Genomic DNA, 57671 nt, shown 5'->3' with positions numbered 1-57671 from the left:
CGCGGTCATGGGCCGGCTTCTTCACCGGCGGCTCGGCCGACGGCGCCGGCCGCGTCTTCGTGGCGCCCTCGCCGCGCAGGGCGAGACGCTGACCGGGCACGATCAGGTCGGGGTCGGACCCTATGGCCGACCGGTTGGCGGCGTACAGGCCCCGCCAGCCGCCCCGCACGTCCTGGTCGTCCGCGATGCCGGAGAGGGTGTCGCCACGGACCACGGTGTACATTTCGGCGCTGCCCGCCCGGGACTGCGGCGTGGACTGCGGCCGTACCTCCTCGATGGAGGTCTTCGGCTTCGTTTCCCGCTGCTTCGTGCGCTCGGCGGCCGGCCGGATGCCGGGCTCGCCGCCGCCCCGGGTCAGTCCGGCCCGCACGGAACAGACCGGCCAGGCGCCCGGGCCCTGTCCGTCGAGCACCTTCTCCGCGACGGCGATCTGCTGGTCCTTGCTCGCCAGGTCCGCGCGCGCCGCGTAGGCGCGGCCGCCGTACGCCTCCCAGGTGGACTGGGTGAACTGCAGCCCGCCGTAGAAGCCGTTGCCGCTGTTGATGCTCCAGTTGTTGGTGGACTCGCAGGCGGCGACCTTGTTCCAGGTGTCCATGTCCGCCGCCTGAGCGGCGCCGGTGCCCATGAACGGCAGTGCCATGCCCGCGCCGCCCGCCGTGACGGTGAGTGAGGCGCGGTTGATCCTGTTCGGCTGATACCGGCGGTGCCGGCCCCGTACGGCCATCGAAAGCCCCCCTAGACATGCGTCAGGAGGGGCAAAAGTAAGCGCTGCGAACCGGCCAGAACAAGACGGCTTTTCGCCGCCCGGGAGTCCAAATGGCCGGTATGAGGCCCCTGTTGCGCGACGTGCGCATCGGCGGTGCACCGTGTACGGCACCCGGTGCGCGGGTGCGCCGTGCGCGGGGACGCGTGCGTCGGCTGAGCGCGACGGGGCTCTCGTCCGTATCAGCCTGCGCCACGCCGTGCGACCCGGGCGTGCGGACGAAGTAGCGGCACGTCAGGATGGTCGACGGGGGATGCCCGTGGGCGCCCTCCACCGGCAGCACCGATACCGAGGTCTTTAGGAGCGAACCGAATGAGCAGTACAGCGCAGATCGGCGTCACCGGTCTCGCGGTCATGGGCCGCAACCTCGCCCGTAACTTCGCCCGCAACGGCTACACGGTCGCGGTGCACAACCGGACGCCCGCGCGTATGCACGCGCTGGTGGAGGAGTTCGGTGGCGAGGGGGAGTTCGTCGCGTGCGAGAGCGCCAAGGATTTCGTGGCGGCACTGGAGCGGCCGCGGCGTCTGGTCGTGATGGTGAAGGCAGGTGAGCCGACCGACGCGGTGATCCAGGAGTTCGCGCCGCTGCTGGAGCCCGGCGACATGATCATCGACGGTGGCAACGCGCACTTCGCGGACACCCGGCGCCGGGAGCGGGACCTGCGCGAGCAGGGCATCCACTTCGTCGGCATGGGCGTCTCCGGCGGCGAGGAGGGCGCGCTGAACGGCCCGAGCATCATGCCGGGTGGCCCGAAGGAGTCCTACGACTCGCTGGGCCCGATGCTGGAGAAGATCTCGGCGAAGGCGGCCGACGGCTCGCCGTGCGTCTCCCATGTCGGCCCGGACGGCGCCGGGCACTTCGTGAAGATGGTGCACAACGGCATCGAGTACGCCGACATGCAGCTCATCGGTGAGGCGTACCAGCTGCTGCGGGACGTCGCCGGGTACTCCCCCGCCGAGATCGCGGAGATCTTCCGGACCTGGAACCGGGGCCGACTCGACTCGTACCTGATCGAAATCACGGCCGAGGTGCTGTCGCACGTGGACGCGGAGACGGGCAAGCCGTTCGTGGACGTGGTCGTCGACCAGGCGGAGCAGAAGGGCACCGGCCGCTGGACCGTGCAGATCGCCCTGGACCTGGGTGTGCCGGTGTCGGGCATCGCCGAGGCGGTCTTCGCGCGGTCCCTGTCGGGCCACGCGGCCCTGCGGGAGGCCTCGCGCGAGCTGGCCGGCCCGAAGGCGCAGCCGCTGAGCGAGGCGGAGGCCCGGGCGTTCGCGGACCGGGTGGAGCAGGCCCTGTACGCGTCGAAGATCGTGTCGTACACGCAGGGCTTCCACGAGATCGACGCGGCCCGCGACGAGTACGGCTGGGACATCGACCTCGGTGCGGTGTCGGCGCTGTGGCGGGGCGGCTGCATCATCCGCGCGGCGTTCCTGGACCGGATCCGCGCCGCGTACGACGCCCGGCCGGACCTGCCGAGCCTGCTGTCGGACGCGACCTTCGCACAGGAGATCGCGGACGCCCAGGACGACTGGCGCGAGGTGCTGGTCGCCGCGACCCGCCAGGGTGTGCCGACGCCCGGTTTCGCCGCGGCCCTGGCCTACTACGACGCCCTGCGCGCGGAGCGGCTGCCGGCGGCGCTGACGCAGGGGCAGCGGGACTACTTCGGTGCGCACACCTACCGCAGGGTGGACCGCGACGGCTCGTTCCACACGCTGTGGGGCGGGGACCGGTCGGAGACCTCCGCGTAGGCGCTGCCATTCAGGAAGGCGTACGGGGCGGTGGACGGCGTGGGTCGCCGTCCACCGCCCCGTTCGCGTACCGGGGTCAGGACAGTGGCGGGCCGGGCTCCGGGTTCGGTACGGGCTCCGGTCCCGGGGGGATGGGGGACGGGTCGGGGCCCGGTACGGGGTCGGGGCCCGGGGGCGCCGGAGGGGTGGGCGCGGGCGGCGGAGGGGTCGGCTCCGGGCCCGGCGGGGGCTGTGGGTCGGGCACCGGGTCGGGATGCGGGTCCGGGCGCTGGGGATCCGGGCCCGGTGTCGGCGCAGGCGGCACGGGGTCGGGAATCGGGTTCGTCATCAGGTCCTCCAGCCACTGGGTCGACTCCGGCTCTGGACTAATCCCCGCCTACCCGGCACCCGCGTCGGCAGTCACTCCCCCGCAGGACGGGCATGGACCAAGTGGGGGTAGCGGGTCCGAGAGGGCCCGGGCCGGGATCAGAGAGGGCCGGGATCAGAGAGGGCCGGGGCCGCGTCAGAAACGCCCGGGGTGGGCCCTCAGCCACTCCTTCGCCGCCACGACCAGGTCCTGATCGGCAGGTGAGGCCTCGTCGGGGTGGCGTTCGATCCACTTGGTGACGTACGGACAGAGGGAGGCGACCGCGCTGTGCTCTCGGCCGGCCAGGGCGAACAGCTCGCGTGCGAGCGACCCGGCGATGCCCTTGCCCTCGTGGGCCGGCTCGACGATGGTGTGGACGGGCACGAGCGCGCGCTCGGGGCTTTCGAGTACGAAGTACTCGATGCGGCCGACGACTTCACCGCCGGACACGGCCTCCAGCCGGCCTGCCGCCCGGTCGTCGCGGATCTCCGGGTCGCTCATGGACACGCTCCTCTTTCGCTGCGGACGCGTCCGTCAGGCCCCGACGGCCTGCGGACTGCGCTGCTGGTCCGAGCCGGGCACCGGCTCGGACGGGTCGGCGCCCAGGGCCACGATCCGGTTGTCGTGGTCCACGTGCACGACCCGGGGGACGAGTGCCCGGGCCTCGGCGTCCGTCACCTGGGCGTAACTGATGATGATCACGAGGTCGCCGGGGTGGACGAGGTGGGCCGCGGCCCCGTTGATCCCGATCACGCCGGATCCGCGCTCGCCCTCGATGACGTACGTCTCCAGGCGGGCGCCGTTGGTGATGTCCACGATGTGCACGAGCTCACCGGGCAGCAGATCGGCGGCGTCGAGCAGGTCGGCGTCGATGGTCACGGATCCCACGTAGTGCAGGTCGGCCTGGGTGACGGTGGCTCGGTGGATCTTGGACTTGAACAGAGTACGCAGCACTTTGGACTCCTGTGAGACGGCTCCCTGCCTGCTTTGTGCAGGTCAAAGGCGGTCTTCACTTTACAACCGGGGGGCGCTCGACTCGAAGATTGTGAGGAACATCGCTCCACTCCGGCGAGAAGGCTCCCCGCCTGCGTCTCCTGCGAACCAGGCTGCTGCGACGCCGTCGCCGGCATGACTCCATCACTACAAACACCACCGCCCCGACACCGCAACCGGCGGCAAACCGCCCATCACCAGGTTGACCAACGTAACTGGGCATTACAGCTAGTCCTCGATCACCAGCCCCTTCGACGCGAGAAGCGGGGCGAGGTTGCACATCTCAACGACGGTTTTGCCCCTCCGGTAGGCAGCGATGTACCCGGCCTCGGCGTCGACCCGTTCCTGCGACGCGGTGACCACCTCCGCGGCGTCCTCGCGGCGGATGACGACCACGCCGTCGGCGTCGGCCCGCATCACGTCTCCGGGGCGGACGAGCACGCCGCCGATGGTGACCGGCTCGCACATCGGTCCGACCGTCTCCTTGACCGTGCCCTTGATGGAGACACTGCGGGAGAAGACGGGGAATCCCAGGGCGCGCAGGTCCTCGGTGTCCCGGACGCCCGTGTCGGTGATCAGGCCGCCGAGCCCCTTGGCCTGGCAGGCGTTGGCGAGGACGTCCCCGAAAGAACCCGCCTCCTCGTAGGCGCCCGCGGACACGACCACGACATCGCCGGGGCGAGCGTAGGCGATGGCGGTCTGCAGCATCAGGTTGTCGCGGGGTGCGCACTGGACCGTGAAGGCGGGTCCGCACAGGGACATGCGGTGGTCGACCGGCTTGATGACCGAGTCCAGCGCGCCGAGCCGGCCCTGCGCCTCGTGGATGGTGGCCGACGAGAAGGCACGCAGCTGCTCGACCAGCGCGGCGTCCGGCCGCTCGAACTTCGTGCTGACGCGGATCATGATGACCTTTCAGGCGGAGGGACTTTCAGACGGAGGGAGCGGAGGACAGTTCGGCGCAAGCGGCCGCGATGCGCGCGCATGCCTCGGTGAGGACGTCCGCAGACGTGGCGAAGGAGATGCGGAAGTAGCCGGTCGCGCCGTAGGCGGCTCCGTGGATCACCGCTACCTGCCGGCTCTCGAGCAGGTGGCGGGCGAAGTCCTCGTCGTTCTCGATCCGGCTTCCCGACGGTGTGAACTGACCTACGGCGTCACGGCAGTTCACCAGGAGGTAGAAACCCCCGTCGGGCACGGTGCAACTGAGCATCGGAACATCGTTGATGAGCTTCACCGTGGCGTCGCGGCGTTCGCGGTACACACGCACGGTGTCCCGGACGAAGTCCTGCGGTCCGGTGAGCGCGGCGGCAGCGGCGGCCTGGCTCACGGAGGAGGGGCAGGAGGACGTCTGTGACTGCAGGGTGTTGATCGCGGTCACCAGATCCGCCGGGCCAACCCCGTACCCGAGGCGCCAGCCTGTCATCGCGTACGTCTTGGAGACGCCGTTGGTGAGGAACACCCGCTCGGCCAGCCGGGGTTCGACCGCAGCCAGGGACGGGGCGACCTCCTCTCGGTACCAGATCTCGTCGTAGATCTCGTCCGTGAGGACGCTCACCCGTGGATGGTCCAGCAACACCTGTGCCAGCGCGTGCAGTTCGGCAGCGGTGTAGGCGGATCCAGTCGGGTTGCCTGGGGTGTTGAGCACGACCCAACGCGTTCGCGCGGTGATCGCCGCCCCGAGCCGCTCCGGAGTCAGCTTGAAGCCGTCCGCCTCAGGGCAGTCGACGACGACCGGTGTGCCGTCGTTCGCGCGGACCATGTCCGGATAGGACACCCAGTACGGGGCGGGGACGATGACCTCGTCCCCTTCGTCCAGGGTGGCCATCAGGGCGAGGAAGATGACCTGCTTGGCCCCGCCGCCGACCGTGATCTGCGCGTCGGTGCACTCCAGGCCGTGGCGCTCGCGGAGTTTCCCGGCGATCGCGGCGCGCAGCCGTGGCGTGCCGTTCACGGGGGTGTACTTGGTCTCGCCCGCCTCGATGGCCTCGATCGCGGCGGCCTTGACGTGCTCGGGGGTGTCGAAGTCGGGCTCGCCGACGGTCAGGTCGTGGATGGTGAGGCCCTGGCTCTTGAGTTCGCGTACGCGCTGCGCCGCCGCCGTGCTGGGCGAGGGCTTGATACGGCGTACGCGCTCCGCGGTGTCCATGGCTCAGCCCTCTCGGCGCTCGAAGTTGAGGCCGCCGGGGACCTGGAAGGTGGGCAGGATCTCGATGTGGCCGAGGTTGACGTGCCGGGGCGCGTCGACGGCGAACTCGATGGAGTCGGCGATGTCCTCGGGCTTGAGGGACTCGTAGCCGTCGTAGAACTTCCGCTGGGCCTCCTCCATGTCGCCGAGCAGGCGGCCGAAGATCTCGGTCTCCACGCGCCCCGGGCAGATCTCGGTGACGCGGACCCGGCGGCCGTAGCCGTCGACCCGCAGCTGGCGGGAGAGGGTGTGCACGGCCGCCTTGGTGGCGTGGTAGATCGTGTTGCCGCCGAAGTTGTAGACGCCGGCGATGGAGCTGATGTTGACGATGTGGCCGAGATCGCGCTCGACCATGCCGGGCATGAGCAGGCGTACCAGGTGCAGGACGGCCTGGATGTTGACGGCGACCTGCTCGTCCACGGCGAACTCGTCGGCGGTCAGGATGTTGCCGGTGCGCGAGACGCCGGCGTTGTTGACGAGGACGTCGATCTCCAGGCCGTCCAGTGCGGCGGTGAGCGCCTCGGTGTCGGTGATGTCGACGGCGTGCGGGATGCAACCGGTGTCGCGGGCGAGGGCGTCGAGCCGCTCGGCGTTGCGCGCCACCGCGTGAACCTCGAGGCCGCGTTTGGCGAGTCGCTCGACGACCACGGCTCCGATGCCGGTCGACGCTCCGGTGACGAGGGCCGTCCTGTAGTCGGAGATGGGCATGCTGGTGTGCTCCTTGGTGTGGGGGGTGTGTGCGGATGCGTGGGTCGGTCAGGCGTCGCGCAGGGGCAGGTGGGCGCGGTCCTTCACGCGGGACACGGCGATGAGCGTGCCGAGGGCGGTGACGACGGCGTAGAAGGCCGGCATGTTGACGTTGCCCGTGCGGGCGATGAGGTAGGTCATCAGCAGCGGGGCCGTGCCGCCGAAGAGTGCGGAGGAGATGTTGTAGCCCAGGCCGTAGGCGGAGTAGCGCACGCGGGTGGGGAACAGTTCGACGAGCAGGATGTGGATGACACCGGTGTGCCCGGCGAACACGACGGCCATGAGACAGGCGCCGAGTACGGCGAGGGCGAGGTTGCCGGTGCCGATCAGCAGGTAACAGGGGACGCCGACGACGGCCATGGCGATCGCCGAGCCGGCGATGACCTTCTTGCGCCCGATGCGGTCGGAGAGACGGCCCATGTAGGGGATGGCGATACAGATCGCGACCAGGCTGGAGGCCGTCACGAGCAGGCCCTGGACCTTGCCGAAGTCGAGCTCGCTGCTCATGAAGGTGGGCATGTAGCTGAACAGGACGTAGTACCCGGAGCCGTTCATCAGGGGGATGAACAGGGCCAGCAGCATGGCGCGGCGGTGTTCGGCGGAGGCGAACGCTTCCTTCAGGGGGTTCTTGGACAGGCCGCCCTTTTCCTTCAGGCGCGTGAAGTTGGGCGTGTCGCTGATGCGCTTGCGGATGTAGATGCCGGTGATGCCGAGCGGGACGGCGAGCAGGAACGGTATGCGCCAGCCCCAGGACTCCATGCGTTCGGTGCCGAGTCCGCTGGTCATGGCGGCGGCGACCAGCGTGCCGGTGAGCAGGGAGAGGAACGACGCGATCTGCGCGTAGCTGGTGTAGAGGCCGCGCTTGCCCTCCGGGGCGTGCTCGGCAAGGAAGCTCATCGCGCCCGACGCCTCGCCGCCGACGGAGAAGCCCTGGGCGACGCGCAGCAGGATCAGCAGGGCGGGCGCCGCGATGCCGATGCTCGCGTACGTGGGCAGGATGCCGATGGCCGCGGTGGCGACGCTGATGAGCAGGATGACGAAGACCAGCAACCGCTGGCGTCCGATGCGGTCGCCGAGGTGACCGCAGATGACGGCGCCGAGGGGGCGGAAGAAGAAGGAGACGGCGTAGCCGAGGAAGACGAGCTGGATGGCGTTGTCGGAGCCGGGGAAGAAGACGGCGGCGAGCGTTCCGGCCATGAAGCCGAAGATGCCGTTGTCGTAGAGCTCGGCGAAGATGCCGACGCATCCCGCGAGGGTGACCTTCCGGGCTGTTCTGGCATCGACGGTGTTGGGGGCGGGGACTGGCTGAGCGGCCATGGTGGTCATGGCGTCTCCTGTCTTGCGGCGGGCTGGGGACGAGGGGCGATCGGCTCCGTGTGGGCGGGCGAAGGGGGCGGCTGGGCGGCGGTGGGGATCGAGGGTCAGCCGGCATCGGGGGCGCGGATGCGCAGGGCGTCGAAAGCTGTACGGACGCGGGTGCGCAGTGCGTCGACGGCGTGGCGCTGGGTGCGGTGGGCGGTGACCGCCTGGTCGAGGGTGCGGTGGCGGAAGCGGATGGTCTGCCCAGGGCGCACCTGCCCGAGGGTGGACAGACCGGTGGCGGTGACCACGGCCAGGACGGGGTAGCCGGCCGTTACGCCACGGCCTCGGTGCAGCACGAGAAGTTCGTCCCCCGCCGGCACTTCGACGGCGCCGATGGGGACGCCGCGGGAGAGGACCTCGCCCGTGGTGACGCGGCGGGGCACGTCGCCCTGCAGGCGCAGGCCGATGTGGTTGCTGCGCGGACTGACGGTGAAGGGGGCGTCGAACAGGCGGCTTCCCGTGTCTGCGAACTCGGCCCGGTCGGGGCCGTCGGTGACGTCGATCGTCCAGGTGGTGGGGAACGGGAGGACGGGGGCGTTCAGGCGGAACAGCGGGATCCGTGAGAAGGGGTGGTCGATGGGCGGGCAGGTCGCGCGCAGCACGAGTTCGTCACCGTCGCGCAGGGCGGGGCCGAATCCCAGGATGGTGTCGGGAGCGCAGCTGCCCTGCAGGTAGTCGGCCTCGAAGGAGCCGAGCACAGCCAGGTAGACGCGCAGTCCCCGACGAATGCCGCTGACGCGAAGGGTCTCGCCTGCGCGCACGGAGACCGGTTCCCACTGCGGGCGGACGACTCCCTCGACGGTCACGTCGGCGGGCGCGCCCGTCACCGCGACGAGGATGTCGCCGGAGGAAACGCACGCGAAGTCGAGTGCCGTGATCTCCAGCAGCGGGGCGCGGTCGTCGTTGCCGCACAGGACGTTGGCGACGCGCGCCGAGTGCTGGTCGACGGCTCCGCCGGCGGGCAGGCCGTAGCGGGAGCGGCCGACTCGGCCGAGGTCCTGCACGGTGACGATGCCGGCGGTGCGGATCGTGAGGGTGTCAGCCATGACAGGCCGCCAGGGGCGTGCCGGCATAGTCGTCCCACTCGTCGGGCGTGATGGGGACGAAGCGGAAGGTGTCCCCGGGCCGGTAGGCGGTGATCGGGTCGCTGTGCAGGTCGAGCACGCGCACGGGGGTGCGCCCGAGGAGCGGCCAGCCGCCGGGCGAGGGCATCGGGCAGATGACCGCCTGCCGGCCGGCGACGGCGACCGAGCCGGGATCGACGCGGATGCGGGGGGACGCCAGCCGCGGCACCGGTTTCGGGAAGGGCGGGCCGTCCGTCATCGGCGCCCCCGCGGGCGCGCCGAGGCAGCGTACGGTGAGGTCGGTCCCGGAGTGGAGGGCGATGACCTCGCTCTCGGTCAGGTCGAGTTGCCGGGCGACGTCGGGCAGGTCGGGTCCGTACTCGCCGCCGTAGACGGCGGGTACGACGAAGCGTCGTGGCGGTACCGTCGGTGCGGGGTGCGGCCCGAGGCGGGCGGCCTCGTGCGCCACGATGCGCCGGAGGGTGTCGTGGTCGGTGCGGGTGCAGTCGAACTCCACGAGGAGGGCGTCGTAGGTGGGCACCACGTCGTGGACTCCGGTGAGCCGTACGGCGTCCAGGGCGTCGGCCAGGGCGTGGACGAGCCGCCAGGCGTCTTCGGCGTCCAGGCCCACGGCCCTGGCGGTCAGGGCGGAGTCACCGCAGTCCGTGATCGTGATGTTGCCGTTCATGTCAGGCGCCCGTCCCGCTCAGCGCCTTGTCGAGAGAGGTGATCTCGACACCGGCGGCGAGGAGTTGCTCGCGGATGCGGCCGGCCAGCGCGATCGCTCCGGGGCTGTCCCCGTGCAGCAGGACGGTGTCGCAGGCGACCGGGATGTCCTTGCCGTCGACGCTGCGGATGACCCCTTCGGTGACCATGCGCAGTGTCCGCCGGGCCACCTCGTCGGGGTCGTGGATCACCGCTCCGGGCTCGGAGCGGGGGACGAGGGTCCCGTCGTCGCGGTACGCGCGGTCGGCGATGCCGACGATGCCCACGCGCAGTCCGCGGGCGCGGGCGGCGTCGGCGAGCTCACCGTCCTGCGCGAGGACGATCAGCGACTCGTCCAGGGAGGCGACGGCGTCCACGACGGCACCGGCGTAGTCGGCGCGTACGGCGACCAGGTTGCCCAGGCGTCCGTGCGGGGCGACGTGCTGCACCCGGGTGCCGTGCGCGACGGCGAACGCCTGGAGGGCGCCGATCTGGTACAGCACGTCCGTGCGGACCTCCTCGGGCGTGAGGTCCATCGCGCGGCGGCCGAAGCCGACCAGGTCGGGAAAGCTCGGGTGAGCGCCCACGGCCACCCGCTTCTCCACGCAGGTCCGGACGGTGGCGTCCATGATGCGCGGATCACCGGCGTGGAACCCGCAGGCGACGTTGGCGGACGTCAGCATTTCCAGGAGGGCTTCGTCGTCGCCCATCGTGTAGGCGCCGAATCCCTCGCCGAGATCGGCGACGAGGTCAACCATGGGGGTCATGACGTCCTCCGGGGAAAGAATATGAGGAAGGAGATGCCATCACGTCTTAGCGATATCCCGATTGAGATCCGCACTCTCGGACACAAAGCGAAGGTCCCGAGCAGAGAGAATTCCTGGGAGCCGATTCCTTCGACTTCTTCGGGCGGTTCCGGGCTGGATGTTCCGCTCAACTTAAGCCCATGCTCGCCTGACCGCCAATATGCGTTCGATCTGGCGTTATCGCGGATGGTTATGACCTGCCTCACACCCCGGGCCCTCCTGGGGCTGTGCTCACGGGTGGCCGCTCCCTACGATGAGGCTCCGCTCCCCGTGGAAGGCCCCGCATGGACACCAGGCGTCTGTACTCGTTCATCAAGATCATTGACGCGGGGAGCATCACGCGCGCGGCCGACATCCTGCACATCGCGCAGCCCGCGCTCAGCCAGCAGCTGTCCGCGCTGGAGGCGCAGTTCGGGCAGCAGTTGCTGATCCGCAGCAAGCGCGGGGTCGCCCCGACCGAAGCGGGCCGGGCGCTGTACCGGCATGCGCAGCTGATCCTGAGGCAGGTGGACCTCGCGCACGCCGCCGTGGAGGTCTCCGGCCGGGCGCCCGCCGGCAGCGTGTCGGTGGGCCTCGCGCCGTACAGCCTGGGGGCGGCGCTCGCGCTGCCGCTCCTGAAGAGTGTGCGCGAGCGCTACCCGGACATCCTGCTGCACATCAACGAGAACTTCGGCGGCGTGATCAGCGAGGCCATCATGACCGGGCGGATGGACATGGCGTTCATCTACGGGGCCGGCCCGCTGCGGGGCGTGCAGTTCGAGCCCGTGCGCACGGAGGACCTGTTCCTGATCGGCGCGTCCGGCGCGACGGCCCCGCCGGGACAGGGTGAGGTCAGCCTGGAGGAACTCAAGAGCGTGCCGCTGCTGCTCCCCAGCCGCATCCACACGATCCGGCAGGTGGTGGACGCCGCCTTCCAGCAGGCGTCGCTCCGGCCGCACGTGGTGGGCGAGGTCGAGTCCGCGCTGACGCTCGTCAACGCCGTGGACGCGGACCTCGGCGCCACCGTCCTGCCGTGGTCGGCGGCGCGCGCGATCCTCGACGTCCGCGCCCTGTCCGTGCGCCGCATCGTGGATCCCGTCATCCAGGTCAAGCTGTCCGTGGTGACGTCGGACAATCAGCCCCTTTCGGAACCCGCCCTGGCGGTGCACGATCTTTTCCTCGAACTGATCACCACCTTTGACGGCTCCCCCGAGGGTGATAAGGACCGCCAATAGCGTCACACAAATCCGCTATTTGTTTCCCGTGACCGCCCCGGCTAGCGTCTTTCAGAACCAGCGCCATACAGAACCAGCGTCTTACAGGCCCCGGTTCTTTCGACGCCAGCCGCCGGTCGGCACATGCACGGCTCGTCACTGGAGACATAGATGAAAAAGCGTGTCCTCATCACCCGTGAAAACCTGCCCGGCCGCGGCCTGGACCGTCTGTCCGGGGTGGCGCAGGTGGTGGCCTGGCCCGGGACCGGGAAGCCCGCGCCCGCCGACCTCGCCACGCCGGCCGCCGGGGTGAGTGGCGTTCTGGCCCTGGGCAACGATCCGGTGGACGGCGCGCTGATGGACGCGGCGGGCCCCTCGCTGCGGGTCATAGCGCTGGCGAGCATGGGTTTCGACAACGTCGACCGCACTGCCGCCGCCGAGCGGGGCATCGTCGTCACCCACACCCCTCGCGTGCTCGCGGAGACCACCGCCGACCTCACCTTCGCCCTGATCCTCTCCGCCCGCCGGCGGATCGGCGCCGCCGAAGCGAGCCTGGCCTCGGGCTCCTGGGAGCTTTTCCGGATGCACGACTACCTCGGTCTGGACATCCACGGAGCCACGCTCGGCCTCATCGGCTACGGTCAGATCGGCCGCGCGGTGGCCCGCCGAGCCCACGGCTTCGGCATGCGCGTGCTCCACCACGACCCCTACGCGCCCGACGACGACCTGTCGGCCTCGGTGGATCTGACCACGCTGCTGGCCGAGTCCGACGTGGTCTCGCTGCACGTGCCGCTCACCGAGGAGACGCGGCACCTGATCTCCGGCCGCGAACTGGCCGCGATGAAACCCACGGCCACACTGGTCAGCACCTCCCGCGGCGGCGTGGTCGACGAGGAGGCCCTGCTGCACGCCGTCCGGGAGGGGCGGCTGCACTCGGCCGGACTCGACGTCTTCGAACAAGAGCCGATGGGAACGGAGTTGTCACCACTGGTTTCCGAGCCCCACGTGGTCACGCTGCCCCACATCGGCTCGGCCACCGAGGCGACCCGGGCCGCCATGGTCGACCTGGCCGTCGACAACATCCTCGACGTCCTCTCCGAACGCCCCGCCCGGACCCCCCTCCCCGGCAGCCCGGCCGTGCCGGGCGCCCCGGCCGGCACCGCCGGAGCGCACGCATGAGCCACCCCCTGTTCGACATCACCGGAAAGACGGCCCTGGTCACCGGCTCGAGCCGCGGCATCGGCAAGGCGTTGGCCAAGGGTCTGCTGGAAGCCGGCTGCACGGTCGTCCTCAACGGACGCGACACCGCCGCCCTGCAAGCGACCGCTGCGGAACTCGCGGGCTCCTTCGGGGACCGGGTACGGACCGCCGCCTTCGACGTGACGGACTCGGCAGCCGTCACCGCCGGCGTCACCCGCATCGAGGAGGAGACCGGGCCGATCGACATCCTGGTGAACAACACCGGAGTCCAACACCGCAGTCCTCTCCTGGAGTTCACCGACACCGACTGGCACCGTCTCCTCGACACCAACCTCACCGGTGCCTTCCTCGTGGGACGCGAGGTCGCGCGACGCATGGCGCCCCGGGGCCACGGCAAGATAGTCAACATCTGCTCGCTCCAGAGTGAAGCGGTCCGGCCCGGTATCGCCGCCTACTCCGCCACCAAGGGCGGCCTGAAGATGCTCACCAAGGGCATGTGCGCCGACCTGGGCCCCCTGGGCATCCAGGTCAACGGCATCGGCCCCGGCTACTTCGCCACCGAACTCACCTCGGCCCTGGTAGCCGACGAGGAATTCAGCGCCTGGGTCCGCAGACGCACACCGGCCGGCCGCTGGGGCGCCGTCGACGACCTCGTCGGGGCCCTGATCTTCCTGGCGTCCCCCGCCTCCGACTTCGTGGGCGGCCAAGTGCTCTACGTCGACGGCGGCATGCTCTCCGTCCTGTGACGGACGCCGCAACGAAAGGGAACCCACCATGCAAGCCTGCGTCGTCCACACGGCAGGAGACCTGCGGGTCGAGCACCGCTCCCCCACCCGACCCGGCCCCGGCCAGGTGGCCGTCGCCGTCGCCCTCGGCGGAATCTGCGGATCGGACCTGCACTACTACCGCCACGGCCGGGTCGGCGACTTCACCGTCCAGGAGCCGATGGTCCTCGGCCACGAGGTCGTCGGCCACGTCGCCGCCCTGGGAGCCGGCGCCGAGGGACCGGCCGTAGGAACCCCGGTGGCGGTCCACCCCGCCACACCGTGCGACCACTGCCCCGCCTGCGTGGCCGGCCACCGCAACATCTGCGCCGACACCCGCTACCTCGGCAGCGCCGCCCGTACGCCCCACGTCCAGGGCGGCTTCGCCCAGCTGGTCACCGTGCCCGCGGCACAGATCCGCCCGCTGCCACCGGAACTCAGCCTGCACTGCGCTGTCCTGGCGGAGCCCCTGTCGGTGGCCCTGCACGCCGTACACCGGGCCGGTGACGTGACCGGCAAGCGCGTCCTGGTCACCGGAGCAGGGCCGATCGGCTGCCTGGTCACCGCCGTTCTGCGCCACAAGGGCGCAGCCGAGGTCGTCGTGAGCGACCTCCTCGACACCCCCTTGCGCATCGCCACCGCGTCCGGGGCCACCGCCACGGTACGGGCGGACCACCCCGACGACGGAGCGTGGGCGGACTTCTTCGACATCGCCGTAGAGGCATCCGGGGCACCCGCGGGGCTACGAAGCTGTGTCGAACGAGTGCGCCGCGGGGGAACCGTCGTACTCCTCGGCCTGCTGCCCCCCGGTGAGGTGCCCCTGCTGGGCAACATCGCCGTCACCCGCGAACTGGAGCTTCGGGGCGCCTTCCGCTTCGACTCCGAGTTCGACGAAGCGATCGACCTGTTGGCCCGGGGTCTGCCCGTCGGCGCGATCGTGACGCACACCTTCCCACTCGCCGAGGCGCACGCCGCCTTCGACATCGCCCATGACCGGGCCGTGGCCTCCAAGGTCCTGCTGGACCTGACTGCGCGGCAGAGACGTGAAAGGCATGGGCGGGTCACTCACTAAGGGCAACTCGCCCACGGACAGCGCCCATCCCGTCCTGCTCTGAGCCGTTGGCGTCCCGCAGGGGACGGTCCCCAGGAGCACCTCCGGGACGGGCACGTACTCCATGGACGTCGAGGCCTACAGCAGCTCCGGAACGTCGCCGTACTCCTGCACGGTGACAGGTGGCTGATCACCGCTCGACGTATACGGCGGGAGGAGCCCTGGCTGCCGGGGGCGCGCCTCCGCACCGTTGTCGGCACGGGGGGGGCTCATGCTCCAACGCCCTTTGCAGTTCGTCGGCGATGGCATGACCGATCGAGTCGGTCACCGGGTCGGGCTGCCACGCCCACTGTCCGTTGGGGTTGCACTCGAGGAAGTACCAGTCGCCGGCGGGCGTGACGGCGAAGTCGAAGGCGCCGAAGACCAGTCGGAAGGTGGTGAGGTACGCGGACACCGAGTGCGCGATCCGGGCGGGGACGGCGATCGGCGTGCACTCCATGAGGGACTGCCGCTGCCGCCAGTCCAGGTCCGGGCTGTCGATGCGGACCGCGAAGAGCCGGCTGCCGACAACTGTGAGTCGCACGTCGAACGCCTTCTCCACCTTGGCCTGGAACAGATGCGGGCAGACGGCCACGGCGGGCGTGATCTCGTGCGGGCGCACTTCGCGAACCCATACCTGCTGTGCCCTGCCGTCGATCGCATAGGGCGTGTTGCACAACGGCTTGTAGACCACGGCACCGGAGTGCTGGGCGGCGAACTCGCGGGCCTGTTCGTGGTCGTTGGTGATCAGCGTGGACGGGACGGACAGGCCGCTGCGCTGTGCGGTGGCCAGCTGGGCCGGCTTGTACTCGGCCGCCCGGTTGTTCCACGGATGGTTGACGTAGTGGGCTCCGGGAAGCGACGCCAGGATGCCCCCGACGCCCCACAGGGACTGAGAGGCAGCGAACCTGCGCTCCTGTCCGCCCAGTTCGGGCGGTCCTTCGTAGGGGGAGGGACGGCGAGTCCAGACGGAGCGCACCTCGGTGAGGTCGAGCTCGCGGGTCGGCGTGCGCAGGGTGCCGCGTTGATCACCGGTACGGTACGTGGCGGTGAGCACGGCACCTGTGTGCAGGTCGGTGCCGGGGTCGAGACGGACCACCGGGACCTGGCGTTCCGCAAGGATGCGCAGGACCACGTCAGCGGTCACGTCGTGGAGGCTGGTCAGAACCAGCACCGACCCGATCGGGCTTGTCGCCATCAGTCGTGGTCGGAGTCCGACGAGCTGTCCGAGTCATAGCTGTCGGCGCAGCTGGTACTCGTGGAGCTCGACGTGCCGCTGCTCGTCTGGTGGTGGAGCTCGACCGCCTGGCCGTGTTCGTCGATCACGACGGCGATCTGGGTCTGCGGGTCGATCACCGCGGTGAGCAGGGGAACCGGCCGCGTCTCGGCATACGGTGCCATGCGGGTGACGCCCCAGGGGGCGCCGGCGCTTCGCGTTGTCATCGTTCGTCTCCTTCGCTTTCGACTGTCCGGGGGCTCGCTTCGTCCGTAGGGGAGGTCTTCGGGTTCGTGCTCACTCTCGGCGGATGAAGTCGATCTGAACCGACGCGAGGAACGGCTGTACGCTGACGCACTCCCAGCCGATCGGCTCCACAGCCGCGACGATCTTGTCGATCTCCTTGCGGATCGTCTTCATGGACACCCTGGCGCGGATGTCGATGTCGAACCCGGCGACGAAGAGCAAGTCGCCTCTGCCATAAGCGGTTCTGGCGTCCGAAACGAGTTTCTGCATACGCCAGGCATGTAGCAGCCCCATGTGGTTCCTTCGTTGTGGATGCAGGCGCGGCTCACACGGTGAGCGATGAGTCCATGCTGGCAAGGGGCGTTGAAATGCGGATGAAATCCCGGTTCAGCGGGCGGCTGTGGCGGCAGCGGTGCGGCAGGGAGATGAGGAACAGCCGTCTGTGACGGATGCGGGCTCAGGCGAGTTCACCGGATGCGGTGCGGGAGCGGGCGACGGCCCGTTCGAACCGGTCACGCGCCTGGACGAGGTCCTCCGTCGCGGCCTGGTGCCAGCCCAACCGGTTACGGATCTCGGCCTTCAGCCCGGCGCCGGGTCGTTCGCCGACCACCGCGCGTGCCTCGGCGTGGAAGCGGGCCGCTCCGGCCTGGTTGCCCAGGCACTCCTCTGCGGCGGCGAGTCTGCCGAGGACCGCGGCGAAGAGGGGGGTGTCCCCCACGCGCTCGGCGAGTTCGGCTGCCCTGGTCAGCGCGTCGGCGGCCTGCGCATGGTGCCCGCGGTCCAGCTGGAGCGTCCCCATACGGAAGAGCGTCTTGCTCAGGATCCGGGGCCTGCCGATCCTCTCGGCGAGACCGACCGCTGACGCGTAGCACTCCTGCGCCTTGTCCTTCTCCCCCACCTGATGGTGGACGGCGCCTACATTGGCCAGGTACATCACGGCGAGCCAGTCGTCCTCCACCCCCCGGGACAGCTCAGAGGACTCGGCCAGGAGCGCGGCGGCCTCGGCCGGCTCCCCCGCCGCGTTCGCGAAAATGCCGAGGGACCCCAGAGCCCGTGCCTGCTCGAGGACATCTCCGGTGCGGCGGCTGATCCGAAGCGCTTCGCCCAGCCAGCGGCGCGCCTGCCCGTAGTGACCCTGCAGCCCGTAGGCGATGCCCATGCAGGTGCGCAGTTGGGAGACCATGCGTTGGTCGGTGAGCTGCTCGGCGAGCGGCAGCACGATCTCGACGGCGGCCCGGCACTCGTGGTACCGGCCCTGCCGGGTGAAGTAGTCGCACAGTCCCTCGGCGAGCCGGCCGGCGTCGTCCACGTGGCCCACGGCCACCGCCTGGGCGACCACGTCGACCAGTTCGCCGCCCGCCGCGTCCAGCCATGCCGTCGCCTCCTCCCCGTGGGCGAAGGGCGCCGTGTCGGCCCTCGGGCCGGTGGGGAACGCAATGGGGCCCCAGTCGCTCGCACGGCGGGCGGCGGCCACGTAGAGCCGGAAGACCCCTGCCCGCGCCGCGGCGACTTCCGCGGGGTGCGCGGCGGCGACGCGCCGGGCGTAGACCGCGACCAGGTCGTGCAGGCGGTAGCGTCCCGTGACGGCCTCTTGGACGAGACTCGCCTCGACCAGGCTCTCCAGGACGCGCTCGGCGGCGGAGGGGGTGAGGCCGAGCAGGGCGGCCAGGGTCAGCCGATCGAAACTCACGGTGGGCGAGAGGCCCAGTACGCGAAACGCCCGACGCTGCGCGTCGGGAAGCTGATCGTAGGAGACCTGGAAAGCCGCCTCCACACTGCGGTCCTCGACCGCGAGTTCCGCGAGACGGTGCTCGTCCTCAGCCAGCCGGACCACCATGCGCTCCAGCGCCCACAGCGGGCGGCTCTGCATCCGAGCCCCGACGACCCTCAGAGCCAGCGGCAGCCGGTCGCACAGGCGGGCCAGTTCGCGCACCGCGGCACGCTCCGGATCGGACCCCGTGCCGCCGACGACACCGGTCAGCAAGGCCTCCGCCTCGTCCGTCTCCAGCGGCGCCAGCGAAATCCTGCGATCGACGTCGAGCCCGGTCAGCCGCCGACGGCTGGTCACCAGCACGAGGCTGCCCGGACCTGCGGGCAGCAGTGGGCGCACCTGTTGTGCGGCGCGTGCGTCATCGACCACAACCATGAGCCGGAGGAAGGCAGTGGCCGCTCTCCAGGACGCCGCCAGGCCCTCGACGTCCCCCGAAGGATCGTCGTCGCCTTCCGTGAGGCCGCCGACCGCCCGCAGCAATCGGCGCAGCACGCGCTCCGGCACATCTGGCTCCCGTCCCTGCCGGTGACCGTTGAGGTCCACGAACAAGCAGCCGTCCGGGAAACGGTCGCGTACCGCCCGCGCGGCGCGCACCACAAGCGCGGTCTTGCCGACTCCGGCCATGCCGTCCACCGCACGGACTGTCACCGCCTGCTCGTCCATCGGCGCCAGGAGCGCGTCCAGCTCGTGGTTGCGCCCGGTGAAACCGCCGGCGGCGACCGGTAGTTCGTCCCGCGGGCGCCGGAGAGGGCGCGCGGCCGGCGGCCGCCGGTCTGTCGATCGGCCTGCTGGTGGGAGTGCGCCGACGAGGAGAACTTCATCAGCGCGCAGCACTGCCTCGTGCATCCGCCGCAGTTCACCGCCCGGCTCCGCTCCCTGTTCCTCCACCAGACGGCGGCGCACCTTGGCGAAGACGGACAGCGCATCGGCTTGCCGGTTGGCGGCGTAGAGGGCGCGCATCAACAGCGCGGCCACGGACTCGTCGTGGGGGTGCGTCGCGGACAGAGCGAAGAGCTCCGCGACGACCTCGGCGTGTCGGCCCAGCCGCAGCTGACACTCCGCCTTGTCCCGCACCAGCACAAGCCTGTACTCCGACAACCGTAGACGCTCCGCCTCGGCGAACGGCCCGGGGAGCGCCGACAGGGGCTCACCGTGGAACAGGTCCAAAGCGGCGGACCACGCGCTCGCCGCGGCGGCCGGATCACCGGAATCCCGCGCTCTGTGGGCCTCTTCGACGATCTCCCTCAGTCGGGCCACGTCCGTCCGGACGCATCGCGCATCGAAGCGGTAGCCGCCCCGGTCGGTCACGATCACGGACCCGGAGGTACTCCCTGCTTCCGGGGCCAGACGCCGGCGCAGCTGGTGCACATAGACCGGGATGACCTTGGCACCCGTGCCCGGCGGCTCCGGGCCCCATACACCGTCGAGCAACTGCTGCCGGCTGACGGTGGTGCCCGGCCGCAGCAGCAGCGCCGCCAGCAAGGCCTGTTGGCGCACCGGACCGAGGTCCAGCCGCACGTCGCCGCGCCAGGCCTGGAGCGGACCGAGCACGGCGAACCGGAGCGGACTGCTGTGTGTCGGCAACTCCCCGTCGGAGGGCACGCTGGGGAGTATAGGGCCGCGTTCCCCCCGCTCACAGGGGCCGGACTTCACGCGGCCGCCGGGCGGCAGAGGCACGGGACGCCCTTGAGGGTGCGCCGATGCCGCGATCAAGCAGTTCCACGTCACCTGCGACTGCGCGGGAGCCGAGCGTCTGGCGCGCTTCTGGTACGAGGTGCTGGGGTACGTCGCCCTGGACGACGGCTCGCTCGACGACCGGGTCCGCGAGGAGACCGGCGGCTACGGCGCCGACATCTACGTCGACGCGCTCGGCCCGGGCGCCCCGCACGAGACGTTCCTGGCCGGCATGCGGGTGATGGCACGCGGCGGCATCGCCGTCCACTGCTCGATATCGCTCGGCTGCCCTGCACATCCGCCGTGCAGGGCAGGCCACCCATGACGAAGACAAACAATCGTCGAGGTACCGCGCGGACACCGAGGTACTGGAACGTGAGGCCACTCTGACCACCCCTCGCGCGCCGAGGTGGTCGTGCGGCCGGGCGGGCCGAGGCGCTGCGCACCCTCGAGCGACGGCTCGGTCCGGCGCTCGCCAGGGCGCTGCGCGGGCGGTGACGGCGGGCCGTCGGCCGGCCGCCCTGAGGGGCGAACTACGCGGGAAATCCACCGGTTCACTGGCCGCAAGGCGAGCAAATTGTGTCGTCATCATGACTGAAAAGCGCGGGTATTCGTCAGGAACCCGATCAGTCGGCCGGACACAGCGCCCGCCGCGCCCCTCCCCCGAGCCGTCCGGCCGGCTTCCCGGATCGCCTCCCCAACCCCATACGCCGGGCGTACGCGTCCCGCGGCGAAGGGCTGGACCTCCCGCCGCCATGCGCCGTGATCAGCGGTGTGCATCCGGCCGTCACACCCGTCCAGGAAGCCGTCCGGACCGCCCGCCGCGGAGGCCGGCCGACGGGGGTGAGTGAGCGAAGCCGCTCGTGGCCCGTTCTTCGGCGACGTCGCCCACCGTCCGAATTCAAGCTGCGGAACAGGCCATTCCTTCTGGATCCACCGTCGTTGACGCGTTTCACGCGAACTGTTAGAACGATCGGCGGAAAACGCGCGCTGCTCCGGTAGCCGCAATACGGGGGTGGGGGCACTTCTTGAGGACACTCGCACGGGGGATTCCGGACTCGAGAGCCGGAAACGAGCACGCCTGACAGGTCATACATAAGAACGCCGGGATCGTCGACGCATGCCCGCGGGCATGCCGGCACATCACGCCCCGGCGTCTCTCCCATTCGCACACCCGCGGCGGTGTTGGCGCGTTTCATGCCACCCGCTGACTTAGCTTGCCCATTTCGGCCTACCGAACGGTGTGGAACGTGAAAGCATATCTGGCCATCCTGCGCATCGGTGACTACCGGTTGCTCTGGTCGGCTCTGGTGCTCAACCTGCTCGGCGACGGTGCCACTTACGCCGCGCTCGCCTGGATCACGGTGGAGGAGGCCGGCGCCGCCGGGCTGGGAATCCTGGGAGTCTGCCTCACGCTTCCGGTGATCGCCGGAGGGGCCGTCGTCGGCCCGCTTCTCGACCGGTTCTCCCGGCGCAAGCTCTTCATCTACGACTCGGTGTTCCGGGGCGTGGTCGTCGCGCTGATCCCGCTCCTCGCCTTCGCGGACTCCCTTGATGTCTGGCACCTGTACGTCGTGGCGCTGGTGTACGGCTTCCTCAAGATCATTCCGCTGGCCGGCACACCCGCCGTGCTGCCCGAACTGGTGCCCGCCGACAAGCTCCAGGCGGCCTCCGGCCTGGAAGCCACCGCCATGGGCGCCGCCAACGTCCTCGGCCCGGCCATCGGCGCTGGTCTGATCACCCTCTTCGGCGCTCCCAACGTCCTGCTCCTGGACGCCGCCACCTACCTGCTCTTCGCCTTCCTGATCAGCCGGATCAAGGCTCCGATGGGGCGCCCCGAGCCGGCGGAGACCACCGGTGACGCACCGCAGCGGCCGGGCTGGGCGCCCGTCTTCCGGCTCATCGTCCGCGACCGGTTCCTGCTGGTGCTGACGCTCTCGTTCGGCGCCTTCAACGTCTCCGCCGGCGCCCTGGTGGTCGCGCTGCCGTGGCTGGCGAAGTTCGAGTTCGGCAGCGGGCCCGGGGTCCTCGGCCTCATGCTGGCCGTGATGGCGGCGGGCGAACTCATCGGCTCGCTGGTCTCCGGCGCCGTACAGACCTCCGAGAAGCAGATGCTCCGCATCGGCGTCTTCCAACTGCTCTCCGGCGCCGTCCTGTTCTTCCTCATCCCGACCGCGCTGCCCTGGATCCTGCTCGGGCTGGCGCTCAACGGCATCCTGTCGGCGCCCATGACCGTCCTCGGCGGTGTGGTGCGGATGACACGGGTGCCCAACGAGATGCGGGGCCGCGCCATGACGCTGATGCGCACGGTGATGGCGGGCGCCCTGCCCGCCGGTTCGGCGCTGGGCGGCTTCCTGCTCACCGACAGCCACTACCACGGGCTGATCATCGCGGTCGCCGCGCTCGCAGCCGCGCCCGGCATCCTCACGGTCGTCCTCTTCCGTCGTACCCCGTTCAGACTGGGGGTGACCGCGGCCGATGACCAGCAGACCAAGAATGACATCGTCCCTTCCGGCTCCTGACGCCGACGAACCCGTCCTGCTCGTCACCGACCACCCGCGCACCCTCGACAGCGGTACGGCACCCTTCCGCACCCTCACCGTCGACCTGCCGCCCCTGCCGCGCCACGACGCCGACGAGGAGGGCGCCCTCCTCCTCGCCGCGTACGCCGTGCTGCTGCACCGGTACACCGGCCGCCGCCGGCTCCTCGTCGACACCGACCGCGGAGCCCTGGCGCTGACCGTGGACTCGGCCGGACCGGTCGACGCACTGCTGGCCGGGTGCGCCGCGCCGCAGCCCGCCGGACCCTCGGCCGGCACACCCGTGCGGTACGCGGACCACACGGCCCCCGGCGCCCCGACGGCGGCGACGGGGACGGGAGCCGCGACGGCGCCCGGCGAGGCGTGCGAGCTGCTCCTGATCCGTGACGGGGACAAGGCCCGCCTGGCGTACCGCTCCGCCCTGTTCGAACCGGCCACGATGGAACGTTTCGCCGAGCACCTGCTGCGCGTACGGGAGTTCCTCGCCCGCCGGCCCGACGCCACCGTCGGCGAGGCGGACCTCCTCGCGGAAGGCGAGCCGGCGCTGATCCTCGGCACCCTCAACGACACGGCCGTCGACTGGCCGGACACGGCCACGGTCCACGGGCTCTTCGCCGAGCAGGCCCGGCGCACCCCGGAGGCCACCGCCGTCACCTGGGCCAACGGGCGGATGGACTACCACGAACTCGACCGGCGGTCGGCGGACCTGGCGGCCACGCTGCGCGCCTGCGGGGTGCGCACCGGCGACCGGGTGGGACTCCGAGCGGCGCACGGCCCGGAACTGGTCGTCGCGGCGCTGGGCATCCTCCGCGCCGGTGCGGCCTACGTCGCGCTGGAGCCCGACCATCCGGCCAAGCGCACCGGCTGGCTGCTGGCCGACTCCTCGGTGCGGGTGCTGGTCACCGGCCCCGGCCTCCCGGCGGCCCCGCCCTTCGACGGCACGGTCCTGACCGTGGACGTCCGGGACCACGGGCACGCCGCCGTCATCCCGCACCCGGGCGCCGGAGCACAGGCCCCGGCCGACCCCGCGTCTGCCGGAGACCTGGCGTACATCTGCTACACCTCCGGCACCACGGGCACGCCGAAAGGCGTCCAGGTCACGCACCGCAACGTGGTCCGGCTGGTCAAAGGAACGGAATACGTACCGTTCGGGCCGGACACCAGAATGCTGCCCACCGGTTCGGTCGCCTTCGACGCGAGCACCTTCGAGATATGGGGACCGCTGCTGAATGGCGGAAGTCTCCACATGGCCGACCGGGACGTCATTCTCAACGCCCGGGAATTGGGCCGGGAAGTGAGCACGCGGCGGATCACCACCATGTGGCTGACCTCCCCGCTCTTCAACCAGCTGGTGGAGCAGGACGCGAAAGCGTTCCACCCCTTGAGGGAACTCGTCGTCGGCGGTGACGCGCTTTCCTCCCCGCACCTGGCGAAAGCCCTCGACGCGTGCCCGGAACTGACCGTGGTGAATGGGTACGGGCCGACGGAGAACACCACGTTCTCCCTCACCCACCGCGTCACCCGCGACGACCTGGACGGCCGCCGCATTCCCATCGGCCGGCCGATCGCCAACTCCACCGCGTACGTCCTCGACGAGGCGGGACGCCTGTGCCCCGTCGGCGTACCGGGTGAACTGTGCCTGGGCGGGGCGGGCGTCACGCTCGGCTACCTGGGCCGGCCGGACCTCACCGCCGAGCGGTTCACCGAGGACCCCTTCGTCCCCGGCGGCCGGATGTACCGCAGCGGCGACCTGGCGCGTCTGCGGCCCGACGGAGTCATCGACTTCCTCGGGCGCCGCGACCACCAGGTCAAGATCCGCGGGTTCCGCATCGAACCCGTCGAGGTCGAGAAGGCCATGCTCGGCCACCCCCGGGTCGCCGAGGCCGTCGTGACGGCACGGCCCCTGCCGGGCCGCGGCGACCTGCGGCTGTGCGGCTACTACGCCGGCCCCCGGCCGCCCGGGCCGGAGGAACTGCGCGACCACCTCGCCCGCACCCTGCCCGGCCACATGGTCCCGACCCACCTGGTGCCCCTGGAGCGGCTGCCGCTCACCCACACCGGCAAGGTGGACCGGGGCCGGCTTCCCGACCCCGACGGCTCACCCCTGCTCGCCGCGACGCCGTACACCGCGCCGGCCGACGACATCGAGCGCACGCTCGTCGAACTGGCCGAGGCGGCACTCGGCCTGACCGGCATCGGCACCGGCCACGACCTGCGCGACCTGGGCGCCGACTCGCTCACCGCCACCCTGATCGCCGCCGGCGCGCAGGAACGGCTGGGCCGCCACTGCCCGGCGGGCGCGGTCCTGCGCAGCGGTACGCCCGCCCGTCTCGCCGCCCTGCTCAGGGAGTCCACAGCCACCGCCGCGGCACGCATCCCGGCCGCGCCCGACGCCGACACCTACCCGGTGACCCCGCAGCAGCGACAGGTCTACCTGGAGCAGATCAAGGACGAGCGGGCGGTGCACTACAACGTGCCCGTCACCCTCGACCTGCCCGCCGGCACCGACCCGGCGCGCCTCGCGGACGCCCTGCGGCGGCTCCCGGAGTACCACGAGGCGCTGCGTACCCGCTTCACCGTCGAGGGCGGCGAGGTCCGCCAGTGCGTCGAGGACCACGCCGAACCCTCGGTACGGGTCGTCGACGACCCGCGCGACGCCACGCCGCCCGGGGCGTTCGTCCGACCCTTCGACCTGGCGCGGGCACCGCTGTGGCGCGCCGAGGTGCACCCGGCCGGCGAGGGCGTCCGGCTGCGGCTGGACCTGCACCACATCATCGTGGACGGCTTCTCCCTGACCCCGCTCCTGGAGGATCTGGCGCTGCTGTACGCGGGCGGCGAACCCACCCCGCCCGCCCGCAGTTACCGGGACTACGCGGTGTGGCTCGGGGGACGCGACGCCACCGCGGCCCGCGAGGCGCAGGCCCTCCACTGGGAGGAGGTGTTCGCCAAACCGGTCGACCCGGCGGACCTCCCCACCGACCGGCCCCGCCCGCCGCTGCGCGAACTCGACGGCGACGTCCTCGCCTTCGGCCTCGGCCGCGAACGGACCGACCGGATCCGCGCCGTGGCACGCGCGCACGACGTGACACCGTTCGCCGTGCTGGCGTCGGCGTACGCCCTGCTGCTGGCCGGGCTCAAGGGCACGGCCGACATCACGATCGGCACCCCCGTGTCCGGCCGCACCGTCCCCGGACTGCACCGCACCGTGGGCATGTTCGCCAACACCGTCGTCCTGCGCCTCGACGCCGACCCCGCCCTGCCGTACGACGCCTTCCTGCGGCGCACCGGCGAGGCCGCCCAGGAGGCCGCCGCGCACCAGGACTTCCCGTTCGAGGAGGTCGTGGCCCGGACGGCCCCAGGGCGGGACTACAGCCGCACCCCGCTGTTCGACGCGCTCCTCGCGCTGCACAGCACCCGCTACCTCTCCGTCGACTTCCGGGGCACCCGCGTACCGCTGCGCCTGGAACAGACCGGACAGGCCGTGTTCGACCTCAACATGCAGATCCACGAGACGCCCGGCGGCCTGGACGTCGCATGGCAGTACGCGGCCGGTCTGCTGCGCCGCGACACGGTCGAGACCTGGCGCGACACCTTCACCTCGGTGCTCGACACGGTGACCACCGACCCGGCCACTTCCCTGGGCGCACTCCTGCCCGCCCCCTCCGGCTTCGACCTCGACTTCGATCTCTGACTGCACACGGCACCACGCACACGCACAGCCCGTCACGCACTCACTCGCAGCTCGATCCAGGAGACACCTATGCCGTCGCACCACTCCGAGGCAGCACCCTCCGCGCAGGCCGCCCACTGGCGATCCCAGCTGGCCGCGCTCACGGAGACCTCCGGCTTCCTGTCCGACTTCCGCCCGCCGGCGGACCGGGAGCGGGTGCCCACCGCCACCCACGCGGTACGCCTCGGACCCGAACTGACCGCCCGTCTCGACCGCGTCAGCCGCGACCGGCCGGAGCAGCTGCACGTCGTCCTGACGGCCGCCCTGATCGCCCTCGTCGGCCGCTGCACCGGCCAGGAGGACGTCGTCGTAGCCCAGCCCACCCGGGGCGCCGCCGCCGGCCACGCCGGCGGACCGCTCCTGCTGCGCACCGCTCCCACCGGCACCCTGCGCGAACTGCTCGCCCGGGTAGCCGCCGCCGTCAAGGAGGCCGAGCGCCACCAGGACTGCGACGTGGCCGTCCTCGCCGCCGAACTGGGCCGCGCCGACGCCTTCGACACCGCCATCGAGCTGACCGGCTTCCACGACGCCGGGTACGCCACCCCCGCCGCCACCCGCTTCACCGTCTCCCGCGAGGACGGCGGACTGGTCGTCACCGTCACGTACGACACCGACCGGCTCGCGGAGGACTCCGTCCGCCGCGTCGCCGGCCACTACGCCCTGCTGCTGGACCTGGCCACCTCGGAACCCGACCGGCAGGTCACGGACCTGCCACTGTGGACGGACGAGGACGCGAAGATCATCGCGGCGAGCAACGCCACCGCGCGGCCCTTCGACCGCGACACCACCCTGCACGGCCTGTTCATCGCGCAGGCCGGCCGCACTCCCGACGCCCCCGCGCTCCTCACCGACGCCGGCACCGTGACGTACGGCGAGCTCGATGCCCGCTCCGACCGGCTCGCGCACACCCTGCGCGGACGCGGCGTCGGCCCCGGCACGGTCGTCGCGCTGGTCGCGGAGCGCTCGCCCGAGATGATGACGGGCCTGCTCGCGGTGCTCAAGGCGGGTGGCGCCTACCTGCCCGTCGACCCCTCCTACCCGCAGGCCCGCATCGACTTCCTCCTCGCCGACAGCGGGGCGCGCCTCGCGCTCACCCAGGCCCGGTTCGCCGCACTGCTCGGCGACACCCCGGCGCTGGACCTCGAGGACGCCGCCGTGTACGCCGACGCCGACGTCCCCGGCCCCGCGGGCGGCGCCGGGGACGTCGCGTACGTCATCTACACCTCCGGCTCGACCGGCCGCCCCAAAGGTGTGCAGGTGGAGCACCGCAGCGCCGTCAACCGGCTCGCCTGGATGCAGAACGCCTACCCGCTCGGGGCCGGCGACGTCATCCTGCAGAAGACCTCCGTCTCCTTCGACGTCTCCGTCTGGGAGCTGTTCTGGTGGCCCCTCGCCGGCGCCGCCCTCGCCCTGCCCGCGCCCGGCGCCGAGAAGGACCCCGCCGAGCTGCTCGCCGCGCTCGGCCGGCACTCCGTGACGACCCTGCACTTCGTGCCGTCGATGCTCAGCATGTTCCTCGGCCACCTCGACCGGTTCGGCGACGTCTCCCGGGCCCGGACCGTACGGCAGGTCTTCGCCAGCGGCGAGGCCCTCACCCCGGCCCAGGCCGCGCAGTTCGCCGAACTGCTCCCCGAGGCCCGCCTGATCAACCTCTACGGTCCCACCGAGGCGACCGTCGACGTCACCCACCAGCCCGTCACCGGCCTCGACCGGGCCGACAGCCGCGCCCGGCTTCCCATCGGCCGGCCCATCGACAACATCCGGATGCACGTCCTCGACGACCAGGGCCGCCCGTGCCCCGTGGGCGTGCCCGGTGAACTCCATGTGGCCGGCGTCGGCCTGGCCCGCGGCTACCTCGACCGACCGGAGCTGACCGCCGAGAGATTCACCGGCGGCGCCGCGGTCGGCGAGGAGCGCCTCTACCGCACCGGTGACCGCGTCAGGTGGCTGCCGGACGGCACCCTCGACTACCTCGGGCGCGTCGACTTCCAGGTCAAGGTCCGCGGCTTCCGCGTCGAACCGGGCGAGATCGAGGAACGGCTGCGGGCCCACCCGGACGTCCGGGACGCCGCGGTGGTCGCCGTGGACGACGGCCTGACCGCCTCTTTGCGGGGCTTCGTCGTCCCGGCCGGGGAGGCCCCGGCGGAGAGCGCGCTCAAGGACCACCTGCGCGAGGCGCTGCCCGCGTACATGGTGCCCGGCCGCGTCCTCGCCCTCGACGCACTGCCGCTCACCCCCAACGGCAAGCTGGACCGCGCGGCCCTGCGCAGCCCGGACGCGCTGCGCCCGAGGCCCGCCGGCCACGTCGCCCCGCGCACCGAGCACGAGAAGACCCTCGCGGAGATCTGGCGCGAGGTCCTCGGACGGGACCGGATCGGCGTGAACGACAACTTCTTCGCCCTCGGCGGGAACTCGATCCATTTCGTGTCGGTCCTCGCCAAGGCCCGCGAGGCGGGGCTGGAGTTCACCTTCCAGCAGCTCTTCAAGCACCAGACCATCGCCCGGCTCGCCCGCTGCATCGAGGACGGGAACGAGTCCGCGACCGCCGAGGCGGACGTCGCGGCGCGCGGCGCGTTCCGGCCTTTCGAGCTGATCGACGACTCCGACCGGGCCCTGCTGCCGGAGGACGCCGAGGACGCCTACCCGCTCTCCATGCTCCAGGCCGGGCTGATCTTCCAGACCGAGATCACCGGCGGCCTCGGCCAGTACCACGACGTGCTGAGCTACTCGATCACCGGCGCCTTCGACACCGAGGCCTTCACCGAGGCCGTACGCCTGCTCACGTCGCGCCACCCGATCCTGCGTACCACCTACCACCTCACCGGCTACAGCGAGTTCCTCCAGATCGTGCACCGGGAGGTGGACCCGCCGCTGACCGTCGCGGACCTGCGCCACCTCGACGCGGCCGGGCAGGAGGCCTGGCACCAGGAGTGGCTGGCGAAGGAGAAGGCCCGCCGCTTCGTGTGGGAGGAGGGCGGGCTGGTCACCCTGCACGTCCAGGTGCTCGGCGACGACCTGTTCCGCTACACCGTCAGCCAGCACAACTCGGCACTCGACGGCTGGTCCATCTCACTGCTGCACACCCAGCTGTTCGAGCTGTACCACCAGCTGCGCGAAGGCCGCGACACCTCCCGCCCGCCCGTCGACAACCACCTGCGCAACTTCGTCGGCCTGGAGACCGAGGCACTGCGCTCCCAGAACTCCCGGGACTTCTGGCTGAAGGTGCTGCAGGACCCGCACCCCGTCGACGTGCCGGCCCGGCCCGGTGCCGAGCCCACCGACGACTTCCGCGTCGTCCTGCGGGACGTGCCCCTGCCGAGCGGGCTCACCCAGCGCATCGAGGCCACCGCCGACGCCCTGTCGGTGCCCTTCAAGGACGTGCTGCTCGCCGCCCACATGAAGGTCCTCGCCCTGGTGTCCGGCCAGGACACCGTGATGACCGGCTACGAGCACAGCGGCCGGCCGGAGCTGCCGGGCGCGGAGACCACCCTCGGCCTGCACCTCAACACCGTGCCCTTCCAGGTGGACCTCGCCGGCGGCAGCTGGGCCGACCTGATCCGCCGCGTGTACCGCGCCGAGCTCGACCTGCTGCCGCACCGGCGCTACCCGATGGCCCGGATGAAGCAGGACCTCGCCACCCAGCGCGTCCTGTTCAGCACCACCTTCAACTTCACCCACTTCTATCTGCTCCAGAACCTCAAGAAGCTGCCGGAGTTCTCCCTGCTGGACATGCGGGTCGACTCCGAGACGGAGTTCCCGTTCCGCACCGAGTTCTCCCGGCACTTCTTCGACGACGAGCTCCAGCTCTGCCTGCACTTCCACACCCACCTGTACGACGAGGCGCAGATCGACCGGATCGGCGGCTACTTCGTGCGGGTGCTGGAGCTGATGGCCGCCGAACCCGACGCGCCGCACGAGGCCGACTCCCTGCTCGCGGACGAGGACCTGGCCCTGCTGGGCCGCACGCCCGGCCCCGCCGGCCGCCCGGCGGACCGGGCCGGCTCCACCGCCGGCAGCGCCTCCGAGGCCACCGTCGCCCGCATCCGGGGCGCCTGGGCGGACGTTCTCGGCACCCCGGCTTCCGCCATCGCCCGCGACGGCGACTTCTTCGCCCTCGGCGGCAACTCCCTGCTGGCGCTGCGCGTCGTGCTGGAACTCGACGGACTGGTCACCCTCTCCGACCTCACCCGCATCTCACGCCTCGGTGAACTGGCCGCCCTGGTGGACGAGCGCTCCACGCGTGAGGAGGGTGCCGGCCAGGAGGACGGCGAGCTGCTCCAGCGGCTGACCAGTGCCCCGGGCGAGGACGCCCTCGGAGCGGTGATCTGCGTCCCGTACCCCTGCGGCCACCCGGTGAACTTCAAACCGCTCGCCGAGGCGATCGAGAAGCTCACCCCCGACCTCGTCGTGTACGGCGTCGAACAGCCGGGCCACAGCCCCGAGCGCCGGGGCGAGTTCACCGACGTCGCCGAAACCGTGGTGCGGATCGTCGACGAGATCGAGCAGCGCGCCGACCTGCCGCTGATCCTCTGGGGGCACTGCGGCGGCGCCGCCGTGACCGTCGAACTGGCCCGCGTCCTGGAGGAGCGCGGCTTCGACCTCCGGCACGTCTTCATCGGGTCCAAGCTGCTGCCGCCCGCCTCCGACATGCGCGAGTCCATCGCCATGATCGACGGCTGGAGCGACGAGGAGATCATCACGTACATGGTCGAGGAGACCGGCTACAGCGAACTGGACGGCCTCGACCACCGCTACATCTCCTTCCTCGGCGACTCGTTCCGCCACGACGTGTGCGGCGGCTACCGCTACTTCATCGGGCGCACCGAGCAGCCGTCCGGGCGGCGCATCGAAGCGCCGTTCACGGTCGTCGTCGCCGACGACGACCAGGGCCTCACCCACGCCGCCGAGGCCCACCGCTCCTGGGGGCTGCTCGCCGAGGACGTGCGCTTCCAGCGGCTGGCGTCCGGCGGCCACTACTTCGTACGAGGAAACCCCGCCGGCACCGGCGAACTGATCGAGCGGGCGTGGGCCACCACGACCGAGATGGAGGGCTGACATGCCGCAGATACCCGTCCTGTGCTTCCCGTTCGCCGGCGCCGGCGCCTCGGTGTACCGCCGCTGCCAGGAGTACGGCAGCGACACCGTCCTCATCACCCCCGTCCAGCTCCCGGGCCGTGAGGAGCGCTTCGGCGAGCCGCTGCACACCGACGTCGTCGCCGCCGTCGACGACCTGCTGCCGTCCGTGCTCGACCGGATCGCCGGCAGCCCCGCCGTCGCCCTGTTCGGCCACAGCCTCGGCGCCGTCCTCGCCTACGAGATGGCCCACCGGCTGTGCGCCCTGGGCCGGCCCGAGGTGGTCAAGCTCATCGTCAGCGGCTCGCCCGGCCCCTGGACGCAGCGCCGGACCAGGGCCACCGGCCTCACCGACGAGGCGTTCCTGGCGCAGGTGCGGGAGTTCGCCGGGTACACCCACCCGGCACTGGAGCACCCCGACCTGCGCGAGATGCTCCTGCCGCCGCTGCGCGCCGACGTGGAGATGCACGAGAACTACCGGGCGCCCTCCGGCAAGCCCCTCCCCGTACCGGTCGTCTCCGTGCGGGGCGACCACGACGAACTCGTCTCCCGCGGCGAGGCGGAGGAGTGGGAGGCGGCCACCACGGCCGCGTACCACCACGCCGAGCTGCCCGGCGGGCACATGTACGTGGTGGAGTCGCCCGACGGCCTGATGCGCCTGCTCGACGCCGAGCTGGCCGGACTGGCGGTGCGACGGTGACCGCACCCGCCCCGACGGCACACGACGTGCCGACCGCACCGGCCGGGCGCCCGCCCGGCCGGCTCGCCGGGAGGACCGCCCTGGTCACCGGCGCCGCACGCGGGATCGGCCGGGCGTGCGCGGTGGCGTATGCCCGGGCCGGCGCCGACCTGCTCCTCACCGACATCGGCCGCGACCTGCCCGGGGTGCCCTACCCGCTGGGCACGGCCGACCAGCTGGCCCACACCGCGCTCCTCTGCCGCGAGCAGGGCGCCGGGTCCGTCGTCACCGTGCCGGCCGACGTCCGCGACACCGAGGACGTGCGCGCCGTGGTGGACGCGGCCCTCGACCGGTTCGGCAGGATCGACGTCCTGCTCAACAACGCCGGGATCGCCGCCCCCTCGGGCAAGACCGTGCACGACATCACGCCCGACGAGTGGGACCTGATGCTCGACGTCGACGTCTCCGGCGCCTGGCGGATGATCCGGGCCGTCGGCGGCCCCATGACCCGGCAGCGTTCGGGGAGCATCGTCAACGTCGCCTCGACCGCCGGCCTCGTCGGCTACCGCCACTTCGCCGGGTACGTCACTGCCAAGCACGCGCTGGTCGGCCTCACCAAGGCCGCCGCGCTGGACCTGGCGCCGTTCGGGGTCCGGGTGAACGCCCTGTGCCCCGGCTCGGTGCGCGACGACGAGGCGGCCGAGGGCCGGATGCTCAGCGAGATCGCCCGGTCCCTCGACGTCCCCGTCGAGGAACACGAGCAGACCTTCGTGTCCGCCCAGCCGATGAACCGGCTCATCGAGCCGGACGACGTGGCGGGAGCCGCGCTCTGGCTCGCGTCCGACGAGTCCCGACAGGTGACCGGTTCGACGGTCACCGTGGACGGAGGGTTCACCAGCCGATGACCGACGACCACCTCCACGATCCCTCCGCCGCCGGGCGGCTGTGCCGCGCCGTCGCCCTGCGCGTCCACACCGGCGCCGACCCCGAACGGCTGGGCCGCGACCTGGCGCTGCTCACCGGCACCGCCGCCGCCCGCCTGTGGGTCGAGGACGTGCCCGACGGGGCGGAGTCCCCCGCCGCGGCCCACGCCCGGGAACGCGAGCTGACCCGCCCCACCGACCCGGCCACGGGACCCGGCCTGCGGGCGGTCCTGCTGCGGTACGCCGACGGGGGCGCCGACCTCGTCGTCGTCGCCCACCGGGCGGTGCCGGCGGACCCGTACGAACTGGCCCGCGCCCTGCTGGACCCGGCCGCCCGGCCCACCGTCCCGGTCGCCGAGCCGCACGGCGCCGCCGGGCGGCTCGGCGAGCAGGTGGCCCTGCTCGACCGGGCACCCGCCCCCGACTGGGGCCTCGGCGAACCCGGCGCGGCCGGCGCCGGCAGCCGCTCCTTCACCCTGCCGGTCCACGGCGACGCCCCGGCGGCCGTCACGGCCGCGGCGGCGCTCGGCCTCGTCCTGGCGCGCTGCGCCGGCGGCCCCGACGTCGAACTGGGCACCGGCCCCGGGCACAGCATCACGTTCACCGCCGACCCCACCGCCACGGTCGGGGAGTACCTGGAGCGGGTACGGCACGCGGAACCGGCGGCGCCCCTCGCCCCCGCGGCCGGCCTGTACGTCACCGAGCCCGCCGAGGTGCTCACCGGCGAGGGCCTCAAGGCCGAGGTCATCGAGGACCGGCCGTTCCTCGCACCGCTCCACCCGCTGTCGGTGCACGTGGCGGACGACGGCTCCACCGTCCTGTCCGGTGTGTGCCACCACCGGCGCTCCGCCTTCGGCGACTTGGCCGTCGAGTGGTTCACCGGCATGCTGGTCACCGCCCACCGGGGCCTGGTCACCGCACGGCCGGACACGCCGCTGGCCGACATCCCGCTCTTCGACGACGAACAGCGGCAGCGCCTGGCCGTCCTGGGCGGCCTGGGACGCGCACCCGCCGCATCCGAGGCGGCCGGCGAACGCATCGAGCGGACCGTGCGGTCCTGGGCCGAACGGACCCCGGACGCGACGGCCCTCACCTTCGATGGCGAGGAACTGACCTACCGTCAACTCGACGAGCGGGCCGGGCGGGTCGCCGGCGCGCTGCGCACGCTCGGCGTCGCACCGGCGGACCGGGTGGGCGTCTGCCTGGACCGCACGGCCGACCTCGTGGTGATCCTGCTCGGGGTGCTCAAGGCGGGTGCGGCGTACGTCCCGATGGACCCCGCCTACCCGGCCGACCGGCTGGCGTACATGACCGACGACGCGGAACTGTCCCTGGTCGTCACCGAGTCCGAGGCGTTTCCCGCCGCGGAGGGCGTGCGGACGGTCCACCCCGGCGCCCTCGCCGCTGCGGACCCGGACGAGCAGACGCCGGCGCCCGGACCACTCTCCGCCGACGCCGCCGCCTACGTGATCTACACGTCCGGCTCCACCGGCCGCCCCAAGGGCGTCGTCGTCCCGCACCGCAACGTGGCGGCCCTCATGGACGCCACCCGCGCGGACTTCGGGCTCGGCGGCCGGGACGTGTGGACCCTCTTCCACTCCAGTGCCTTCGACTTCTCCGTCTGGGAGATCTGGGGCTGCCTGACGACCGGCGGCCGGCTCGTCGTCGTGCCCTACTGGGCGTCCCGGGACCCGGAGCGGTTCGCCCGGCTGCTGGGCGAGGAACGAGTGACCGTCCTCAGTCAGACCCCGAGCGCGTTCGCCCAGCTGATGGAGGCCGACCGGGCCGAGCCGGTGACGGACTCGGTGCGCCTGGTCGTCTTCGGCGGCGAACCGCTGGACACCCGCCCGCTGCTGTCCTGGCTCGACCGGCACCCGGCGTCGCGGTGCCGGCTGGTCAACATGTTCGGCATCACCGAGACCACCGTGCACGTCACCGCCCAGACCGTCACCCGCCGCGAGGCGCTGACCGGTTCGCGGTCCGTCGGGCGCCCGCTGCCCGGCTGGCACCTCTACGTCCTCGACCCCGAGGGCCGTGAGCTGCCCCCGGGCGTCGCCGGCGAGATCCACGTCGGCGGGGCCGGAGTGGCCGGCCAGTACCTGAACCGGCCCGAACTCACCGCGCAGCGCTTCGTCCCCGACCCGTACGCCCCCGGGCTCATGTACCGCAGCGGCGACCGGGGCCGGCTCCTGCCCGACGGCAGGCTGGAGCACCTGGGGCGCCTCGACAACCAGGTGAAGCTGCGCGGCTTCCGCATCGAGCTGGACGAGATCCGCGCCCGGCTGCTGGACGCGCCCGGTGTCGCGGCGGCCGCCGTGGTGCTGCGGCAGAAGCCGGGCGACGCGGCCGGCGCGCGGCTGGACGCCTATGTGGTGCTCCGCGGCGGGGACGGGGGCCAGGGCCCGGACGGCGCGGCGCCCGCGGCCGGCACCGAGGAGGTGCGGCGCCACGCGGCACGGTTCCTGCCCGAGCACATGGTCCCGTCGACGGTCACCGCACTGCCCGCGCTCCCGCTCACCCCCAACGGCAAGATCGACACGTCCCGGCTGCCGGAGCCCCTCGCCGGCGTGCGGAGCACACCGGCCGCTGCGGACGAGGAGGCCGGCGACCTGGAGACCCGGCTGCGCGGCGTGTGGGAGAAGGTCTTCGGGTTCCGCGTCGGACCGGACGACGACTTCTTCACCCTCGGCGGCAACTCGCTGCTCGCCGTACGGTTGCTGGCTGCGCTCCGCGAGGCCCGCATGCCCGTCTTCCCCCTGCCGCAGCTCTACCTGCACCGCACGGTACGCACCCTGGCAGCCCACCTCGCCGGGGCGGAGGCACGCGCATGAGGAGAACACTCGCCCTCGTCGGCGCCGGCTCGCAGATCTACCGGGAGTACCTGCTGCGCTCGGTGGCCGGGGAGTACGACGTCCACCTGCTCGCCGACCGCGCGCCCACCTGGGAGGCGCCGTACGTCACGGGGCACACCGTCCTCGACACCGGCGACCCGGCCGCGCTGGCGGCCGCCGCCCGCGGCCTGGGCTGTGCCGGGGTCATCACCTGGGACGACACACGGGTCGTGCAGACCGCCGAACTGGCCCGGCTGCTCGGCCTCCCGGGCAGCCCGCCCGAGGCCGTGCTGCGGTGCCGCGACAAGCGCGCCACCCGCGAGGCGCTCCGCGCGGCAGGGGTGCCGCAGGCCGAGTCGGTGCCCGTCACCTCGCTCCCGCAGGCCCGCGCCGCCGCCGCGCGGGTGGGCTACCCGCTGGTGCTCAAACCCCGTGCGCTGAACGCCAGTACGGGCGTGGTGAAGGTGGAGTCCGCCCACCTGCTGGCCGGCCGGTTCCGGCTGGCCCGCGCGGCGACCGCGCCCGGCGCCGTGGAGGTGGCCCCCGGGGACGTCCTGGTCGAGGAGTACCTCGACGGCCCCGAGATCAGTGTCGACGCGGCATGGTACGAGGGCCGGATGTCCCTGGCCTTCGTGGCCCGCAAGGACTGCGGTTACCCGCCGTACTTCGAGGAGGTCGGCCACCTCGTCGACGGCCGCGACCCGCTGATGGAAGATCCGCGCGTACGGGACGTGGTGGCCGGTGCGCACCGGGCCGTCGGCTTCACCACCGGGTGGACCCACACCGAACTGCGGCTGACCGCCGCCGGCCCCAAGGTCGTGGAGATCAACGCCCGGATCGGCGGCGACCGCATCCCGGACATCGGCCGGCTCGCCCTCGGTGTCGACGCCGCGCTCGTCGCCGCCCGAGTGGCCTGCGGCGACGAGCCCGACATCCGCCCCGACCGGCACCGCGTGTCGGCCGTCCGCTTCCACTATCCGGAAGCGGACTGCATCGCCCGCCATGTGTCGATCGACCGCGCGGCGCTGCCCCCCGGGGTGGAATCCGCCCTGGCGGTCGCCCTCCCCGGCCAGGAGCTGCGGCTGCCGCCGCACGGCCATGTCGCCGGCCGCTACGCCCTGGTCACCATCGTCGGCGACACCCGCGAGGGGTGCCTGGCCGACCTCGACAAGGCCGCACCCGCGATCGGTCTGGAGGTGCTGCGCCCCCTGTGACGCAGGGCGGCCACCCGACTTGCCCGGTGGCCGCCTCGGCCGCGCACAGGGCCGACGACAGTAGGGGGGGATACCCGCGGCCGGGCGGGTGAGTTGACCGACCAGCAGCAGCGTGCCCAACTCCGTGGCCGGATCGAGGGCGTCACGGTGGGCGCGGAAGCGAACGCGGACACCGTCCACGGCGAGCCGGCCTCGATCCGCTCCCGGTCCGTGTGGGCGGCGGCGCCGTCGTTGATGCTGGAGCCGGCCAGCTGCCCGAGAAGGAGGATTCTCCCTGCTGGTCAGCGCTCACCCATAACGCCGGCCGCCACAGCCTCCACTGTCCACCTGTTCCTTCCGGGAGACGAACAGGCGCCGACCGTGCGTGATTCCGCAGAATGTGCGGCAGAGGTACGCTCTTGCAGACAAATTTGCGGTCTTCATTGACTGAGACGAAGGGGCCCGGATAGAAAGATCACGGCCAGGATCGGCATCACGAGTCCGGTCCGTACAGCTGCACTCCGGGGACTTCGCTTTGCCGCACACAGATGCACTCCGTCCTGCCCGCGCCCTCGTGGTCGAAGCCGCCCTCCGCAGGGGCCACCCCGATCGGCGTCGCGGCATGGGACCTGTCCGGCCGGAGCGGACCGGCCCGCGCCCGTCCGGATCACAGGTGTCACATCCGTCCGACCGAAACGAGTAGGCGAGCACCATGACCGTACAGCGACGACACGACCCGGACGAGCGCGGCTTCGCCAGCGACAACTACGCGGGTGCGCACCCCGAGATCCTCGCGGCGATCGCCCTGGCCAACGGCGGCCACCAGGTCAGCTACGGCGCCGACGTCTACACCGAGCGCCTCCAGGAAGTGGTGCGCGGCCACTTCGGCCCCACCGCGCACACGTACCCGGTCTTCAACGGCACCGGCGCGAACGTGGTCGCCCTGCAGACCATGCTCGACCGCTGGGACGCGGTGATCTGCGCCGAATCGGCCCACATCAACGTCGACGAGGGCGGGGCACCCGAGAAGGTCGCCGGGATCAAGCTCCTGACGGTGCCGGCTTGGGACGGCAAGCTCACCCCTGAGCTGATCGACCGTCAGGCATGGGGCTTCGAGGACGAGCACCGGGCCCGGCCCAGGGTCGTGTCCATCGCGCAGTCCACCGAGCTCGGCACCTGCTACACGCCGGACGAGATCCGTGCGATCTGCGACCACGCGCACGGCCTCGGCATGCTCGTCTATCTGGACGGTGCCCGGCTCGCCAACGCCGCCGCCACCCTCGGCGTGTCCCTGCGCGAGATGACCACCGACGTCGGCGTGGACGTCCTCTCGCTCGGCGGCACCAAGAACGGGCTGCTCTTCGGCGAGGCGGTGATCGTGCTCAACGAGGACGCGGTGCGCGGCATGGCCCACCTGCGCAAGACGAGCATGCAGCTGGGCTCCAAGATGCGTTTCATGTCGGTGCAGTTCGAGGCGCTGCTCGGCGGCGACCTGTGGTTGCGCTCGGCGGCCCGCTCCAACGCGATGACCCGGCGGCTGTACGAGGCGGTGCGCGAACTGCCGGGCCTGGAGATCGCCCGCCCGGTGCAGGCCAACCAGATCTTCGCCGTCCTGCCGCCGGCCGTCACCGAGCGTCTCCAGAAGCGTTTCCGCTTCTACACCTGGGACGAGCAGGCCGGCGAGGTCCGCTGGATGACCTCTTTCGACACCACCGAGGGCGACGTGGACGCGTTCGCGGCGGCGATTGCCGAGGAGCTGGCGGCGGAGCGAGGCCAAGGAGGGGCGGGCGCGCTGAGCGTGGACGAGCGCGAGGAACTGGTGCGACTGCGCCGTAAGGTCCGCGAAATGGAAGAGACGATCGAGGCGCTGGGGAAAGAGCCTGCCCTCCCCTCGAACCGCAAGACGAAGTAGCCGGCGGCGGAAGCCTGAGAGGTCGGACGAGCGCAATCACCAGGGCATCTCACCGTGACGGTCGCGGAAGACGCCGGTGGGTCCCTCCGCTCCGATGGTGGCGAGTTCGACGATCGCGTCGGTCCCCTCGGTCACTGTCTGCGGGCCGCTGTGCCCGTTGAAGTCGGTCGCCGTGCAGCCCGGGTCGGCCGCGCGTGATCCGGTCGGCGGGACGGTGCGTCCCGAAGACACCCGCGTTGTTGATCAGGACGTCGATGCCGCCCTCGTGAGCTCCGATGTCGTGCCGGGCGGCCTGCCACGTACGGCTCCACCACCTCGATGTCACCGATGCGCGAGGTGTCGACGCGCCGGGGATCGTGGGCAAGGACGACCAGGTCGGCGTGTTTGCCCGGGGTCAGGCTGCCCAGGCGGTCCCCCCAGTGGCAGGCACGGGCGACGGTGTACGCGTGCAGCGCCTGGGCGACGGTGTAAGCGTGCAGCGCCTGGTCGACGGTGACGGCCTCGTCCGGGCCGATGCGCCGGCCGGAGGCGGAGGCGCGTTCGACCATGAACTGGACGGCGCGCAAGGGTGATCCGTCGGCGACCGGCCCCTCGGAGCTGCCCACGAGCGGGACGCCGTGGTCGAGGAACGCCTTCCCCCGGTACAGCCAGGGTGCCCGGGTCTCGCCCATGATCGAGGCGTAGTCGTCACCGAAGCTGCGCAGGAAGTTGGGCTGGACGACCGCGCTGACGCCCAGTCGCGCGAAACGCGGGAGCTGGTCGGGCCGGATCAGGCCGGCGTGTTCGATGCGGTGACGGGCCTGGGGGCGGGGTCGCAGACGCCGGGCGCGTTCGAGGGCGTCCAGGGCCACGTCGGCCGCGCGGTCGCCGATCGCGTGCACGGCGAGCTGCCAGCCGGCGAGGTGGCCGTGCACGATCAGGTTCGTGAGGACCTCCGGGTCGTCCTGCAGCTGCCCGGCGTGGTCGAGCCCTTCGTACGGGCTGGTCAGCGCGGCCGTGCGGGCCATCATGCCGCCGTCGGTCCACACCTTCAGCGCGCCCAGGCAGAGCCGGTCGTCGCCGAATCCGGTGCGCAGGCCGAGGTCGAGGGCGCGCGGGATGCCGTCGGTCTCGTGCGCGGAGACCGGGCGCAGCAGGTCCGCCGCCACCATGAGCTGCACGCGCAGCGGCAACAGGTCCTTGTCGCGGGCGAGTTGGTAGGCGCCGAGTTCGACGGGGCCGTGGCCGAAGAGGGCGCCGCCGATGCCTGCTTCTGCGCAGGCGGTGACCGTGGCGCCCCGCAGGTCGACGACCTCCCGGGCGGGCAGGGAGGTCGCCGCCTCGTCGAGGCCCACGATCCGGCCCTGCCAGATGCCCAGGTCATGAGCGACCGAATGGTCCGGATCCATGGTGAGGAAACGGGCGTTGGTCAGCCTGGTGCACAGCATCGGCGGGATCAGGCGTCCTGGGACGCGGCGAGGGACGTGGGACGCAGATCCGTCCAGTGGGTCTCCACGTACTCCAGGCAGGCCTCGCGGGTGTTCTCGGCGAAGGCGATCGTCCATCCCCCGGGCACCTCGGCGAAGGACGGCCAGAGGGAGTGCTGCCCCTCGTCGTTGACCAGGACCAGGAACCGGCCTTCGTTGTCGTCGAAGGGGTTGGTGCTCATGCGCGCTGCCTCCTCGGAGGGCCAAGATTAGGTTAGGCTCGCCTAATTGACGGAGCTTAGCCTTTGGTCCTTCCCTCTCACAAGGAGACGTTCATGCCTGTGGCCGCGGCCGACGGTCAGGACGCGTTCGCCGGGTTCGGGCTGCCGGGCGCGCCCGGCGGTCCCGCGTTCTGGGCCGCTGTGGGGGCGCCCCCATCGTTGCCCGCCGAGGGCGGCGGTTGGGTGACCCTGTTCCTGTGGCGCGGGTCGTCGCCGGTGACCGTCGAGTTCGAGAGCTGGTCGGACCCGGTCGCCCTGCGCCGCTGGCAGGACACCGACTGCTGGTACGCAGGGGTACGCATGCCCGAGCGGCTGCGGGTGACGTACCGCTTCGTGGCGGGGGGCGTCTTCCATGCCGATCCGTTCAACCCGGCCGGCGCGGGCGGGGACCGGTCCATCGCCGCGACGCCGGACGCCCCGGCGCAGCCGCACTGGCCCGTCGTCGGGGCCGATGCGGTGCTGCCTGTGCCGCGGGCGCGGGTTCGCTGGGCGAGTGAGCGGCTGGGCGGGCGGCGTACGGTGCGGGTGCATCCGGCGGGGGGCGGCGGGCCGGTGGTGCTGCTGCTCGACGGGGACGACTGGCTGTATCTGCATCCGGCCGTGACCGCGTTCGACTCGGCCGTGGCGGCGGGTGAGGTGCCGCCGGTCACGCTGGTCTTCCTGCCGGCGAAGGACCGGGTCGCCGAGTTCACGTGCCGGCCGGAGCTGTGGGAGGCGGTACGGGACGAACTGCTGCCGCTGCTGGCGGAGTCGGGGGTACCGGCCGACCCGGGGCGGCTGGTGGTCGCGGGGCAGAGTCTCGGGGGGCTGAGTGCGGTGTACGCGGCGCTGGAGTTTCCCGAGTTGGTGTCGCGGGTGGCCTGTCAGTCGGGGTCGTTCTGGTGGACGCCGGGTGCGTCGAGGTCAGCCGATCCCTTGGGCGGGCCCGTCGGTGGCGCGATGGCCGAGCGACTGCGGGAGGGTGTGGACCTGTCAGGGCTGCGGGTCGCGTTCGATGTCGGGGAGCATGAGGACCGGATGCTGCCGCATTGTGAGGTGACCGAGCGGCTGGTGGAGCGGGCCGGGGCGAGCGTGCGGGTGTCGCGGTCGGCGTCGGGGCATGATCGTGCCGGGTGGCGTCATGCGCTGGTCAGGGATGTCGGCTGGGTTCTCGGTTCGTAGTCGGGTGCGGGGCGGTGGGGGCCGGACGCGCCCCGCGGCGGAGCTGCACATTGACACAGCCCCGCGCCCTTGGGGGCGATTCCCCCGAGCCCCTCTCAATCGTCACCGTGCGACCGCCTGGCAGTAGTCCTGGTCTCTCGCCAGCAGGTTGCGGTGGGTGTCCTCCACGGCGATGACTCCGTCGTCCAGGACCAGGACCCGGTCCGCCGCGTCCAGGAACGCCGGGCTGCTGGTGATCACGATCGTCGTGCGGCCCCGGCGCAGTTTCGCCACGTTGCGGGCGATGAGCTGTTCGGTGACCGCGTCCACCGCCGTCGTCGGGTCGTGCAGGACGAGGACGTCCGTGTCGGCGGCCAGGGCCCGGGCCAGGGAGAGGCGTTGGCGCTGGCCGCCGGAGAGGTTGGCGCCCCGGTCGCGGACGCCGTGGTCGAGTCCCTCGCGGTGCAGGGCGACGACATCGGTCAGCATCGAGGCCTCGACGGCGTCGGGGACGGTCCGGCTCGTGCCCGACGGGTCGATGTTGGTGCGGAGCGTGCCCGCGAAGATCTCCCCGTCGTACGGGTTGACCAGCAGGTGCTCACGGACCGCCTCGACGGAGAGGTCCGCCAGTTCCCGGCCGCCGATCCGTACCGTCCCCTCGTACGCCGTGGGCGGGACACGCACCGCCAGGACCGCGGCGAGGTCGGCCGCCGCGCGGGGCTGGTAGGGGGCGATGGCCACGAACTCACCTGCCTTGACCCGGAACTTGAGGTCGGTCAACATGCCGTGTTGGACGCGGTCGACCTCGAGGTCGCCGCCCGGCGACGGGCTTGCGGAGCCCGGCGTCATGACCGGCGGGGCCGACAGCACCAGAGCCATCCGCTCGGCCGACGCGCGCGCGATCATCACGTACTTGGGCATCTCGGAGAACAGCTTGAGCGGCTCCATGATGAACTGCGCCAGGCCCACCGCCATGACGAGTTCGCCGATGCTGATGCGGCCCTCGAACGCCAGCCAACCCGCCATCAGGGTCACCGCGCCGGCGAGGACCGCGTTGAGGGCCAGGGCGGTACCCGCGTAGGCACCGTTCACCTTGGCGACGGTGATCGACTGGTGCTTCGCCTCGGTGCTGACCTTCCGGTAGGACCGGAACGCCGCGTGGTTGCCGCCGAAGCCGTGCAGCGGGCGCAGGCCGGTGATCAGGTCGGCGACCTTCGCACCCGCCCGCGCCACGCTCGCCTGCTGCTCCTGGGTGCTGCTGCCGATCCGCTTCGACATCACGCTGAGGACCGACAGGATGGCGACCGTGCCCACGATCACCAGCAGGCCGAGCCGGATGTCGGCCAGGCCCAGTGCCACCGCCGCGACCAGCACCGCCACCAGCGAGCTGATCAGCAGCGGCACCACCTCGATGATGTCCGCGGTCTGGTCCGCGTCCTCGGTGGCGATGGTCAGCACCTCGCCGGACTTGAGGTCGACGTCCCGGGCCACGGGCTGCAGGCCGCAGGCCGCGACCTTCACCCGCCAGCGGTGCGCCTCGGTCGTGTTGGCCTTCTGCAGGATCCGCATGCCGAACCGCCACGACAGCGAGACCGTCGTGATGATCACGGCCAGCGCGCCGATCGACAGGGCGAGCGCCTGGAGGCTGCGGCCGTCCCGCATCGCGTGCTCGACGATCAGGCCGAGCGCGATGGGAAAGGCCGTTTCCCCGGCCTGGTAGAGGCCCATGAGGAGGGTGCCCCAGGCCATGGCGCCGATGTTGCGGCGCAGGGCGGTCCGCAGGATGGCGGCCCCTCGGCGGGGCCGCTGCGTGTCAGTTGTCATCGAGGTGGCGGGCAATCGCTTCCGGGGTGCGCAGGGTGAACAGATCACGGATGGTGATCACGGGACCGTACTCGCGGCGGAGCAGCCCGACGAGCCGTACCGCCAGCATGGAGTGTCCTCCGAGGGACACGAAGTCGCTCACCGCGCTCACCTCGTCGTCGTCAAGATCCAGTGCCTCGGCGAAGTACTCGCACACCACGGTCTCGGTCCCGGTCCGCGGGGCCCGCTCCCCCGCCGTGGTCAGCGCGCCCAGCGGCTTGGCCTCGGGCAGTGCCCTGGTGTCGGCCTTGCCGTTCACCGTCAGCGGGATGCCGTCGACCTGCGCGTAGTGGGTGGGCCGCAGGAAGTCAGGCAGTGCGGCGCACACTTCGGCGGCGACGGTCGCGAGCTCCGCCCCCTCCAGCACCAGGTAGGCGGCCAGCCGGTGGGCGCCGTCGACCTGGGGGTCGGGCTGGGCGACCGCCGCGACGAACCGCACCGCCGGGTGCGCCGCGAACACCGCCTCGACCTCGCCGAGTTCGACCCGGTGGCCGCGGATCTTGACCTGCTGGTCGGTGCGGCCCAGGTACATCAGGTTGCCGTCCGGCCGGCGGACCACCAGGTCGCCGGTGCGGTACATGCGCTCGCCCGGTTCGCCGAACGGGCAGGCCACGAAGCGGTGCGCGGTCTGGGCGGGCTGTCCGAGGTAGCCGCGTGCGATGCCGACGCCGGACACGTACAGCTCGCCGGGCACCCCGTCCGGCAGCGGCCGCAGCCAGGGGTCCAGGACGTACACGTCCGTGTTGTCGATGGCGACGCCCACCACCGGGTCCGGGCAGTCGAAGGTGCCGACGCCGAGGGTGTTGATGGTGTACTCGGTGGGCCCGTACAGGTTGTAGCCGACCGTCCCCTCGGTCTCGGCGAGCCGCTGCCACAGGGTCGGGGTGACGGCCTCGCCGCCGAGCAGCACCAGCGCGGGCCGCCGTCCCGGCTGGTCGAGCAGGCCCTCGGCCACCAGTTGTTGCGCATAGGTCGGGGTCACGTTGACGACGTCGATGCCGTGCTCCAGGCAGTACTCCACCAGCCGGGGCGCGTCCCGCCGCAACTCCTCGTCGCAGATGTGGACTTCATGGCCGTCGGCGAGCCACAGCAGTTCCTCCCACGACATGTCGAACGCGAACGACACGGTGTGGGCGATCTTGAAGATCCGGTGGCCGTGCTCGGCCAGCACCGGCTCGAAGATCCGGCGCTGGTGGTTGATCAGCATGTTGGTGAGCCCGGCGTACTCGGTCACCACGCCCTTGGGCTTCCCGGTGGAGCCGGAGGTGTAGATCGTGTACGCGGGGTGGCGCAGGCGGTCGGGGTCGTCCGGCGCGAACGTCACATACGGCTCGGCCTCGGGCAGCGGCCGGTCCAGTTCGATCAGCTCGCCGGTCAGCCGGGGTGAGACGGCACTCAGGGTGAGGGTGACGTCCGGGCGGGCGTCGTCGACGATGGCTGCGATCCGCTCGTCCGGGTGGTCCAGCTCCAGCGGCACGTACGCGGCGCCGACCCGCAGGACGGCGAACAGCGCCGCGATCCAGTCGGGGGAGCGCGGGATCGCGAGGCCCACGGTCCGCTCCGGGCCGATGCCCCGCGCGGCGAGCACGCCCGCCAGGGCCCGGCTGCGGTCGCGGAGTTCGGCGAACGTCGTCGTCGAGCCGTGGGCGACGAGCGCCACGCGCCCCGGGTCGCGGTCCGCCGCCTGGTCGAAACGGTCGACGACGGTGTCCGTGCCGACGTCGGTACGTACGGCCGGCTCGGGCACCGGGCCCAGACCCCGCAGCGCGCCGACCGGCCCGGTGGCACGGGCCAGGTCTTCGAGCAGGTCCAGGTAGCCGTCGAGGAGACGGCGGGCGTTGCCGGTGTCCCCGTCGCGGTACTCGAGCTTGACGGTGAGCCGCTCCCCCGGTGTGACGACCCAGGTGAACGGATAGTGGGTGGAGTCGTCGGCCGTGACCGAGGTGATGCCGTGCCGGGCGTTCATCTCGGCGAACGCGTCCATGTCCAGGAAGTTCTGCAGCACGAACAGGTTGTCGAACAGAGTGTCGTGCCCGCTGGCCCGCTGGATCTCGCCGAGCCCCAGGTGCTCGTGCTCCATCGCCTCGACCCGGGCCGCCTGGACGGCCGACAGGTAGGCGCGGACCGACTGCTCGGGGCGGGCCCGGGTCCACAGGGGCACGGTGTTGAGCAGCACGCCGACGATGCCGGAGCGCCCCTCGCCCTCACGGCCGGAGACGGTCACGCCGAACACGGCGTCGCTGCGGCCGGTGTGGGCACCGAGCAGCAGGCCGAACGCGCCGGTCAGCACCGAGTTCAGGGTGACGCCGTGCACGCGGGCCGCCTCGCGCACCAGCTCGGACTGTTCGGCCGACAGCGTGTGCACGAGGGCCTTCGGCAGGTCGTCCGAGAAGGCCGGTGCGGGCCCGGCGAGCAGGGTGGGGCCGGGCAGGGCGGCCAGCCGGTCCGCCCAGAAGCGTTCCGACGCGGCGGAGTCCTGGGCGGCGAGCGCCCGGGCGTACTCCTCGAAGCTCGGTGTGGCGGGGGCCGGGTCGAGCGGCTCACCCGCGAGGACGGCGCGGTAGGCGTCGAAGAGGTCCCGCAGGACGATCTCCCGGGACCAGCCGTCCCACAGCAGCAGGTGGTAGCTGAGCAGCAGGCCGTCCCGGTCGCCGGGCAGGTGCACGACCGTCAGCCGGATCAGCGGCGGCTCGCCCGGGTCGAACCCGGTGTCGCGGTCCTGGGCGCGCAGGGCGTCGATCTCCGCGTCCGTCGCCAGGTCGACCGTACGGACGTCGACGCGCCGGCCGGTCTTGAGGACCTGCACCGGGCTTCCGTCGTCGTCGGTGGCGAAGCCGGCACCGACGACCGGGTGCCGCGCGATCACGTGGGCCATCGCCTCCGCCAGAGCGCCGGTGTCCAGGCGACGGTCGAAGGTGAACCAGTTCTGTGCGACGTAGTGTCCGGCCGAGCCCGCCAGCTGGGCCTGGAAGTACAGGCCACGCTGGAGCGGGGTGACCGGGGCGGTGCGCTCGGCCGTCGTCGCGGCGTCCGCGACGTGCTGCAGCGCGCTGCGCCAGTGCTCGGTGATCTCGTCGGGGACGCCCTCGGCGAGAACGAACTCGGCGAGCAGGCTGCCGGTGGCCTCGTCGGCCCACGCGTTGACCTCGACGGCGTAGGGGCTGCCCTGGTCGCCGCCGGTGAGGTGCAGGGCCTGGGACTCGCTGCCCCGCCCGAGGTAGTTGAACAGCACCTGCGGGCGGGCGGTGAGCAGCGGGGCCGTCTGCGGGTTGAGGTACCTGAGCCGGCCGTAGGCGACGTGCCCGTCCTCGTCGGGCTGACGCTCGACGACCTCGCGCGCGGCGGCGACGGGATCGGTGTGCGGGGTGAGCCGCACGGGTGCGATGGAGGTGAACCAGCCGACGGTACGGGTGTAGTCGTGCTGTTCGAGGGCCGGGACACGGCCGTGCCGTTCCAGGTCGACGGCGAGATCGGTGGGCGACGGCTGGATGCCGGTCAGCGCGGTGCGCAGGGCTCCGCAGAGCAGCTCGGTGAGGCCGATGCCGAGTGCGGCGGGGGCGGTGCGGGTGAGGATGTCGCTCACGTCGGGTGCGAGTACGACCGTGGTCTTGCGCAAGTGGCCCGGGGCGCTCAGCAGTTCGGGCGCGCGGAGTGTCGTGACCCAGCGGTCGAGGTCATGAGTGTCCTGAGCCGACCGGAGCGTCAGGGCTTCGGCGTACTCGGCGTAGGAGGTGGTCGGCGGGGCGAGGGGCTCGCCGCGCAGGGCCGTGGCCAGGTCGTCGAGCAGGATCAGCCAGGAGACCGCGTCGACGGCGAGGTGGTGGACGGTGACGACGAGGGTCCTGCTCGGCTCCAGCCACGCGAACGCGATCACCTCGCCCGACTCGGGGTCGAGTTGCCCCGCGGCCTCGTTCGCGACGGCTGCCGCGTCGGTGGTGTCCGGGCGTACGGCGGTGATCTCGCGGGCGGGTTCCGTGCGGAGGGTCCACACGCCGTGGGCGGTGTCGACGCGCAGCCGGAGGGTGGGGTGGGCGGCGACCACGGCGTTCGCCGCGCGTACGGCGTCCGGGTAGCCGGTGCCTTCGGGGGCCTGCAGTGTCCTGGCCTGGGCGAAGCGGGTGAGGGAGCCGCCGAGTTCGCGTTGGCGGAGGATGATCGGGGTGGGAGGCAGTGGGCCGTCTTCGCGGTGCGTGGTCTCCGCGGTGGCCTGCGGAGCGCGCGTTCGCAGGTTTTCGGCCAGTGCGCCGGGGGTTCTCAGCAGGAAGACGTCCCTCGGGGTGAGGGGCAGGCCGAGTGTGCGTGCCCTGTTCACGACCGTGATGGCGATGATGCTGTCGCCTCCGGCGCGGAAGAAGTCGGTTTCGGCCGTTACGTCGGTGCCGGGCAGCACCTCGGTGAAGATCTCGGTGAGTGCGGCTACCGCGGTGGCTTCTTCTGCGGGTGCGTTGTGGCTGGTCGCGCAGTTCCCCGCGCCCCTGACGGGGCGCTCTGCCAAGGCCCTTCGATCCAGCTTGCCGTTGATCGTCAATGGCAGGGCGTCGATCGTCAGGAACCGGCCCGGGACCATGTGCATGGGAAGCCTCGACGACAGACGGGCGGTGAGGTCGGTCGGCACGGTGCCCACCACGTGCGCCACCAGGTGATCGCCGCTGTCCGCCACCGTCACCGCCACGTCGGTCACGCCGTCCAGGGCCCTGATCGCCGACTCCACCTCCCCCAACTCGATGCGGAATCCCTTCAGTTGCACTTGGTCGTCCGCGCGGCCGGTGAAGACCAGTTCGCCGTCGAGGGTGCGGACGGCGAGGTCGCCCGTGTGGTACATGCGGGAGCCGTCGGCCGTGAACGGGTTCGCGACGAAGCGGCCCGCGGTGAGGCCGGGGCGGCCCAGGTAGCCGAGGGACACCTGGTCGCCGGCGACGTAGATGGCCCCCTCGCGGCCCGGCGGCACCGGGCGGAGCCGGTCGTCGAGGAGGTGGGTGACCAGGCCGGGGATCGGGCCGCCGATGGGGCTGACGTCCTTTCCGGGGGCGAAGTCCTCGTCGGTGAGCACTCGGTGGGTGACGTGGACGGTGGTCTCGGTGATGCCGTACATGTTGACCAGCTCGGGGGCCGTCGTGCCGTGCCGCTCGACCCAGCCGCGCAGCCGCCCGAGGTCCAGTGCCTCGCCGCCGAAGACGATCCGGCGCAGTGCGGGCAGCGGTTCGCCGGTGAGCCGGTCGGCCTCGATGAACTGGTAGAAGGCCGAGGGGGTCTGGTTGAGGACGGTGACGCCGCGCTCGCGGACCAGCCGGTGGAAGTCGACCGGGGAGCGGGTCAGGCCGTACTCGGGCACCAGCAGCTCACCGCCGTGGGCCAGCGCGCCCCACAGCTCCCAGACCGCGAAGTCGAAGGAGAAGGAGTGGAACTGGACCCACACGTCGTCGGGGCCGAAGTCCATGGCGGGTCGGGTGTGGGCGAGCAGCGTCACCACGCTGGAGTGCGGGACGACGACGCCCTTGGGGCGGCCCGTGGATCCGGAGGTGTAGATCACGTAGGCGGGGGTGTGCCAGTCGGGCTCGAGGGCCGGCACCGTGCGGGGGGCCGGGGGCTCTTCGCCCTGGACCAGTACCCGGGCCGGCACCCCCGCGCGGGCCAGGAGCCGCCTGAAGCGCTCGTGCTGGTCGCGGTCCACGAGGACGACCTGGGGGGCCGCGTCGGCCAGGATGTACTCCAGCCGCTCGTCCGGGTACGCCAGGTCGAGGGGGACGTAAGCACCGCCCGCCGTGACGATCGCGACGAGGGCGACGACCTGCTCCAGGGAGCGGGGGACGGCGACGGCGACCCGGCCGCCCGGGCCGACCCCTGCCGCGCGCAGGGCGCCGGCCAGGTCGTCTCTGGCGTCGGACAGTTCGCCGTAGGTAAGCGAGCGGGTGGCGCCGTCGAGGCCGCACTGGGTGACGGCCGTGGCCGCCGGGTCGCGGCGGGCCGCGGTGTCGAACAGTGCGCCCAGGGTGGTCGGGGTGACGGGGGCGGGGAGTCGTTCGGCTCCCGCCGCCAGGTCGTCCACCGGGGTGTCAGGGTGCGCGAGCAGGCCGGTCAGGGTCCTGCTGAAGGTGCGCAGGATCGAACGGGCGGTCGTCGCGCGCAGCAGTTCACCGTCGTAGATGAGGTTGAAGCGCGGACGGCCGTCGTGGGCGCGCTCGATCACGAGGGTCAGCGGGTAGTGCGGAGCGCCCTCGTTGACCAGGTCGGTGATGGTCAGCGTGTCGCCCGGGCGCCGGAGCGAGGTCACGTCGGTGGCCACGTCGAACACCACGAGCGTGTCGAAGAGCGCACCGGCACCGGCCAGGCGGCCGATGCGCGCCAGGGAGACGTGCTGGTGCGGCAGGACCGTGCTCTGGTGGTCGCGCACCGAGGTGAGCAGGTCGGCGGCGGTGGCCCCGGGGGCCCAACGGGCGCGTACGGGGATCGTGTTGATGAAGAGGCCCACCATGTCGCCGATGCCGGGCACCTCGGCGTCACGGCCGGAGACCGTGGAGCCGAACACGACGTCCCGGCCCTGGAGGATGCCGCCCAGGGTGACGGCCCAGGCGCTGTGCACGGCGACGCTCAGGGGCACGCCGGCCTCGCGGGCGGCGGCGTCGAGGTCGCCCTCGGGTGCCATGACCGTCTCGGCGAACCGGTCGGAGGGCGTGTGCCCCTCGGCGATCATGGACGGGCCGGGCAGCTCTGCGAGTTCCCCGCGCCAGACGCGGTCGCTCTCGTCGGCGTCGCGTCCGGCGAGCCAGCGCACGTAGTCGGCGAAGCCGCCCAGCGGGTGGACGGTGCCCGGGGCGTGGTACTCGCGGAGCAGCGCGCGGAGCATGGGCGGCACGGACCAGCCGTCGGCGATGATGTGGTGCACGGTCTGCACCAGGACGTTCCGGCCGGAGCCGGCGCGGATGAGCGTGTAGCGCATGAGGGGGCCGGTGGCCAGGTCGAATCCGGTGCGGCGGTCCCGTTCGGCGAGGTCGCGTATCTCCTCGGCCGTGATGCCGGGGCGGTCCAGCGTGGTGAAGGGGGCGGCGGCTCCGCTCTCCAGGACGGACACCACGCGGCCGTCGGCGAGGGCCGCGAAGCGGGCGGCGAGGTTCGGGAACAGGGTGAGCAGCCGGGTGGCCGCCGACGCGAGCCGGTCGGCGTCCACCTCGCCCTCGAGGGTGAGCAGTTGCTGCTCGACGTAGGCGCCCGCGGAGTCGTCGTCGAAGACCGAGTGGAAGTAGAGGCCTTCCTGGAGCGGGGTCAGCGGCAGGATGTCCCGCAGGTCCGGGCCGTCCAGGGCGTCGACGTCGGCCTGTGTGAGCGGTACGAGGGGGAAGTCGCTGGGCGAGTGGCCGCCCTCGTCGAGTGCGGCGAGTCCGGTCAGGGCCGTGCGGAAGTGGTCGGCGAGTGTCGTGATGTCGGCGTCGGTGAACAGTCCGTCGGGCCAGGAGATGGTGGTGACGAGTTCGTAGGCGCCGGAGGCGGCGGGTTCGGCGATCGCGTTGAACTCCAGGGCGCGCGGCAGGCGCATCCGCGGATCGCGCTTCTCGCCCAACTGCCCTGTCGTGCACGCAAGTTGCCAGTCTTCGGGGGCGCCGGCGGCGAAGCGGCCGAGGTAGTTGAAGAGCACCTGGGGGGCGGGGGCGTCGAACTCGCTGTGGGTGAGGTAGCGCAGGGCGCCGTAGGAGATGCCGTTGTCCGGTACCCGGGCGAGGTCCTCCTTGACCGCCTTCAGGGCGGCGGTCAGGTACGCGGGGGTGGTGAGGTCGGCTGCCGTGCCGGGGTCCACGGTGACCGGGAAGAGGGTGGTGAACCAGCCGACGGTCCGGGACAGGTCCGGCTCGAATCCGGCGGAGCCCGCCACGAACTGCCCTTCGCGGCCGTGTCCTTCGAGCTCGATGTGGGCGAAGGTCTGGTCCTGGCCGAGGTCGCGGCGCCTGCGGGCGAGGGCGACGGCGAGCGCGGTGAGCAGGACGTCGTTGACGCCGGCGTGGAACTTCGCGGGGAGGTCGCCCAGCAGTGCGGCCGTGAGGTCGGGGCCCACCGTGACGGTGTGAAGGCGTTCGCCGGCGACGGTGTCCGTGCCGGACAGGGCGCGGCGGGCCAGGGGCAGGTCCTCGCCGGGCAGGGGGCGCAGGAAGGAGGAGCTGTCGGCGTCGAATGCGGCGCGTTCCAGGAGTTGGGTCCAGCGCCGGAACGACGTTCCCACCGGCGGGAGTTCGATGGGCCGGCCCGAGCTGAACTGCCGCCAGGCGGTGGCCAGGTCCTCCATCAGGATGCGCCAGGAGACGCCGTCGACGACCACGTGGTGGGCGACGAGGACGAGTTGGCGTGCCTCGGGGCGCCAGACGGCCCGGAGCATCACGCCGTTCGCCGGGTCCAGCCCGGCCGTGGCGAGGGCGATGCACTCGTCGAGCGGCCGGTCGCTGCGCTGCGCTGCGGGCTCGGCGCGGTCCGCGTCGGGGATGTCGAAGCTCCAGCGGCTGCCGCGCACCAGCTTGGCGCGGAGCATGTCGTGCCGGGCCACGAGCGCGGTGAGGATCGTGTCGAGGGTGTCGGCGGTCAGGTCCGCGGGGGTGTTCAGGACGACCGACTGGACGAAGCCGTCGACGGCGTCCGTGGTCTCGCCGAGCCACTGCACGATGGGTGAGCCCACGACGGTGCCGGTGGCGACATCGGCGTGGTCCACGGCGGAGACGTCCTCGCGGCTCGCGACGGCGGCCAGCGCGCCCACCGTGCCGTGGGTGAAGATCTGCCGTGCCGTGACGTGCAGGCCCTGCTCGCGCAGCGCGCTCAGGAGCGAGATCGCGAGGATGCTGTCGCCGCCGAGCTGGAAGAAGTCCTGGTCGACGCCGACCTCTTCGAGCCGCAGCACCTCCGCGACCGCGGCGCACACCGTCCGTTCGTCGTCGGTGGTGGGGCGGGCGAGCGTACTGGTCCCGATCGTGGGCTCGGGCAGCGCGTTGCGGTCGAGCTTGCCGTTGGCGGTGAGCGGGAACTCCGTCATCACCACGATGTGGGCGGGCACCATGTACTCGACCATGTGCGCGCCGGCCCAGGCTTTGACCTCTCCGGCGTGCAGGTCCTCGCTGCCGGCGGCGGGTATGACGTAGCCGACGAGGTAGGTGCCGCCGGCCGTGTTCTTCTTCGCGACGACGCAGGTGTGCCGGACCCGGGGGTGCTCGGCGAGGCCGGCCTCGACGTCCTCGATCTCCAGCCGCATGCCGCGGATCTTGATCTGGTTGTCGGCGCGGCCGAGGAAGTCCAGCGATCCGTCGGGGGCGAAGCGGGCGAGGTCGCCGGTGCGGTAGAGGCGGGAGCCGTCGTTCGCGAAGGGGTTGGCGACGAAGCGGGAGGCGGTCAGGCCGGGCGCGCCCACGTAGCCCCGGCCCAGGAGGAAGCCGCCGACGTAGAGTTCGCCGCCGACGCCGACGGGGACGGGGCGCAGTTCGTCGTCCAGGACGTAGAGCTGGGTGTTGGGGTTGGCCTTGCCGATGGACGTCGACAGGCGTTCCGCGGCGCCCCGGTAGATGACGTGGGAGACGCCGATGGTCGTCTCGGCGGGGCCGTAACCGTGGTACATGGGGATGGTGCCGAGCTTGGTGCGGAAGCGCTCGTACAGCTCGGGGGTGAGGACCTCGCCGCCGCACCACACGTGCCGCAGGCTGTCCAGGCGGCCGGAGTCGCCGGCCATCTCCAGCAGGACGTCCAGCATGGACGACACCAGGTACGTGAAGGTGACGCGCTGTTCGGCGATGACGCTCAGCAGGTGGTGCGGGTCGCGTTCGCCGCCGGGCCGCAGGACGACGAGGCGGCCGCCGGAGACGAGCGGCAGGAAGATCTCGTTGATGGAGATGTCGAAGGACAGCGGCGCCTTGAACAGGGAGGCGTCGTCGTGGCCGAAGCCCAGGATCTCGTTCACCTGCCACAGCAGGCGCTCGCTGATCGCCTCGTGCCGGATCATCGCGCCCTTGGGTCGCCCGGTCGAACCGGACGTGAAGATCACATAGGCCAGTGCGTCACCGAGGACGGTGACGTCGGGCCGCTCCACCGGGTAGGAGCCGTACCGCCAGTCGTCCAGGTCGACGGCCACGGCGTCCGGTTCGGCCGGGTCGTGCTCGCCGGAGGCGTTGAGCTGGACGACGACCCGGGCGTCCTCGATAACGACGGCGCGGCGCGCGGCGGGCCACTGCGGATCGAGCGGTACGAAGGCGCAGCCGGCCTGGAGCACGGCGAGCAGCCCGACGACCATGTCGGCGGAGCGGGGCAGGGAGATGCCGACGACCTGTTCGGAGCCGAGTCCGCGGGTGAGCAGATGGTTGGCCAGCTGGGCCGCGTGTTCGGCGGTTTCACGGTAGGTCAGCGACCGGTGCTCGTCGACGACGGCCACGGCGTCCGGTCGTGCGCTCGCCTGCCGGTGGAACATCTCGACGACGGTGGGGCGGTCCCGGTCGGCCCGGTTGTCGTTCCACTCGGCCAGGGTCCGGAGTCTGGCCGCCACGCTGGACGGGCCGATGGTGCCCAGCGGCCGGTCCGGGAAGTCGGCCAGGTCGTCCAGGGCGAGCTGTGCGTCCTCGGGGGTGACGTCCTCGGGGACGATGATGCCGCGGCCGTCCGCGGAGACGGCCCAACCGCGGGGCGCCGTCCCGCCGTTGCCGACCCAGCCGAGGACGTCGGCGAAGAGCGTGCCGGGCGTGAGGTCGATGCCGTCGGGGCTGTCGCCCGTCGCCCAGTAGGACAGGCCGATGGCGCAGGCCTCGGTGATGGTCCGGTCGGGGTGGTCGCCGATCCGCCGGCGCACAGCGGCAAGGCGCGTGGGAGACAGCAGTACGAGACGAGCACGCGATTCCATCATCGAAGACTCAGCGTCCCTTCCAGAATGTGGAGTTAGGCTAACCTAAATAAGGGTTGCCTAACTACCCTCTCGCCAGGCCCGCCACAGTCGTGCGTACCGGCCGTCCAGAGCCACCAGTTCCTCGTGCGTCCCCTGCTCCACGACCCGTCCCGCGTCGAGCACGGCGATCCGGTCCGCGGCCATCGCCTGGGTCAGCCGGTGCGCCACGAACAGCGTGGTCCGGCCCGCGCAGGCGGCCAGTACGGCCCGCTCCAGCTCGGCGGCGCCCTCGCTGCCGGCCTCCGCGGTCGACTCGTCGAGCACCACCACCGGCGCCCTCCCCAGCACCAGCCGGGCCAGGGCGATCTGGGCGACTTCGGTGACGTCCAGACGCTCGCCCCCTTCACCGACCGGGGTGTTCAGCCCGTCGGGCAGCGCGGCGACCCAGCCCTCGGCGCCGACCGTGCGCAACGCGTCCCTCAGCTCAGCGTCGCTCGCCCCCGGCGCGGACAGCCGCAGGTCGTCGGCGAGCGGGCCGGAGAAGACGTGCGTCTCCTGCGTGAGGAGGCTGACCAGGGCCCGCACGCCGGCCTCGTCCAGGTCGGCCAGGTCGGTCGTCCCGACGCGCACCGAACCGGTCTGCGGGGTGCCGATCCCGGCGATCAACGCGGCCAGCGTCGTCTTGCCCGCACCCGTGGCGCCGACCAGGGCGAGCGAGCCTCCGGCCGGGATCGACAGGTCCACGTCCCGCAGCACCGGCTCCTCGGAACCCGGGTAACGGAACGTCAGTCCTTCGACCGTCACCGGGTACGCCCCGGCCCGGGCCGCCGTCACGGACTCGTCGCCGACCAGCCGCTCCTCGGCGGACTCCCCCAGCACCCCGACCAGGCGGGTCAGGCTCGCGCCCGACTTCTGCGCCTCGTCGAAGGTGAACATGATGGCGCCCAGCGGGGTGAACAGCCGGTGGAACAGCAGCGGAGCCGCCGACACCTCGCCCAGGGTGGCCGCGTCCGCCTCCAGCAGGGCGTACCCCACCACCAGGATCAGGACCAGACCGATGAACTCGGCGCGGTTCTCCCGGCCGACGAACCGGCCGAAGAACCGGAACACCTCGATGCCGAGCTCGCGCACCCGCCAGGACTCGGTGGTGACCTTCTCGCGGAAAGCGCCCTCCAGACGGTAGGCCCTGACCGTGTCGATGCCGTTCAGGCCGCTGATGAACGCCTGGGCGCGATCGGCCTGGGCCACGCGCTGCCTGCGGTAGAGCGGGGCGGACCGGGGCAGGTACCAGCGCAGCGCCAGCGCGTACGCGGGTAGCGCCCCCGCACCGGCCAGGCCGAGCCGCCAGTCGAGCCCGAACATGCCGAGGGTCGCGATGACGACCAGCACGCCCGCCGAGAACACCGTGGGGACGGCCGTGCGGATGCCTTTGGAGATGACGGCCACGTCGTCTCCGACCCGGGAGAGCACATCACCCCGGCCGACCTGCTCGATCCGTGTGCTCGGCATGCCGAGCACCGCACGGACGGCGCCTTCGCGCAGCCGCGCGAGCAGATCCGCGCCCAGCCGTCCGATGAGGTACGTGGAGACCGCGGTGGCCGCCGCGCCGAGCAGCGCGGCGGCACCGATGAGCACCCCGATCGTGACCAGGACCGAACGGTCCTCGCCCCCGACGACCCCGTCGACCACCCGGCCGAGCAGGAGCACGGGGAGCACCTGGAGCGCCGCCCCCGCGACCGTGGTGAGCACGGTCGCCGTCGTCAGCCCGGGCATCGCGCGGCAGTGGTCCGCGACCCAGCGGGCGGCCTCGCGTCCGTTCGTCGTGCGCAGGGCCGCCGGGGCGACGCGCGTGTCGGCGGTGCTCACCTCCCTACTCGACCGACTTGACGAGCTCGTCGATCGCGTACGGCATGGACAGCAGGGTGCCCTGGGAGATGGCCGCGCCGACCGCCGGCCCCTCGCTGTCGAGCAGGTAGGACACGTTGCCCTTCTTCACGGCGTCGAGGTTGGCGAACAGCTTGAACTTCTTGAGCGCTTCGGTGTCGGCCCTGTCGTTGATGACGAAGATGCGGTCGACGTCGACGAGGTCGATGCGCTCGGGCGAGAGCGTGGTGTAGAAGTTGCCGCCCGCGATCTTGTCGATCCCGGTCTGGTACTTGTAGCCGATGCCGGTGACGAGCCGGCCGCGGACGTCGGTGGAGGTGAAGGGTGCCACCGAGTCCTTGTACCAGGACAGTGCGACCGCGGTTTCCTGGCCGAGCTCGGGGTGCGCCTTCTTGGCCGCGTCCAGTTGGCCCTGGATGTCGTCGACCATCTTCTGGCCCTCGCCGGCCCTGCCGAGGGCCTTGGCGATGTGCAGGGCGTTGTCCTGCCAGGGAGCGCTGAAGGGCTCCTTCTCACCCTTGGTGCGGGCCACCGTCGGGGCGATCCTGGAGAGCTTGTCGTAGGCGGCCTGGTCGATCTCGGAGTACACCGCGACGATCAGGTCGGGGCGAAGGGCCGCGATCTTCTCGTAGTTGGGGCCGGAGTCGCCGTTCTTCATGACGACCTCGGGCTTGGTGTCGCCCCACTTGTCCTTCACCCAAGGCCACCGGGTGTTGATGTCCGGGCTCTTGCCGGGCGGGTTCGGATACTGGTCGACCATGCCGACGGGCTTGACGCCGAAGGCCAGGACGGTCTGGTCGTCGGTGTAGCCGACGGTGACGACCCGCTGGGGCGCCTTGTCGACCGTCGTGGATCCGAACGCGTGCTCCACGGTGACCGGGAAGTCGCCGGCGGCTGCGGCCTGAGTGTCCTTGTTCTCGCTGTCCGCCGTGTCCGCCGTGCCGGAACCGCACCCCGCGAGGAGACCGACGCCGAGGGCGGTCGCGGACAGTACCGCTGCCAGCCGCCGCCATGGCTTTCCGGGCGTCGTTCGATGGAGGAGCATCCACATCCCCTTGCTTTCGCGCCAGTTCGCTGCGCCCTTGCCTCAGGGCAGCCAAACCTTACCGCGCGAGAGTGAGGTTAGCCTAGCCTTACTAACAGCCCTGCGCCGGAAGGTGTCCGGGCTGCACGTGGGCCCGCCCTATCGGCACGATGAGCGGCCGGTCGCCGACCGGGTCGTCGATCACCCGGGCACGCAACCCGAAGGCCTCATATAGCAGTTCGGCGGTGACCACCTCACGCGGATGCCCCTGCGCCAGGATCGACCCCTCCCGCATCACCACGAGGTGGTCGCTGTAGCGCGTGGCCAGGTTGAGGTCGTGCAGCACCATGACGACCGTGCATCCGGACTCGTGCAGATCGTCGACCAGGTCGAGGACGTCGAGGGCGTGTGCCAGGTCCAGATAGGTCGTCGGCTCGTCCAGCAGCAGCAGGTCGGTGCCCTGAGCCAGCGTCATCGAGATCCA

The 57671-nt window shown here is 71.9% G+C and carries 36 protein-coding genes and 1 pseudogene (2 of these 37 cut by a window edge); 15 read left to right on the top strand and 22 right to left on the bottom strand.

Annotated features, from left to right (window positions below):
* On the bottom strand, positions 1-724 hold the 5' portion of the coding sequence (locus tag AB0B29_RS13620; RefSeq protein WP_362238189.1) for a transglycosylase family protein. The gene continues 500 nt to the left of window position 1, outside the view; only the first 724 of its 1224 coding nucleotides appear in the window; the start codon lies at positions 722-724; the stop codon falls past the left edge of the window.
* 351 nt (positions 725-1075) lie between these two features.
* Here AB0B29_RS13620 and gndA point away from each other — a divergent pair, with 351 nt between their 5' ends.
* Positions 1076-2515, top strand: a complete 1440-nt coding sequence (gene gndA / locus AB0B29_RS13615; RefSeq protein WP_350711485.1) for an NADP-dependent phosphogluconate dehydrogenase — start codon at positions 1076-1078, stop codon at positions 2513-2515.
* A gap of 502 nt (positions 2516-3017) precedes the next feature.
* On the opposite strand, the gene AB0B29_RS13610 is transcribed toward gndA, so the two are convergent.
* The 9 genes from AB0B29_RS13610 to AB0B29_RS13565 all read right to left on the bottom strand — a co-directional run bounded on the left by AB0B29_RS13610 (position 3018) and on the right by AB0B29_RS13565 (position 10681).
* Positions 3018-3362, bottom strand: coding sequence for a GNAT family N-acetyltransferase (locus tag AB0B29_RS13610; protein WP_362238185.1), 345 nt, complete (start codon positions 3360-3362; stop codon positions 3018-3020).
* 33 nt (positions 3363-3395) lie between these two features.
* Positions 3396-3815, bottom strand: a complete 420-nt coding sequence (gene panD / locus AB0B29_RS13605) for an aspartate 1-decarboxylase (RefSeq protein WP_362238182.1) — start codon at positions 3813-3815, stop codon at positions 3396-3398.
* 267 nt (positions 3816-4082) lie between these two features.
* Complete coding sequence (locus tag AB0B29_RS13595; RefSeq protein ID WP_362238179.1) at positions 4083-4757, bottom strand: 4-carboxy-4-hydroxy-2-oxoadipate aldolase/oxaloacetate decarboxylase; 675 nt, start codon at positions 4755-4757, stop codon at positions 4083-4085.
* A 25-nt stretch (positions 4758-4782) separates the two neighbouring features.
* Positions 4783-5997, bottom strand: a complete 1215-nt coding sequence (locus AB0B29_RS13590; protein WP_362238176.1) for an aspartate transaminase — start codon at positions 5995-5997, stop codon at positions 4783-4785.
* Positions 5998-6000: 3 nt separating this feature from the next.
* Positions 6001-6744 carry an SDR family oxidoreductase gene (locus AB0B29_RS13585; protein WP_362238174.1) on the bottom strand — a complete coding sequence of 248 codons (744 nt, stop codon included), beginning with the start codon at positions 6742-6744 and terminating at the stop codon, positions 6001-6003.
* A gap of 48 nt (positions 6745-6792) precedes the next feature.
* Positions 6793-8109: an MFS transporter gene (locus AB0B29_RS13580; RefSeq protein ID WP_362238171.1), complete on the bottom strand. Its 1317-nt coding sequence runs from the start codon at positions 8107-8109 to the stop codon at positions 6793-6795.
* Positions 8110-8204: 95 nt separating this feature from the next.
* Positions 8205-9191 (bottom strand): biotin-dependent carboxyltransferase family protein, encoded by a 987-nt coding sequence (locus AB0B29_RS13575; RefSeq protein ID WP_362238168.1) that lies wholly within the window; start codon positions 9189-9191, stop codon positions 8205-8207.
* Positions 9184-9897, bottom strand: a complete 714-nt coding sequence (locus AB0B29_RS13570) for a 5-oxoprolinase subunit B family protein (RefSeq protein ID WP_362238165.1) — start codon at positions 9895-9897, stop codon at positions 9184-9186. Before AB0B29_RS13570 ends, AB0B29_RS13575 begins: the two co-directional genes overlap by 8 nt.
* Position 9898: 1 nt before the next feature.
* Entirely contained in the window at positions 9899-10681 is a 783-nt protein-coding gene (locus AB0B29_RS13565) for a LamB/YcsF family protein (protein ID WP_362238162.1), read from the bottom strand.
* Between the two features lie 323 nt (positions 10682-11004).
* Between AB0B29_RS13565 and nac the strand changes: the two genes are divergently transcribed.
* The 4 genes from nac (at position 11005) to AB0B29_RS13545 (ending at position 14949) form a co-directional block, all read left to right on the top strand.
* Positions 11005-11934, top strand: coding sequence for a nitrogen assimilation transcriptional regulator NAC (nac, locus tag AB0B29_RS13560; RefSeq protein ID WP_362238159.1), 930 nt, complete (start codon positions 11005-11007; stop codon positions 11932-11934).
* A 150-nt stretch (positions 11935-12084) separates the two neighbouring features.
* Entirely contained in the window at positions 12085-13092 is a 1008-nt protein-coding gene (locus AB0B29_RS13555) for a 2-hydroxyacid dehydrogenase (protein WP_362238156.1), read from the top strand.
* Positions 13089-13859: an SDR family oxidoreductase gene (locus AB0B29_RS13550; protein ID WP_362238153.1), complete on the top strand. Its 771-nt coding sequence runs from the start codon at positions 13089-13091 to the stop codon at positions 13857-13859. Before AB0B29_RS13555 ends, AB0B29_RS13550 begins: the two co-directional genes overlap by 4 nt.
* A 28-nt stretch (positions 13860-13887) precedes the next feature.
* Positions 13888-14949: an L-idonate 5-dehydrogenase gene (locus AB0B29_RS13545; protein ID WP_362238150.1), complete on the top strand. Its 1062-nt coding sequence runs from the start codon at positions 13888-13890 to the stop codon at positions 14947-14949.
* Positions 14950-15118: 169 nt separating this feature from the next.
* Here the strand turns inward: AB0B29_RS13545 and tgmB are convergent, their stop codons facing one another.
* The 4 genes from tgmB to AB0B29_RS13525 all read right to left on the bottom strand — a co-directional run bounded on the left by tgmB (position 15119) and on the right by AB0B29_RS13525 (position 19802).
* A complete protein-coding gene (tgmB, locus tag AB0B29_RS13540) occupies positions 15119-16165 on the bottom strand; it encodes an ATP-grasp ribosomal peptide maturase (protein WP_362238147.1) in 1047 nt (348 codons plus the stop codon).
* Entirely contained in the window at positions 16165-16410 is a 246-nt protein-coding gene (gene tgmA / locus AB0B29_RS13535; protein WP_362238144.1) for a putative ATP-grasp-modified RiPP, read from the bottom strand. The genes tgmB and tgmA overlap by 1 nt, the downstream gene beginning before the upstream one ends.
* A gap of 70 nt (positions 16411-16480) precedes the next feature.
* Complete coding sequence (locus AB0B29_RS13530; RefSeq protein ID WP_362238142.1) at positions 16481-16723, bottom strand: hypothetical protein; 243 nt, start codon at positions 16721-16723, stop codon at positions 16481-16483.
* A 163-nt stretch (positions 16724-16886) separates the two neighbouring features.
* Entirely contained in the window at positions 16887-19802 is a 2916-nt protein-coding gene (locus AB0B29_RS13525) for an AfsR/SARP family transcriptional regulator (protein ID WP_362238139.1), read from the bottom strand.
* Between the two features lie 172 nt (positions 19803-19974).
* Here AB0B29_RS13525 and AB0B29_RS13520 point away from each other — a divergent pair, with 172 nt between their 5' ends.
* From AB0B29_RS13520 to AB0B29_RS13480, 9 genes are all read left to right on the top strand, one after another.
* A complete protein-coding gene (locus AB0B29_RS13520; protein WP_436845839.1) occupies positions 19975-20199 on the top strand; it encodes a hypothetical protein in 225 nt (74 codons plus the stop codon).
* A gap of 925 nt (positions 20200-21124) precedes the next feature.
* Positions 21125-22396: an MFS transporter gene (locus AB0B29_RS13515; RefSeq protein WP_362238136.1), complete on the top strand. Its 1272-nt coding sequence runs from the start codon at positions 21125-21127 to the stop codon at positions 22394-22396.
* Positions 22371-26105, top strand: a complete 3735-nt coding sequence (locus AB0B29_RS13510) for an amino acid adenylation domain-containing protein (RefSeq protein WP_362238133.1) — start codon at positions 22371-22373, stop codon at positions 26103-26105. The genes AB0B29_RS13515 and AB0B29_RS13510 overlap by 26 nt, the downstream gene beginning before the upstream one ends.
* A 69-nt stretch (positions 26106-26174) precedes the next feature.
* Positions 26175-31199, top strand: a complete 5025-nt coding sequence (locus AB0B29_RS13505; RefSeq protein ID WP_362238130.1) for an amino acid adenylation domain-containing protein — start codon at positions 26175-26177, stop codon at positions 31197-31199.
* Between the two features lies 1 nt (position 31200).
* Positions 31201-31917, top strand: a complete 717-nt coding sequence (locus tag AB0B29_RS13500) for a thioesterase II family protein (protein WP_362238127.1) — start codon at positions 31201-31203, stop codon at positions 31915-31917.
* A 26-nt stretch (positions 31918-31943) separates the two neighbouring features.
* Positions 31944-32801 (top strand): SDR family oxidoreductase, encoded by an 858-nt coding sequence (locus AB0B29_RS13495; RefSeq protein ID WP_362238704.1) that lies wholly within the window; start codon positions 31944-31946, stop codon positions 32799-32801.
* Positions 32798-35650 (top strand): amino acid adenylation domain-containing protein, encoded by a 2853-nt coding sequence (locus tag AB0B29_RS13490; RefSeq protein WP_362238124.1) that lies wholly within the window; start codon positions 32798-32800, stop codon positions 35648-35650. The genes AB0B29_RS13495 and AB0B29_RS13490 overlap by 4 nt, the downstream gene beginning before the upstream one ends.
* The gene (locus tag AB0B29_RS13485; protein ID WP_362238121.1) at positions 35647-36864 is read left to right on the top strand and encodes an ATP-grasp domain-containing protein; all 1218 of its coding nucleotides are present in this window, start codon (positions 35647-35649) and stop codon (positions 36862-36864) included. Before AB0B29_RS13490 ends, AB0B29_RS13485 begins: the two co-directional genes overlap by 4 nt.
* A gap of 691 nt (positions 36865-37555) precedes the next feature.
* Positions 37556-38755, top strand: a complete 1200-nt coding sequence (locus AB0B29_RS13480; protein ID WP_362238118.1) for a threonine aldolase family protein — start codon at positions 37556-37558, stop codon at positions 38753-38755.
* Between the two features lie 36 nt (positions 38756-38791).
* On the opposite strand, the pseudogene AB0B29_RS37760 reads toward AB0B29_RS13480, so the two are convergent.
* The 3 genes and pseudogenes from AB0B29_RS37760 to AB0B29_RS13470 all read right to left on the bottom strand — a co-directional run.
* Positions 38792-38947, bottom strand: a pseudogene (locus tag AB0B29_RS37760) (SDR family NAD(P)-dependent oxidoreductase); the annotation flags it as partial.
* Positions 38887-40182 (bottom strand): amidohydrolase, encoded by a 1296-nt coding sequence (locus AB0B29_RS13475; RefSeq protein WP_362238114.1) that lies wholly within the window; start codon positions 40180-40182, stop codon positions 38887-38889. The pseudogene AB0B29_RS37760 and the gene AB0B29_RS13475, both read right to left, overlap by 61 nt.
* A gap of 8 nt (positions 40183-40190) precedes the next feature.
* The gene (locus AB0B29_RS13470; protein ID WP_104780493.1) at positions 40191-40403 is read right to left on the bottom strand and encodes an MbtH family protein; all 213 of its coding nucleotides are present in this window, start codon (positions 40401-40403) and stop codon (positions 40191-40193) included.
* A gap of 93 nt (positions 40404-40496) precedes the next feature.
* On the opposite strand from AB0B29_RS13470, the gene AB0B29_RS13465 reads away from it, so the two are divergent.
* Positions 40497-41603, top strand: coding sequence for an alpha/beta hydrolase-fold protein (locus tag AB0B29_RS13465; protein ID WP_362238112.1), 1107 nt, complete (start codon positions 40497-40499; stop codon positions 41601-41603).
* Positions 41604-41705: 102 nt separating this feature from the next.
* On the opposite strand, the gene AB0B29_RS13460 is transcribed toward AB0B29_RS13465, so the two are convergent.
* The 5 genes from AB0B29_RS13460 to AB0B29_RS13440 all read right to left on the bottom strand — a co-directional run.
* Positions 41706-43406 (bottom strand): ABC transporter ATP-binding protein, encoded by a 1701-nt coding sequence (locus AB0B29_RS13460; RefSeq protein ID WP_362238109.1) that lies wholly within the window; start codon positions 43404-43406, stop codon positions 41706-41708.
* Complete coding sequence (locus AB0B29_RS13455; RefSeq protein WP_362238106.1) at positions 43396-54300, bottom strand: non-ribosomal peptide synthetase; 10905 nt, start codon at positions 54298-54300, stop codon at positions 43396-43398. Before AB0B29_RS13455 ends, AB0B29_RS13460 begins: the two co-directional genes overlap by 11 nt.
* A gap of 57 nt (positions 54301-54357) precedes the next feature.
* A complete protein-coding gene (locus AB0B29_RS13450) occupies positions 54358-56145 on the bottom strand; it encodes an ABC transporter ATP-binding protein (RefSeq protein WP_362238103.1) in 1788 nt (595 codons plus the stop codon).
* Between the two features lie 4 nt (positions 56146-56149).
* Positions 56150-57208: an iron-siderophore ABC transporter substrate-binding protein gene (locus AB0B29_RS13445; protein WP_362238100.1), complete on the bottom strand. Its 1059-nt coding sequence runs from the start codon at positions 57206-57208 to the stop codon at positions 56150-56152.
* A gap of 91 nt (positions 57209-57299) precedes the next feature.
* Positions 57300-57671, bottom strand: the 3' end of a protein-coding gene (locus tag AB0B29_RS13440) for an ABC transporter ATP-binding protein (RefSeq protein WP_362238098.1). 483 nt of this gene lie beyond the right edge of the window; 372 of the gene's 855 nt are visible here — the last part of the coding sequence; its start codon lies off the right edge, out of view — the gene reads right to left on this strand; it ends in the stop codon at positions 57300-57302.

Source organism: Streptomyces tibetensis, assembly GCF_040647715.1.
Taxonomy (GTDB): domain Bacteria; phylum Actinomycetota; class Actinomycetes; order Streptomycetales; family Streptomycetaceae; genus Streptomyces; species Streptomyces tibetensis_A.
Note: the sequence above shows the minus strand (reverse complement) of the source record. Positions and strands in the feature narration are given on the sequence as shown.

Excerpts from the sequence above, each read along its gene's own strand:
- AB0B29_RS13480 (WP_362238118.1), top strand. The coding sequence starts at position 37,556 with ATGACCGTACAGCGACGACACGACCCGGACGAGCGCGGCTTCGCCAGC.
- tgmA (WP_362238144.1), bottom strand. The coding sequence starts at position 16,410 with ATGACAACGCGAAGCGCCGGCGCCCCCTGGGGCGTCACCCGCATGGCA.
- AB0B29_RS13555 (WP_362238156.1), top strand. The coding sequence starts at position 12,085 with ATGAAAAAGCGTGTCCTCATCACCCGTGAAAACCTGCCCGGCCGCGGC.
- AB0B29_RS13530 (WP_362238142.1), bottom strand. The coding sequence starts at position 16,723 with ATGGGGCTGCTACATGCCTGGCGTATGCAGAAACTCGTTTCGGACGCC.
- AB0B29_RS13505 (WP_362238130.1), top strand. The coding sequence starts at position 26,175 with ATGCCGTCGCACCACTCCGAGGCAGCACCCTCCGCGCAGGCCGCCCAC.
- AB0B29_RS13595 (WP_362238179.1), bottom strand. The coding sequence starts at position 4,757 with ATGATCCGCGTCAGCACGAAGTTCGAGCGGCCGGACGCCGCGCTGGTC.
- AB0B29_RS13460 (WP_362238109.1), bottom strand. The coding sequence starts at position 43,406 with ATGACAACTGACACGCAGCGGCCCCGCCGAGGGGCCGCCATCCTGCGG.
- AB0B29_RS13565 (WP_362238162.1), bottom strand. The coding sequence starts at position 10,681 with ATGACCCCCATGGTTGACCTCGTCGCCGATCTCGGCGAGGGATTCGGC.
- tgmB (WP_362238147.1), bottom strand. The coding sequence starts at position 16,165 with ATGGCGACAAGCCCGATCGGGTCGGTGCTGGTTCTGACCAGCCTCCAC.
- AB0B29_RS13610 (WP_362238185.1), bottom strand. The coding sequence starts at position 3,362 with ATGAGCGACCCGGAGATCCGCGACGACCGGGCGGCAGGCCGGCTGGAG.
- AB0B29_RS13575 (WP_362238168.1), bottom strand. The coding sequence starts at position 9,191 with ATGGCTGACACCCTCACGATCCGCACCGCCGGCATCGTCACCGTGCAG.
- AB0B29_RS13550 (WP_362238153.1), top strand. The coding sequence starts at position 13,089 with ATGAGCCACCCCCTGTTCGACATCACCGGAAAGACGGCCCTGGTCACC.
- AB0B29_RS13545 (WP_362238150.1), top strand. The coding sequence starts at position 13,888 with ATGCAAGCCTGCGTCGTCCACACGGCAGGAGACCTGCGGGTCGAGCAC.
- AB0B29_RS13445 (WP_362238100.1), bottom strand. The coding sequence starts at position 57,208 with ATGCTCCTCCATCGAACGACGCCCGGAAAGCCATGGCGGCGGCTGGCA.
- AB0B29_RS13590 (WP_362238176.1), bottom strand. The coding sequence starts at position 5,997 with ATGGACACCGCGGAGCGCGTACGCCGTATCAAGCCCTCGCCCAGCACG.
- AB0B29_RS13465 (WP_362238112.1), top strand. The coding sequence starts at position 40,497 with ATGCCTGTGGCCGCGGCCGACGGTCAGGACGCGTTCGCCGGGTTCGGG.
- AB0B29_RS13475 (WP_362238114.1), bottom strand. The coding sequence starts at position 40,182 with ATGCTGTGCACCAGGCTGACCAACGCCCGTTTCCTCACCATGGATCCG.
- gndA (WP_350711485.1), top strand. The coding sequence starts at position 1,076 with ATGAGCAGTACAGCGCAGATCGGCGTCACCGGTCTCGCGGTCATGGGC.
- AB0B29_RS13585 (WP_362238174.1), bottom strand. The coding sequence starts at position 6,744 with ATGCCCATCTCCGACTACAGGACGGCCCTCGTCACCGGAGCGTCGACC.
- AB0B29_RS13490 (WP_362238124.1), top strand. The coding sequence starts at position 32,798 with ATGACCGACGACCACCTCCACGATCCCTCCGCCGCCGGGCGGCTGTGC.
- AB0B29_RS13470 (WP_104780493.1), bottom strand. The coding sequence starts at position 40,403 with ATGAGCACCAACCCCTTCGACGACAACGAAGGCCGGTTCCTGGTCCTG.
- AB0B29_RS13580 (WP_362238171.1), bottom strand. The coding sequence starts at position 8,109 with ATGACCACCATGGCCGCTCAGCCAGTCCCCGCCCCCAACACCGTCGAT.
- AB0B29_RS13485 (WP_362238121.1), top strand. The coding sequence starts at position 35,647 with ATGAGGAGAACACTCGCCCTCGTCGGCGCCGGCTCGCAGATCTACCGG.
- AB0B29_RS13455 (WP_362238106.1), bottom strand. The coding sequence starts at position 54,300 with ATGATGGAATCGCGTGCTCGTCTCGTACTGCTGTCTCCCACGCGCCTT.
- AB0B29_RS13570 (WP_362238165.1), bottom strand. The coding sequence starts at position 9,897 with ATGAACGGCAACATCACGATCACGGACTGCGGTGACTCCGCCCTGACC.
- AB0B29_RS13510 (WP_362238133.1), top strand. The coding sequence starts at position 22,371 with ATGACATCGTCCCTTCCGGCTCCTGACGCCGACGAACCCGTCCTGCTC.
- AB0B29_RS13500 (WP_362238127.1), top strand. The coding sequence starts at position 31,201 with ATGCCGCAGATACCCGTCCTGTGCTTCCCGTTCGCCGGCGCCGGCGCC.
- nac (WP_362238159.1), top strand. The coding sequence starts at position 11,005 with ATGGACACCAGGCGTCTGTACTCGTTCATCAAGATCATTGACGCGGGG.